Raw genomic sequence first — 57671 nt, 5'->3', positions numbered from 1 at the left:
CGCCGGTGGCCGCAGTTCGGGCTGGCCGGTGATGACGCCGCCGGACCTGCCGGCCAGGCCCGTGCCGAGGGCGCCGCTCACCGACGTGGTGCCGCGACGGACGCTGATCATCATCGCGGTGGTCGCGGCGCTCGCCGTGCTCGGCGTCGTGCTGGCCCTCACGCTCGGCGGCGACGAGGGCGACAAGGGAGCCGGGGGCAGCGGCGGCGGGACCGTCGCCAGCGGGACCCCGAGCGCCGACACCAAGGACGACGAGAGCGGCGGCACCCACACCGACGGCAGGGCGACCGGGTCGGCGGACACGGAGACGGGAGCCGGCCCGTCGACCGCCACCGCGGGCGCCGGCGCCGGCGGATCGGCCGAGGACGACGCCGAGGCCGAGGGGGAAGAGGACGGCGGCGGCACGTCGGCGGTGGAGACCTACAAGGGGAACCAGGGGTACTCGATCGGACTGCCCGAGGGATGGACGTTCCGGTCGACGGGGGCCGCCGGGGACCGGTTCACCGGACCGGACGGGCAGAAGCTGCTCATCGGCTGGACGACCACCCCGAAGGACGACCCGGTCGCGGACTGGAAGAACCAGGAGCGCGCCATGGTGCGTTCCCAGTACCAGCGGATCAGCATCAAGCCGGTGGACTACCGCGGCTGGAACACGGCCGACTGGGAGTTCACCTATGTGGAGAGCGGGACCACGTACCGGTCCATCGACCGGGGGACCGTCGTCGGTGAACGGCTCGGGTACGGGCTGATGTACACGGCCAAGGCCGCCGAGTGGGACAGCGATCGGCGCAAGGACACCTGGCGGACGCTGACCAAGACCTTCCGGCCGAAGTCCTGAGCATGACGGCCCGCGGAATGGGGAGCCAGATGTGGCATCCCCTCTCTGCGGGTTGCCTCCGGCACGTATCGTGAGTGCTTGCGGACCGCATGCAGCCGGAACGGCCCGCCGGGCGAACGGAACCGACCGACCGTAGTGCCGGGGGAGGCAACGTGGACGACTACGCGGGACGGGTTCTCGCCGACCGCTACCGCCTGCCGCTGCCGCCCTCCGACGAGTACGAACTGACCGAGACCCGCGCCTTCGACACCTACAGCGGGCAGGAAGTCCTGGTCAGACAGGTCCCGTTGCCGGAGGTCGTCGAGGCCGAGGTGCTGGACGCGGAGGGACTGCCCGACGGTTTCACCGCCCGTGACGGAGGCACCCGGCGGAGCGGCTACGGGCCGTCCCGTGCGGGCACGCGGAGGTCCGCCGACCCGGTCGTGCGGCGTGCCGTGGAGGCCGCGCAGGCAGCGGCCGCCCTCCCCGACCACCCACGCCTGGACCAGGTCTTCGACGTGTTCGCGGAGGGCGGTTCGCTGTGGATCGTCAGCGAACTCGTGTCCGCGCGTCCGCTCGCCGCCCTGCTCGCCGAGGAGCCGCTGTCCCCGTACCGGGCGGCGGAGGTCGCCTCCGACGTCCTGGCCGCACTGCGGGTGCTGCACTCCCACGGCTGGGTGCACCGCAACATCACCGCGCGCACGGTGCTCGTCTGTGACGACGGCCGGGTGATGCTCACCGGACTCGCGGTCGGCGCGGCGGAGGAGGCACTGTGCGGGTACGACCCGGTGCCCCCTCCGGACGACGAGGAGCCGGGGCCCGCGACGGGGACGCTCCAGGCCCTGGGACCGGCGGAACCCGGGGGAACGCCGGAGGGGAGCGGCCCCTCCTGGCCGCCCGGGTTCGCCCGTGACCCCGATCCCGATCCCGATGCCGCGCGCCGGGCCGCCATCGAGGCGCGGGCCGGCCGGATGGCCGGCGGCGGGCCCGACACGGCAGGCGGTCTCTCCCCCGCGGCGGCCCCCAAGGCCCTCGACAGCGCGGGCGACGTGCGGGCGGCCCGCGCGGGGGCGATCGCCGCGTACCGGGCGGGCGCCCGTGCCGCCGCCCGGGTGCAGGAGGCCCGGCAGGGCGATCGTGCCGCCCTGCCCGCCCCCGAGGACGGCGGCCCCGCCTCCACGCGGCCGCCGTACGTCACCCGGTCCGGCGACGAGGGCGCGGGCACGACACCTCCCGCGGTTCCGCCGGGACGGATAGCCGACCCCTACGGGGTGGGCGCCGCCGGCCGGCACGGGGCCGCCGACGGACGTACCGCCCCTGAAGCCCCCGCGGCCCTCGAACCGGCGGCCGCCCCGCCCGCACGCTGGGACGACCTGGCGGCGCGGACCCCCGCGCACCGCGGTCCGGCCACCGCGCTGGCCGCCGAGCGGGCACGGCAGGCGCGGATGGCCGTCGTCGGACCCGTGACCGAGCGGTGGGCGCCGGAACAGGCCGGGCCGGTGCACGAGAACTGGCAGCTGGCCGCCCCGATCGGCCCGGCCACCGACCTCTGGGCGCTGGGCTCCCTGTTGTTCCGGGCCGTACAGGGACACGCGCCCTACCCGGAGGAGTCGACGGCCGAGCTGGTGCAGATGGTGTGCGCCGAGCCGCCCGCGTTCGCCGAGGAGTGCGGGCCGCTGAGGCCGGTCGTGGAGTCGCTGCTGCGCCAGGACCCCACCGAGCGCCTCGACTTCGAGGAGCTGAGCGGCTGGCTGCGTTCGCTGGTGCGCTCGGCGCCCGAGCCCGAGGCGGGGATGCACGTCATAGCGGCACCGCCGGCGGACGCCCGCCGGCTGCCCGTCGTACGGCGCCGGGGCGAGCTGGTGCGCAGGCGCCGCGCCGGGCTCCCCGTGCACCACGGACGGCACAAGCGGGCCCGACGGGACGCCGGTTCCCCGCGCAGGCTCGGCCGCACCCTGCTCCTGCTGGTGCTGTTCGCCATGGCGGCGGCGATCGCGTACGCCGTGCTGTTCCTGCCGAAGTCCGGTGAGGGGGCGGCGGAGCCGGCCGGCCGTACCGGAGCCGCCGACGGGGCGAGTTCCGCACCGGGCGCGCCGGAGGCCGGCGGCGATCCGGAGGACGGGAAGAACTCGCCGGAGACCGACGACGGCCCCCGGGACGGCCCCGAGGAGTCGGCCGCCTCCACCGAGACGCAGACCACCGGACCCGAGGTCGCCGACGGCTTCACCCTGGCCAAGGACCCGGAGGGCTTCCGGATCGCCGTCGCCGAGGGCTGGCGGCGCACCGCGAAGAACGGCAGCGGCCAGGTCGTGTACGCCAAGGGGGACTTCGAGCTCATCGTCGTGCCGGGCCGGGACAGCGCGGAGCGGTACGGCGGCGATCCCATGGCCTACCAGCGGGACGACGAGCGCGAGTTGCAGCCCTACCGCGACTCCAGCTGGGCCACCTCCACCGGGCTGAGGACCATCGAGGTGGGCGGACGCACCATGGCCGAGGGCCAGTTCACCTGGACCGGCGACGGCGGTGACCTGTACGTCCGCAACCTCGCGGCCCTGATCGACGGCCGCTACCACGTGGTGCAGGTGCGCGGGCCGGACGCCGAGCGGGACGAGGTGACACGGCTGTACGAGCAGGCCGCGGCGACCTACCGGTTCACCGGCTGAGTCACCGACTCCACGCGGTCGCAGGGGGTTTGGTTGCCTCCCGCCCCGTACAGCGACAACCATCACAGTGCGGTCTCCAAGGGGCCCCCTCGGTTCCCGGAAGGGGCCCGGGTACTTACGCTGGCCCTGTCAAGACCATTGCGGGGCAACGTGAATCAGATGCAGGGCTCGCTCGTCGCGGGCCGCTACCGGCTCGGTGAATCCATCGGGAGCGGAGGCATGGGCCGGGTGTGGCGCGCCCACGACGAGGTGCTGCACCGGACCGTCGCCGTCAAGGAACTGACCGCGGCGCTCTACGTCTCCGACAGCGAGCAGGCCATGCTGCTGGCCCGCACCCGCGGGGAGGCGCGGGCGGCCGCGCGGATCAACCACTCCGCCGTCGTCACGGTGCACGACGTGCTGGAGTACGACGGCCGCCCGTGGATCGTGATGGAGCTGGTCGAGGGCGACTCGCTGGCCGACGCGGTGAAGGAACGGGAACGCGTCGATCCCCGTGAGGCCGCGCGCATCGGCCTGTGGGTCCTGCGCGCACTGCGCGCCGCGCACGCCGCGGGCGTACTGCACCGTGACGTCAAACCCGGCAACGTCCTCCTCGGCCGGGACGGCCGGGTGCTGCTCACCGACTTCGGCATCGCGCAGATCGACGGCGACGCGACGATCACCCGCACCGGCGAGGTCGTCGGCTCGGTCGACTACCTCGCGCCCGAACGGGTCCGCGGCCACGACCCCGGCCCCTCCTCCGACCTGTGGGCGCTCGGCGCGACGCTGTACACGGCGGTGGAGGGCAGATCACCGTTCCGCCGCACCTCACCGCTGACCACGATGCAGGCGGTCGTCGAGGAGGAGGCCGAGGAACCACGGCACGCCGGTCCCCTCGGACCCGTCATCAGCGCACTCCTGCGCAAGGATCCGGCCACCCGCCCCGACGCGGCCCGGGCCGAGCAGATGCTCGCCGAGGCCGCCGAGGGACGCCGGCCCCGGGCGGCGCAGGAGTACGTGCCGACCCGGGCCGTCGACGCCCACGTGCCACTGCCGCACGAGACCGGGCCGGAGGCGGTCCCGCAGGCCCCGCAGGTCCCCCAGGGCGTCGGCCCCACGGCCGTCCAGCAGCCGTACGCGTCCGCCGCCGCGCCCCGTCGGCGGGTGCGCGGGCGAGTGATCGCCCTGGTCGTCGTCCTGGCGGCGATCGTCGGCGGGGGAACCGCGGCGATGCTCCAGCAGGAGGACCGGGGCGGCACCACGGCCGGCCCCTCCCCGACCCCGACGCCCAGCCCCACGGGGACGGAGAGGACCGGGTCGCCGGGAAACCTCCCGGAGGGCTGGGTGCGCCGCAGCGACCCCTGGGGCTTCAGCATCGTCCTGCCCGGCGAGGACTGGGAGCGCGAGGTCTTCGACGAGGAGACCCGGCAGGTCGACTACACGCCCGACGGCGGCAAGCACTTCATCCGCATCGCCATCGACGACTCGTCCGACTTCGACGACCCGTACGAGCACCTGAGGGATCTGGACCGGCAGGTGGGGGAGCGCCTGGTCGGCTACCAGCGGATCGGCCTGGACCGCCGTGTCTACCGGGACCGCGAGAGCGCCCGGCTGGAGTACACCTGGACCGCGCTGGCCAAGGACCCCGGCTTCCCGGGGCCGCGCCGGGCGGTCGACCAGATGTACATCTCACGGGACGGGGTCGAGTACGCCTTCTACATGTCCGGACCGGCCGAGGACTGGGACACGACCAGCGGGCAGTTCGAGACGGTGCTGAAGGGGTGGCGCGAACCCTGACGCCCGCGACGGGCGCGGACGCGCACCGCTTGGCCGAATCGCCGTACCGGAAGGGGCACATCCGGTGGGGCATGATGGGCCCATGGGGACCGACGGGGAGGCCGAGAACGCGACCGCGAGGACCAACGGCCGTGTCATCGCGGGCCGTTACCGTCTTGAGGCGAGGATCGGACGCGGCGGCATGGGCGTGGTCTGGCGGGCCACCGACCAACTGCTCGGACGGGGCGTCGCCGTCAAGGAACTCCCCCTCGACGAGACGCTCTCCGCGGCGGACGCCCGGCGGCAGCGGGACCGCACCCTGCGCGAAGCGCGTGCCCTGGCCCAGTTGAGCCATCCGCACATCATCGTCGTGCACGACGTCGTCGAGGACGACGAACGCCCGTACCTCGTGCTCGAGCTGATCGACGGGCCGTCCCTCGCCGACCGGGTCGCCGAGCGGGGCCCGGTCGACGCGGCGGAGGCGGCACGGATCGGCGTCGACCTGCTCGGCGCGCTGCGCGCCGCCCACCGGGCCGGTGTGCTGCACCGCGACCTCAAGCCCGCCAACGTCCTGCTGGAGAACGGCACCGACCGGGTCGTCCTCACCGACTTCGGCATCGCCCGGGTGTCGGGCTCCACCACGCTCACCGAGACCGGCTCCTTCGTCGGCTCGCCCGAGTACACCGCCCCCGAGCGGATGTCCGGCGCCAGGACGGGGCCGGAGTCCGACCTGTGGTCGCTGGGCGCGCTGCTGTGCGCGGCGCTCAGCGGCGAGTCGCCGTTCCGGCGGGACTCCCTCGGTGGGGTCCTGCACGCGGTCGTGGTCGACGAGATCCGGCCGCCCGTCGAAGCAGAACCGATTCTCCCCGTGGTGCGGGGCCTGCTGGAGCGCGATCCCGACCGCCGGCTGGACGCGGACCGGGCCGAGCGGATGCTGCGGGCGTTCCGCGAGACGGGCCGCACGCCAAAGTCGCCGCCGCCCGGCCTGCTGCCCCCGGACCGGACCGCGTCCCGGCGGCGGTCCCCGGTGCGGCGGGAGGAGGCGGGGGAGGGGACCGCGGCGCGTTCCGTCCGGCGGCAGCCCAGGAGGGGCGCGCTGGTCGCGGCGATGGCGGTCGCCGCGATGGCGGGAGCGGGGGTGTCCGCGGCGGCGCTGCTCCTGCAGGACCGGGACGGCGGCGGGGGAGGCGTGCCGGCGAGCACGGCGCCGGAGACCCCGGTGAGCGAGTCGCCCTCCGGATCCCCGAGCCCCCCGGCCGGCCCCGCGTCCACCGGCCTCTCCACCGGGCGCATAACCCCATGAAGGGGAGATAAGTCCCCGGGGGAGTCACGGGTCTGTGACCGGTCGGCCCCCGAAGTGGATACGGGAGGGCTCGGCGCGATAGGGATGGACCATGCGCAATGACGGGGGAGCCCAGCACGGAGCCGACGAGCCCACCAGTTTCGGTCTGCAACCGCCGAACCCCGGCGCGGCCGCGGCCGTGCCGCACCCCGGCAACCCGTACGCGACGCCGACCCGGGTGGTCCCGCCGCAGCCGCACGGACAGTCGCCGGACCGGACGCCGCACCAGCCGCCGGCCCCGGGTCCGGCCTCCGACCCCGACACCGCCTCCGATCCCGACACGGCCTCCGACGCCGGCGCCGGCCGGCTGATCGCCGGCCGCTACCGGCTGCTCGCCAAGCTCGGGCACGGCGGCATGGGCACGGTGTGGCGGGCCAGGGACGAGACCGTGGACCGCGAGGTCGCCGTCAAGGAACCCCGCGTGCCGGACCACCTTCCCGAACGCGAACGCTCCAACGCCTTCGAGCGGATGCGACGCGAGGCCCGCGCGGCCGCCCGGCTCGACCACCCCGCGGTGGTCGGCGTCCACGACGTCGCGGTGGTCGACGGCCGTCCGTGGATCGTGATGGAGCTGGTCCGGGGCCGTTCGCTGGGCGCCGTGCTGCAGGAGGAGGGCACCCTGTCCGCGCGCGAGGCGGCCAGGGTGGGCCTGGAGGTGCTCGGCGCCCTGGAGGCCGCGCACGCGGCGGGCGTCCTGCACCGGGACGTCAAACCGGACAACGTGCTGCTCGGCCGGCACGACCGGGTCGTCCTCACCGACTTCGGCATCGCCCGGATCGAGGGCGACACCAACCTGACCGACGCCGGCGGCTTCGTCGGTTCGCCCGAGTACATCGCCCCGGAACGGGTGCTGGGCCGGCGCCCCGGCCCCGCCTCCGACCTGTGGTCGCTCGGTGTGGTGCTGTACGCGGCGACGGAGGGCGTCTCGCCGTTCCGCCGCAGCAACACCCCCGCCACCCTGCAGTCCGTCCTCAACGCCACCCCCGCGCCGCCCGCCTCCGCGCGGGGACCGCTGGCCGACGTCATCACCGCCCTGCTGCAGAAGGACCCGGCGCGCCGCCCGAACGCCGCCCAGGTCCGCGCCGCGCTGGAGACGGTCGCGAACCCGCCCGCCCCGCAGGCCACGCGGATCGGCCCGCTCCCCGTGCCGGACCACGGCGGCAAGGGCGTCCGGATCGGCCGCAGGACGCTGATCGGGCTGGGCGCGGCGCTGGTCGCCGGGGCGGTGGCGGCGTTCCTGGTGGTCGCGGACCCCTTCGCGGGCCCCCTCCCGGACGGCTGGAAGAAGCACGACCTCGGGGACCGGCCGGGTGTGTCCCTCGCGGTGCCGGAGGGGTTCGTGAAGGACGAGCCCGCCGACGACTCGGACGGGACCGTCGTCTCCTTCACCGACCCCAGCGGAATGGTGCGGATCGAGAGCGACCGCGACCTCAAGTCCGAGGACGAGAACGGCGAGCTCGAGGCCTCGGCGTCGGAGGAGGCGTTCTCGCACTGGAACGAGCTCAAGGACGGCGAGTACGGCTGGGGCATCGCCTCCGAGCCGGCGCCCGAGGGGCGGCCGCGCGAGACCACGTACGAGGACCGCGCGGCGGCCACCAACACCATCGTCTACACGACGACCACCACGCCGCCCCTGGTGCACGAGGCGCAGGTCACGTACTACCGGAACGAGGACGGCGACATGTACCGGCTCTGGATCGTCTACCCGGGCAGGGGTCACTTCGTCGAGGACGGACGGGAGATCGCCCGTACGGTCCTCGAGTCCTGGGACGTCCACACGCTCTGAACCGGCCGCACCGGGGAGGGGCGGTGTTCTCAGGGGGCCCGGGGCCGGAACATGACCGACCTGAGGCCCCCTCAGCGACAACGCCCTGATCAGGGGCTTTGTTGCCAGCGTTCACTGGCGTCGTACGGGCTGTGCGGGAATCTGTTACCGACGGGTACACAAAGTGTTCTCCCCGGCATACCCTGCGGCTCATGACGGACGCGCAGACCCGGGAAACGACCGGCACCAACCCCCTCGCCCCCGCGCCTGCGGGTGCCCGAACCGCCGCCGACGTGGTCACGCCGGAGCTGGTCGCCCAGCTCACCAAGGGCGTGGCCGGCTCCGGCCGGACCGCCAACCACACGCCGTTCACCGGTGAGAAGCTGGCCGACCTGCCCGAGTCGACGCCCGAGGAGGTGGCGAAGGCCTTCGAGGCGGCCCGCGCCGCCCAGGCCGTCTGGGCGCGGGTCCCGGTGCGGGAGCGCGCCGCCGTCCTGCTGCGCTTCCACGACCTGGTGCTGAGCCGCCAGGCCGAGGTGCTCGACCTGATCCAGCTGGAGACCGGCAAGGCCCGGCTGCACGCCCACGAGGAGGTGCAGGCCGTCGCCGTCGCCGCCCGCCACTACGGCCGCCGGGCCGCCGCCTACCTGCGGCCCAAGCGGCACGCGGGCGCCGTGCCGACCCTCACGAAGGTCACCGAACTGCGCCACCCGCGCGGTGTCGTCGGCCAGATCGCCCCCTGGAACTACCCCCTCGAACTCTCCGTCGGGGACGCGCTCCCGGCGTTCGTCGCGGGCAACGCGGTCGTGATGAAGCCCGACACGGAGACCTGCCTCACCGCGCTGTGGGCCCGTGACCTGCTGATCGAGGCCGGACTGCCCGCCGACGTCTTCCAGGTCGTCCTGGGCGAGGGCCCGGTCGTCGGCCCCGAGGTCGTCCGGCACGCCGACTACGTCTCCTTCACCGGCTCCACCCGCACCGGCCGCGAGGTCGCCCGGGGCGCCGCCGCCCGGCTGGTCGGCGTCTCCCTCGAACTCGGCGGCAAGAACGCCATGCTGGTCCTGGAGGACGCCGACCTCGACAAGGCCGCCGCGGGCGCCGTCCGCGCCTGCTTCTCCTCCGCCGGCCAGCTGTGCATCTCCATCGAGCGGCTGTACGTCCACGAGTCGGTCGCGGACGCCTTCCTGGAGCGCTTCACCGCCCGCACCCGGGCGATCCGCCTCGGTGCCTCCCTCGCCTACGGCGCCGACATGGGATCGCTGGTCGGGCAGCGCCAACTGGACGCCGTCACCCGGCACGTCGAGGACGCCGTCGCCAAGGGCGCCAAGGTGCTCGCGGGCGGCACGGCCCGCCCGGACATCGGCCCCTACTTCTACGAACCGACCGTCCTCGACGGCGTCGAGGCCCCGATGAGCGTCTGCTCCGAGGAGACCTTCGGCCCGGTCGTCTCCGTCTACCGCTTCTCCTCCGACGACGAGGCGGTCGAGCGCGCCAACTCCACCCCGTACGGCCTGAACTCCTCGGTCTGGACCAGGGACGCCCGGCGCGGCCGCGGGATCGCCGCGCGTCTGCGCACCGGCACGGTCAACATCAACGAGGGCTACGCCTCCGCGTACGGCAGCGTCCAGTCGCCGATGGGCGGCATGAAGGACTCCGGACTCGGCCGCCGGCACGGCTCCGAGGGCATCCTCAAGTACACCGAGGCCCAGACCGTCGCCCACCAGCGCCTGCTCCCGATGGCCCCCTCGCTGGGCATGGACGACGAGAAGTACGCCCGCTTCATGAGCGGCAGCCTGCGCCTGATGAAGGCACTCCGGTTCAGGTGACCGGCCTCCGGAGCGCGGGGAACCGCGCGAGGAACCCCGTACGACCCGCACGCGAACCCGACGAGGAGCCCCCCGTGCCCAAAGACGCTTACGACTACGACGTCATCGTCGTCGGCTCCGGCTTCGGCGGCTCCGTGACCGCCCTGCGCCTGACGGAGAAGGGATACACCGTCGGCGTCCTCGAAGCCGGCCGCCGCTTCACCCGCGAGACCCTGCCGAAGAACTCCTGGGACCTGAAGAACTACCTCTGGGCGCCGAGACTCGGCATGTACGGCATCCAGCGCATCCACCTGCTCGGCAACGTCATGGTGCTGGCCGGCGCGGGTGTCGGCGGCGGCTCCCTCAACTACGCCAACACCCTCTACGTGCCGCCGAAGCCCTTCTTCGAGGACCCGCAGTGGGGGCACATCACCGACTGGCAGGAGGAGCTGGGCCCGTACTACGACCAGGCCAAGCGCATGCTCGGGGTACGGCTCAACCCGACGACGACCCCGTCGGACGTGCACCTGAGGGCGGCTGCCGAGCGGATGGGCGTGGGCGACACCTTCCACATGGCCCCGGTCGGCGTCTTCTTCGGCGACGGCGGGGACGCCGACGGCGAGGCGAGGGCGAAGCCGGGACAGGAGGTGCCCGACCCGTACTTCGGCGGGGCGGGACCGTCGCGCCGGGCCTGCACCGAGTGCGGCGAGTGCATGACCGGCTGCCGGCACGGCGCCAAGAACACCCTCAACGAGAACTACCTCCACCTCGCCGAGAAGGCGGGCGCGGTCGTGCACCCCATGACGACGGTCGTGTCGGTCACGGAGGACTCGCGGGGCGGATTCGCCGTCGGCACGCTCCCGACCGACAACCGGCGCAGGGGCGAGGGCCGTACCTTCCGGGCCCGCCGGGTCGTCCTGGCCGCCGGCACCTACGGCACCCAGACGCTGCTGCACCGCATGAAGGCGGGCGGCCAGCTGCCGCACCTCTCGGAGAAGCTGGGCGAGCTGACCCGCACCAACTCCGAGGCCCTCGTCGGCGCGCAGACCGACGACCGCCGCTACCGCAGGGCCACCGGCGCGCCGAGGGCCGACTTCACCCGCGGTGTGGCCATCACGTCGTCGATCCACCCCGACGGGAACACCCACATCGAGCCGGTCCGCTACGGCCGCGGCTCCAACGCGATGGGCGCACTGTCCATCCTCCAGGTCCCGTACGCGGGACGCGGTTCGGGTGCGGCCAGGGTGCTCGGCTGGCTGGGCAACGCGGCACGGCACCCCTGGCTGCTGCTGCGTTCCCTGTCCAACCGGCGCTGGTCGGAACGGACCATCATCGGCCTGGTGATGCAGTCGCTGGACAACTCCCTGACCACGTACCTCAAGCCGTCCGGGGCCGGCCGCGGCCTGCTCACGGCCCGGCAGGGGCACGGCGCCCCCAACCCCAAGCAGATCAAGGCGGCCACGGACGGCGCCTCGGCGCTGGCGGCCGAGATCAACGGCTTCGCCGGCTCCAACGTCGGCGAGCTGACGGGGATGCCGCTGACCGCCCACTTCCTGGGCGGCTGCCCGATCGGCGGCTCCCGCGAGACCGGTGTGATCGACCCGTACCACCGTCTCTACGGCCACCCCGGCATCTCGGTCGTGGACGGGGCGGCGGTCTCGGCGAACCTCGGGGTCAACCCCTCCCTGACCATCACGGCACAGGCCGAGCGGGCGATGTCGTACTGGCCCAACAAGGGCGAGGCCGACCCGCGCCCCGGGCAGGGGGAGGCCTACCGGCGCCTGGAGGCGGTCGAGCCGAAGGCCCCGGCGGTCCCGGCGGAGGCGTTCGGCGCGCTGCGGCTGCCGTTCCTGGGCATGCCCGCGGTGCCGCCGAAGAAGGGCTGACACGGACAAGGGAAGAGGACCTGTGCCCCCCTCCGAGCTCAGGTCCTCTTCCCTTGTCACGGGTGATGCGACGCGCGGTGCGCGGAAGACGCATTCGGTGAGTTCGATCAATGACGCCCGCGGATGGTTGTCCCGGAACACGCGGAATTCTTGTGTGACGTGGATCACTCGAAATGGATGATCATCACCGACGCACGCTCGGCCGTCCACGCACCGCCCCCGAGGGGAGGCCCGCGATCCCGTGGCCGGGCAGCCGTCCGAAGAGCACGGACCGGAGTCCTCGTCCCTCCCCGGCGACGTCCGGGAGAAGTTCGTCCAGGACGGTGAGCGCGGCATCCGCGCCTCCGCCCCCGAGGAGCCGTCGGCGCGGGCGCGCATGGTGACCGGGCGACTGCGGGCGGTGGACGGGGCGCGGGCCGGGGCGGCCGGGGCGGAAAGCGCCGTCGGGGCGGTCTTCGCCGACCGGTCCCGAGCGGATCTTCGCCGGCCGGCCCCGGGCGCCCCCGGGACCGGCCGTTCTCTGGGTGACCGGGCCGCTGTCCCCTGCCGTCCGGTCACGTGCCCGGAGCGAGGTCCCACGGCGTACGACGGATCCGTACGCCTCATCGCTCCGGCGAGCCACACGTGGTGCTGCTCGGGCCCGCCCCTGGCCGGCGCGGACACCGGTACCAACGAAGCCGTCCCCCTCCCGGTCACGCGCCGTACGGGTGAGGGGCGGCACGCGCGTCCGCACCGCGGACGCGGATTCAGATCCTGCCGCGGCACAGCTCCAGCAGGGTCATCGCGAGCGCGGTGCCCGGCTTGCCCAGGGCGTCCCGGTAGACGGAGAGGATCTCCATCTCGCGGGAGAGGTTCACCCGCCGGCCGCCGGAGGCGATCCGCTCCTTCTGGATGACGGCCGACACGGCCATCCGCTCCTGCACCAGACCGATGATCCGGTCGTCGAGCGCGTCGATCCGCTCGCGGGCGCCGGTGATCAGCTCGGCGGCCTCGGTGGTGCGGGCGCCGGTCCTCTCGGTGGTCTCCGTCGTGGTGGTGGTCATGCGGGGCTCCTCGGATGGGTGGGTGCGGTGCCCCGGGGCGACAGGGTCCGGAGGAGAACGCCAGGCGCCCCGGACCTTGTCGGCCCGGGGCGCCTGGGAAGTCGCTTGTCAGTTGCTCAAGCAGCACGACCATGGCAGCCGGCGGGCCGGTCGCCATAGGTAAAGAGGAAGGTCGGGTGCGTGAGCATGGGAGCAAGTATGCCCGGCCGGACGCGGCCGTCCAACACGGGCCGCATGGTGAGACGGGGCCCGCTCCCGGCGGCTGGACCGGGTTCGCCGCCGTCTCGGTAGAATTGGGAGGCACAAGACCCCCGCCCCACCGCCGGAAGGCACCTCGTGTCATCAGCGTCTCCCGCTGCCAACGCGCCCGACACCGTTCTGGTCGTCGACTTCGGCGCGCAGTACGCCCAGCTCATCGCCCGTCGCGTCCGCGAGGCGCGGGTCTACAGCGAGATCGTGCCGAGCACCATGCCGGTCCAGGAGATCCTCGCCAAGAACCCCGCGGCGATCATCCTGTCCGGCGGCCCCTCGTCCGTGTACGAGGAGGGCGCCCCCCGCCTCGACCGCGAGATCTTCGAGGCCGGCGTCCCCGTCTTCGGCATGTGCTACGGCTTCCAGCTCATGGCCCAGAGCCTGGGCGGCCAGGTGGACAACACCGGCGCCCGCGAGTACGGCCGCACCGACCTGCACGTCTCGAAGAACTCCTCCACCCTCTTCGAGGGCACCCCGGAGGAGCAGGCCGTCTGGATGTCGCACGGCGACGCCTGTTCCGCCGCCCCCGAGGGCTTCTCCGTCACGGCCTCCACGGACGTCGTCCCGGTCGCCGCGTTCGAGAACGACGAGAAGAAGCTCTACGGCGTGCAGTACCACCCCGAGGTGATGCACTCCACGCACGGACAGCAGGTGCTGGAGCACTTCCTGTACCGGGGCGCGGGCCTGACCCCGGACTGGACCACCGGCAACGTGATCGACGAGCAGGTCGCCGCGATCCGCGAGCTGGTCGGCGACAAGCGCGCCATCTGCGGCCTGTCCGGCGGCGTGGACTCCGCCGTCGCCGCCGCCCTCGTCCAGAAGGCCATCGGCTCCCAGCTGACCTGCGTCTACGTCGACCACGGCCTGATGCGCAAGGGGGAGACCGAGCAGGTCGAGAAGGACTTCGTCGCCGCGACCGGCGTGCAGCTCAAGGTCGTGGACGCCCAGGAGCGGTTCCTCACGGCCCTGAAGGGCGTCTCCGACCCCGAGGAGAAGCGGAAGATCATCGGCCGCGAGTTCATCCGGGTCTTCGAGCAGGCCGAGGCCGAGATCATCGCGGATGAGGGCCCGGCGGTGGAGTTCCTGGTCCAGGGGACCCTGTACCCCGACGTGGTCGAGTCCGGCGGCGGCACCGGCACCGCCAACATCAAGTCCCACCACAACGTGGGCGGCCTGCCCGAGGACCTCGAGTTCAAGCTGATCGAGCCGCTGCGCAAGCTGTTCAAGGACGAGGTCCGGATGGTCGGCCAGGAACTCGGCCTGCCCGAGGAGATCGTCCAGCGCCAGCCGTTCCCCGGACCCGGCCTCGGCATCCGGATCGTCGGCGAGGTCACCAAGGAGCGGCTCGACCTGCTCCGCGAGGCCGACGCCATCGCCCGCGAGGAGCTGTCCGCGGCCGGTCTCGACCGGGACATCTGGCAGTGCCCGGTGGTCCTGCTCGCGGACGTGCGGTCCGTCGGCGTCCAGGGCGACGGCCGTACCTACGGTCACCCGATCGTGCTGCGCCCGGTCTCCAGCGAGGACGCCATGACCGCCGACTGGTCGCGGCTGCCGTACGACGTCCTCGCCAAGATCTCGACCCGCATCACCAACGAGGTGCGGGACGTCAACCGCGTGGTCCTCGACGTGACCTCCAAGCCGCCGGGCACCATCGAGTGGGAGTGATCCTTCGGATCAGGTCCGTCTGAGGGTGCGCACCGGCTCCCCGGGCCTCCAGACCTGGAGGACGAGGTACTTCTCGTCCTCCACACAGGTCCGGACGACCTCCGTCAGCTCGGTGCGGAAGAGGTGGAACGGCTCCGGCGGTTCCACCTCTTCGGCGTACGCGGCGCGGGTCTTCGTGTCGTCGTCGGCGACCTCGACCGCCCGGCCGCAGATCCGGACGTCGCCGCCGCCCATGCCCGTACCCCCGCCCGGGTTCGCCTGGAGCGCGAAGCGCGGGTCGCGGCGCAGGTCGAGCGCCTTGAGCGAGTCCGGCATCATGCCGAGCCAGAGCTCCCCGTTCAGGAAGCGGACCTCCAGGCCGGTGGTGCGCGGCGAGCCGTCCTTGCGGAGGGTCGCGAGGACGTGGTGGGTGTACGCGGCGAAGCGCTCCTCCACGGTCCTCGCGAGATCCGGCTCGGCGACGGCGAAAGCCTCCCAGTTCGTGTGCATGAGCCGAGTGTGGCGGGGATACCGGACATCTTGTGTCGGGTATCGGCGACGTCCTCCGGACGGAGCAACGAGCCCCGTGCCGCATCTTTACGGAAGAGAGCTGTCGTACGGGGCGCCCCGCCGGTAACTTCCGCCCCGTACACACACCCCGCGGGAGGACTCATGCACGGGCCCACGCCGCCCCTGCCGCTGCCCACCGACAAGCTGCGCTTCGCCATGCCGCCCAGGCACGAGTCGGTCGAGGACGAGCGCCGGCACCGAAAGGAACGGCTCGCGGGCGCGCTGCGGCTCTTCGGGCGGCTCGGCTACGAGGACGGGGTCTCGGGGCACATCACCGCACGGGACCCGGAGTTCAGCGACTGCTTCTGGGTCAACCCGTTCGGGATGCCCTTCCGGCAGGTCACCGTGAGCGACCTGGTGCTCGCCAACCGGGACGGCCAGGTCGTCGAGGGCGGCCACCACGTCAACCAGGCCGCGTTCACCGTGCACGCCCAGGTGCACGCGGCCCGGCCCGACGTCGTCGCCGTCGCCCACTGCCACTCGGTGCACGGTCGCGCCCTCGCCGCCCTCGGCGACCTGCTCGACCCGATCACCCAGGAGAGCTGCGCCTTCTACGAGGACCACACCCTCTACGACGCCTACAGCGGCGTCACCGTCGACGCCGAGGAGGGGAGACGGATCGCGGGTGTGCTCGGCTCCCACAAGGCGCTGGTGCTGCGCAACCACGGGCTGCTCACCGTGGGCGACTCGGTGGACGCGGCGGCCTGGTGGTTCATGACCATGGAACGGTCCTGCCAGGTGCAGCTCGCCGCGAAGGCGGCGGGCCGGCCCGTCCTCATCGACCACCGGCAGGCGGTGGCGACGCGGGAACAACTGGGCGGGGACCTGGTGGCGTGGATCAACTACCAGCCGATGTGGCAGGACATCAGCCGGAGCGAGCCGGATCTGCTGAACTAGGCCCCGCTCGTCAACCGGGCGTTTTGAAGTTCGCCCGTACCGGCCGGGCCTGCCGGACGGGGAGGCCGTGCGGTAGGGCACAATTCGCTTTCGTCGCGGGGTACTTGTGTCGTTTTTTTGATGGCGGGGAAGGCGGGCTCGGGGCGTGGCGGTGCAGGAGGCGAGGCAGGGCGGCCCCGGCGTGGGATCCCACGAGGGCGGCTGCACCTGTGGGGACTGTCCGCACGGGGTGCGGGAGGGACATCGGCGCGCGGTCGCCGCGTTCCTGCTGAAGCGGGACGAGCTCGCGGCCGGGCAGGGGGTGCCGGCCGCGGTGGCCCACTCCGCCTCCGCCTCCCGGCAGTGGGTGTCGGAGCAGCTGACGCAGGCCGCGGAGGCCGTCGCCGAACGGGGACGGGCCGAGGGCGCGGCATGGCTGGTGCGGCTGTGGCGGCGGACCGCGGGTGCGGCGGGGGCGGGGGTCGTGCTGCTGCTCCTGGGACAGGCGCTCACGGCGATCGGCGCGGGGTGGACCGCCGCGCGCACCGCGGGGTTGCTGGCCGCGCTGGTGGTGGCCGGGGCGCTGGCCGCCGCGTCGTGGTTCCACCGCGCGCGGGGGGGTGCGCTGGCACCGGTGATCGGGGAGGACAACCGGCTCTCCACGTCCCGTGCGGTGGCCGCGTGCTGGGTGCTCTTCCTGGCGTTCGCGGTGCTCGTGCTGGTGGGGCAGCTGGCGGCCGCCTCCGGGACGCGTGAGCGGGACGCCCTGATCGACGGGCTCGAACTCGCCCGGGGCGCGGGCGTGGTGACCGTGCTGGCCGTGGTGTGCGGCATCGCCGTGCTGGTGCGGCGGGTGGTCGGACTGCGGGTGCTGGGGCAGCGGCTGCAGAAGGTGCGCGCCCACCGGCCCAGGGCCGCGGACCTGCTGACCGACGACTCGGGGCGGGGGGGCTTCGCCGACATCCAGTACGTCGTGATCAGTGGTGTCGCCCTGGTGTTCGCGGCGGTGCGGCTGGCCCGGCGGCCGGACCAGCTGCCGGATCTGCCGTGGGGGCTCGCGGTGGTGGTGCTGGTGTCGGCGGCGACGTACCTCGCCGGGAAGTACGCGGAGGGCGGACGTCCGGTCATTCTGTCGGTGGTGCGGGCGCGGGAGGCCGGTGACCTGGACGCGCCGATCCGGACCGGGGACGACATCGAGATCCGTGGGGCCGGGTTCGTGCCGGCGGGAGCGCAGGGGGCGGACCGGCTGTCGCGGATGGTGGTGCGGGTGGGGGCGGTGAACGTGCACGTGCCGCTGGTCCCGGTGACGGGCGGCTTCGACAACCCGACGGACTCGCTGCTGACCGTGCCGGTTCCGGCGGAGGTGGAGCCGGGGCGGGTGGAGGTACAGGTCATCACGGCGGCGGGCGTGGAGACGAACCGCTACGCGATCGACGTGACGGACTAGCGGGGGCACGTGTGCCCGTGCCTGCGGCACGGGTGGGCGGTGTGTGCAGGAGGGAGGGGGAGAGGCGCCCCGCGAGCGCCGCGCCGCGCGAACACCCCCGGCCCGCACCGACGCAGGGCGCCCGCGGGCACCGGTTTGCAAAGCCGCCGGCCCGCACGGACCCGTACCGTTTCCCGGGAAGAACCCCGCGCCCGGGGGGCGAGGTGGGGACGATTGCCTTACGTACGGACTGACGCGGAGGACAGCGATGACTCACGGTACGCACACGGAGACGCACTCCCCACGCCTCGGCGGCGACAGGGACTGGCGGGACACCGCCGCCCGTTACGCCCTCGTCCCCCTGAGGATCTTCCTCGGAGTCACCTTCGTCTACGCCGGCCTGGACAAACTCACGGACAGCGCGTTCATGAAGAACTCCGGCGCCGGTTCGATCGGCGACATGATGCGTGGCGTCCGGGACTCCTCCGCCGTCCCCGCCCTGGTCGACATGGCGCTGGAGGGTCCGGTCGCGTTCGGCTACGTCATCGCCTTCGGGGAACTGGCCGTCGGCATCGGTGCGTTGCTCGGACTGCTCACCCGCCTGGCCGCCCTGGGCGGGGCGCTGATCTCCCTCAGCCTGTGGCTGACCGTGAGCTGGGCCGCCGATCCGTACTACTACGGCAACGACCTCCCGTATCTGATGGCCTGGACCCCGCTGGTGCTGGCGGGTGCTCCGCTGCTGTCCGTGGACGCCGCTCTTCGGGCGCGGCGGCGGCAGCGGACGGGGGAGGACCGGTGACGCCCCTCAGAGAGGCGTCTCCGTGTCGGTCCTCCGGCGAGTCGGCCCGTTTCGGCGGCGGCGCGCCAGACCGGTCAGGGAACCCACCGCGCCGGCCAGACAGAGCCCGCCGGTGACCACGGGGATCATCACGAACCAGGGGGTCTCCCAAAGGCCGCCCGCGTCACCGGCGTAGATCACCGCGGCGAGGGTGAGGAAGGCGCCGGCCACCAGCCGGCCCGGCTGGAACTCATGACGCAGCACGGCTCACCTCCGCCTGCCCCGCGCCGACCTGGAGGTCGAGGTCGAGCGTGCCCGCCTCCTCGACGCCGGCCGGCGGCTCCAGGGTCACCTCCTCGTGCTTGCCCGGTGCCACGTCCACGTCCTTCTGCTTGTCGCCCGGCAGCTGGATGTCGCCCACCCCCACGTCGATGCTCAGCCTCACGGTCACGTCCCTGGGCACGATCACGTGGACCCGGCCCAGACCGACATCGGCCCGCGTCGATACGGTCCCGTCCGCGGGGACGCGTATCGCGGACAGGTCCAGGACGCCCTCGCCGGCGCCCAGGTCGTAGACCGGGCGTATCCGTGCGACCGAGGCGGGTTCCCAGGTCGTGCGTGTCCAGTCGGTGCCGATGTCCTTGGGCAGGGCGGCGGAACCGGCGAGCAGGCCCGCCGTGACGACCGCCATGATGATCGATCCCGCCCCGGTGCGGCCGAGGAACGCGCTGACGGCCACACCGATGCCGAAGACGGCGAGCGCGCAGGCGAGACCGGTCTGCAGGCTGGTCCCCAGGGGGTGTTGCTCCCAGGTCAGCCCGGTACCGAGGCCGCCCGCGAGCAGGGCGAGCAGGAAGATCCAGCCGCCGGTCCCGCGGGGGCCGCGCGGCCGGGGCGGCGGTGCGTACGCCGTGCCGCGGGGGCCGGTGCGGGCGTCGAGGCCGATGCCGACGGCGGCGGCGATGTCGGCATCACGGGTGTCCCGGGGGCCCCACAGATAGCCCGTGCCGCCGACGTGCGTGCCGTCCTTGACGATGGGGTCGCGCCACCACGAGGGGAAGGCGGCGGGGGCCGGCGGGGCCTGGGGCTCCGGCGGGGCGTCGGCCACCGCCTGGGCGGCGAGGTGGTCGGGGCTGGGGGCACCGCGCCGCCGCGACCAGTACCCGGCGCCGGCGAGCAGCAGGGACAGTATGACGGCGAAGCTCAGCACCCCGTCGTTGTTCAGCAGGGTGAGGAAGACGCCGCAGCCGACCAGCGCGAACAGCACGGCCGTCAGGGTGTGGCCGTTGACCCGGCCGGTCAGCAGCCGGCGGATCTCGTTCTCCTCCTCGTCCTCGTACGGGACGAGGAGCCAGGCGAAGCCGTAGAAGATGAGGCCGATGCCGCCGGTGGCGGACAGGACCGCGAGCGTGATCCGGAAGATCACCGGGTCCATGTCGCACTGCCGGCCGAGCCCCGCGCACACCCCGCCGAGCATCTGGTGCCGGCGGTCGCGACGGAAGCGTCCGCTCCCGTCGGCCGGCTCCGGTGGCGGGGCGGTCGCCCCCGCCGGGGCGGAGGCGGGTCCCGGACCCGCCGCGGCGTGCTGGTGATCGGTCATGGGTCCATGGTGGCGGGCGATCCGCCGCGACGGCAGTCGGTACGACCCTGGCCGGACCCTGATATCGGTCCCCGAGGAGGGCCGGGGGAGCGTTCGACGGGCCCGGACCGCGGAGATCAGGGGAGTCTCCGGGACCGACCCTGATGCTCCGGCACTTCGGGCGTGTGACCATCATTGGCATGTCGGAAGCCGCAGCAGCGCCCGTAGCCGAGCCGCGGCCGCCGCGCAAGCTCTACCGCAGCAGTGACGGACGCTGGCTCGGTGGTGTGGCGCGGGGGCTCGCCGGACACCTCGGGCTGCCCGTGATCTGGGTACGTCTCGTCTTCGTCGGCCTGTTCATGGCCGACGGTCTCGGCGCGCTGCTGTACGCCGCGTTCTGGTTCTTCGTACCGCTGGGCGTCGGCGGTGTGGACGCGCAGAGGCCGCCCTCGCTGGTGACGACGGAGACCTCGCCGGACGGCCGGCGCAGACTCGTCACCCGGAAACCGGACAAGGGGCAGATCGTCGCCCTGCTCCTCATGGTCGTCGTGGCCATGATCTTCGTGGGCAACGTGAACCTGAGCAACGGCACCAGGGCCTACCTCTGGCCGACCGTGCTGGTCGGGGCGGGCGTCGCCCTGGTCTGGCGGCAGGCGGACAACGCCCGCCGGGCCCGCTGGGTGGAGGTCGGGCGCCGCCGGCGCACGGTCACCCTGCTGCGGGCCGGGGCCGGTGTGCTGCTGGTGACGGCGGGCGCCTCGGGCATCTTCGTCCTGCGGGGCTCCGGCAGCCACCTCGGCTCGGTGCTCCAGGCGGCCCTCGCGGTCCTCGTCGGCATCACGCTCCTCGCCGGCCCCTATCTCGTGCGCATGACACAGGACCTCTCGGAGGAGCGCCTGATGCGCATCCGCGCCCAGGAGCGCGCGGAGGTCGCCGCCCACGTCCACGACTCGGTGCTGCACACCCTCACCCTGATCCAGCGCAACGCGGACAACGCGGGCGAGGTGCGCCGCCTGGCCCGGGCCCAGGAGCGCGACCTGCGTGCCTGGCTCTACAAGCCGGAGGGCAACGGCAAGGACGAGGACGACGAGCCCGCCACCCTCGCCGAGGCCGTGAAGCGCAACGCCGCCGAGGTGGAGGACAAGCACGGCGTCCCCCTCGAGGTCGTGGTCGTCGGCGACTGCCCGCTCGACGAGAGGATCGGCGCGCAGATGCAGGCCGCGCGCGAAGCGATGGTCAATGCCGCCAAGTACGGTGGCGAGGGAGGCGCGGTGCAGGTCTACGCCGAAGTCGAGGGAAGGACGGTCTTCGTGTCCGTCCGGGACCGCGGCCCCGGCTTCGACCTGGACTCGATACCCGCCGACCGGATGGGCGTCAGAGAATCGATCATCGGCCGCATGGAGCGCAACGGCGGCACGGCGCGGCTGCGCGCGGTGCCGGACGGCGGCACGGAGGTCGAGCTGGAGATGGAGAGGGCGGAGAAGACGTCATGAGCGAGCCGACCGAGGCGAACGGAACGGCGGGAGCGGGACGGGGGGCCGGGGCCGCGGAGCCGGCCGCCGGTACCGCCGGGCGCCATGTGCGGGTCGTCCTCGTCGACGACCACCGCATGTTCCGCACGGGGGTCCAGGCCGAGATAGGGCAGACCGGGCAGACGGGGGTCGAGGTGGTCGGCGAGGCCGCCGACGTCGACCAGGCGGTCACGGTCATCACCGCGACCCGGCCCGAGGTGGTCCTGCTCGACGTGCACCTGCCCGGTGGCGGCGGCGTCGAAGTGCTGCGCCGTTGCGCCCCGTTGATGGGCGACGCCGAGCAGCCGGTCCGTTTCCTCGCCCTGTCCGTGTCGGACGCGGCGGAGGACGTGATCGGGGTGATCCGGGGCGGCGCGCGCGGATACGTGACCAAGACGATCACCGGTGCCGACCTGATCGACTCGATCTTCCGGGTCCAGGAGGGGGACGCGGTCTTCTCGCCGCGTCTGGCCGGCTTCGTCCTGGACGCCTTCGCCTCGACCGAGGCCCCGCCGGTCGACGAGGACCTCGACCGCCTCACCCAGCGCGAGCGGGAGGTCCTGCGCCTGATCGCCCGCGGCTACGCCTACAAGGAGATCGCCAAGCAGCTGTTCATCTCGGTGAAGACGGTCGAGTCCCACGTCTCGGCGGTCCTGCGCAAGCTCCAGTTGTCCAACCGCCATGAACTGACCCGCTGGGCGACGGCGCGACGACTGGTCTGAGCGGTCCTCACACCACCCGCGTCGCGCCCGCGAACGGCATCTCGTCGAGGGGGGCCACGCGGACCGGGGCCGAGGGGTTGGGGGCGTGGATCATGAGGCCGTCGCCGACGTAGATGCCGACGTGACTGATGCCGGAGTAGAAGAAGACCAGGTCGCCGGGGAGGAGTTCGGAGCGGGGGACGCGGCGGCCGGCGCCGATCTGGGCGTAGGTGGTGCGGGGCAGGGAGACGCCGGCGGAGCGGTACGCGGCCTGGACGAGGCCCGAGCAGTCGAAGGCGTCCGGGCCGGTCGCGCCCCAGACGTAGGGGCTGCCGAGCTTGGCGTAGGCGTAGGAGACGGCCTCGGCCGCGCGGGGGCCGGGAGCGGTGAGGGCGGCGTCCCGGGCGTCCGCCGAGGAGTGCGGGGCGCGGCCGGTGCCGTCGACGGGCGCCGCGCGTTGTCCGGGGGGCAGCCGGGCCAGCAGCCGGCGGGCGGCGGTCAGCTTGCCGTCGATCGTCTCCTTGTGCCGCCTCAGCTCGGCCCGGCGGGAGACCAGCGAGGCCACCTCGACGCGCGCGGCGCCGCGCAGCCGCTCGAGCTCCCGGAGCTGTGCGCGTACGCTCCCCACCGCCGCCTGCCGGCGGCTGCCCACCCGTTCGGCGAGCGCGGCCCCGTCCAGGTAGCCGTCCGGGTCCTCGGAGAGGAAGAGCTGCAGGGCGGGGTCGAGGCCGCCGCCGCGGTACTGCGCCGCCGCGACCGTGCCCAGGGCCTCCTGCGCGGAGTTGAGCCGGTCCTTCCCGCGGGCCGCCTCGTCCTGCAGGTCGCGCAGCCGCCGCCGGGCCGACTCGGCCTTCTCCTTCGCGCCGTTGTACTTCTCGGTCGCGACCTCCGCCTCCCGGTACAGCTTGTGCACGTCGGCCCTGACGCGGTCCGGTGCCGGCGGGGGATCGGCGTGTCCCGTCCCGCCGAGGCCGGTCGCGGTGGCCGCTCCGGCGAGGGCGATGGCGACGGCCGCGCGGGCCGTGGCGCCGCCCGCGACGCGCTGCCGGGTCCTGCGGTGCGCTGCCACCTGGACTCCCGTTCCTTTCCCATGTCCCGCCCGGAGCGGACCGCGGTCCGGCGGCGGGGGTGCACAGGGGGAGCCGTCCGCCGCCGGACCTTCTCGGCGGTGGTGTCCGGCCGCCGCCCCTGGGCGGGCGGCGGTGGAGAACCGGTCACCTGGACGAGGACGCTAGGCCCGGCCGCGCGGCCCCGGTGACGGGTTGTGCGGAAGTGACGCGAGCGGATCGCCGGGTGACCGTAAGTGACAAGCACCCTGCTCGGCCTTGGCTTGCTTCACTCAGGGTGATGACCGATAGGACGGAGGAGGGACGGACGAGGGTGCCGGAATGGTACGGGGCGGCTGTGGCTAGGCTCCGGCCTCATGGACGTACTCATCCACTTCTTCGTCGGTCTGCACATCATCGGCATCGCGTCGCTCCTCGGCGGTTTCCTCACCCAGATGAAGGCGATGGGCCGGGGTGCCGCCCGGTTCGTCCCCGCGATGCTGCACGGTGCGCTGACGATGCTGGTCACCGGTGTGGCCCTGGTCGGCCTCCACCAGGCCCAGGGCCACTCCGTCGACAACGTCAAGATCGGCGTGAAGCTGGCCCTGCTGATCGTGATCCTCGGCCTGGTCTACGTGAAGCGGGACGAGGAGAAGGTGGACAAGGGCCTGTTCGGTCTGGTCGGCCTGCTGACCGTGACGAACGTCTTCATCGCGGTGCTGTGGACCTGATCCCCCGCTTCCACGGGCTCGGACGGGACCGCGGTCCGCGCGGAGCCGACCGCCCCGGCGGCGACCGCCGGCCGGGCCGCGGCCGCCACCCACGGCGGGGCCGGGCTCCGCGCCGCCGCGCGGGTCAGGCGGGGCGCACCACGCTGTGGATCGAGGACTCGCCGTCGTAGTAGACGGACTCCTCGCGGACGTACGTGCCGGGCTTCGGCGCGTGGATCATCATTCCGTTGCCGATGTAGAGGCCCACATGGGTGACGTCGTCGTAGAAGAAGACGAGGTCACCGGGGCGGGCCTGGGAGACGGGGACCGTGGTGCCGGCGTTCACCTGGTCGTAGGTGGTGCGCGGGAGGGTGACGCCGGCGGCCTTCCAGGCGGCCTGGGTGAGGCCGGAGCAGTCGTAGGAGCCGGGGCCGGTGGCGCCCCAGACGTACGGCTTGCCGATCTGCGCGCGGACGAAGGCGAGGGCCTTCTCGGCCTCGGTGCCGTACGAGGAGCCGGCGGACGACGCGGTGGCCGTGCCGGAGGACTCCGCGGTGCCGCCCGACGTGCCGCCGTCCTGCCGGGCGGCGGCCTCCTCCCGGTCCTTCTGCCGCTCGGCGAGTTCGGCGGCCTTGCGGGCGGCCTCCCCCCGCTTCCTCCTCTCGATCGCCGCGAGCCGCGCCTTCTCCTCGGCGGTCAGCTCGGCCATCAGCTCGCGCGCGTCGGCGAGCTTCTTCTGGACGGTGGCCTTGGCCGTCTTCAGATCGCCCTGGGTCTCGGTGAGCGTCCGGAGGCTCTCGGTGGCCTCCCGGCGCTTCTTCATCGTCTCGGACTGCTGCGTGACGTAGTCGTCGACCGCTTCCTTCTGCCGGCCGGTCATCCGGTCCATCACCTGGCGCTGGTCGAAGACGTCCTGCGGGGTGTCCGCGAGCAGGAAGGTCGCGGTGTCGGGCAGGCCGGCGCCGGTCCGGTACTGGGCGGCGGCGAAGGAGCCCAGCTCCTCCCGCGCGTCGTTCAGCCTTTGGGTGCGCTCGGCCACGTCGTCGAGGAGGGTGTCGGCCCGCTTGCGCTGCTTCGCGGTCCTCTCCTTGGCCGCGTTGTACCTCTCGGTCGCCGACTCCGCCTGGCGGTAGAGGTCGTCGACCTTCTTCTCGACCTCCTCCAGGCTCGGCCTGCCGTCGTCCGAGGGAGCGGCGCCCGCGGTCTGGGACAGCAGGGCCACGGAGGTCAGGGCGGCCGTGGCGAGGGCCGGGGTCCGTATGCCTGCCACGCGGGTGCCGGGGATGCGCGACTTGCGGTGCGACGCCAAGGGAGGCGACTCCTTCCAAAGCTCCGCCCACCGGGTGAGCGGTAGGGGTCCCCCCGGGCCGTTCAGGCACTGGGGGAGGGTTCGGGCGGGTGGTTCGGAAGGGTTGCCCTACGGCCTCCCCGTGAGGGAGTGGGCCGATTCACCCCATGGTCCCGGTGGGCCCCCGGCTCCGGCTGCCGCGCGGGCGGTGACGGACTCGGCGGAGGCCGCGCGGCCCGGCGGGGTTCGCCGGTGGGGGTCGTACGGCCCGCCCGCACCGTAGCCAACCGGTGCGGCCCCTGTGAAGGTTGACGGGTGATATGCCCGATACGTTTTCGTGACCTTGCGGGTGGTGTCACCCAGGGTGAGGAGGTGGTTCTGGAGGGTGCGCGTCCCGCCCCGGCCGCCGGATTCCGGGGATGTTCCCGGGGCGGCCCCGGGTTGTCGGTGGAGCGCCCTAGACTCGGAGAGCGATGAGCAGCCTCTTTGACGACAGCTTCCTGGCGGACCTCCAGGCCCAGCGGGGCCCCGAGGACGAACCCCCGCCGCCGCCCGAGGACGAGCACGTACCGGAGCAGGTCCCGGACGACCTGTTCGGCGGGAAGTTCGACGTGCCGCCGGACAGGGACGCCTACTACCGTGACGGCGCCCCGCGCCCGGTGATCGACACCGCCGCGTTGCTGGAGGGGCTGAACGACAACCAGCGCGCCGCCGTCGTGCACTCCGGCTCCCCGCTGCTCATCGTGGCCGGCGCCGGTTCCGGCAAGACCCGCGTGCTCACCCACCGCATCGCCCACCTGCTGGCCGAGCGGCACGTCCATCCGGGCCAGATCCTCGCGATCACCTTCACCAACAAGGCCGCGGGCGAGATGAAGGAGCGCGTCGAGCAGCTCGTCGGCCCGCGCGCGGGCGCCATGTGGGTCATGACGTTCCACAGCGCGTGCGTGCGCATCCTGCGCCGCGAGAGCAAGAGGCTCGGCTTCACGTCGTCGTTCTCGATCTACGACGCCGCCGACTCCAAGCGGCTGATGGCCCTGGTCTGCCGCGACCTGGACCTCGACCCCAAGCGCTTCCCGCCGAAGTCCTTCAGCGCCAGGATCAGCAACCTGAAGAACGAGCTGATCGACGAGGAGGACTTCGCCGCCCGGGCGGCCGACGGCTTCGAGAAGACCCTGGCCCAGGCCTACGCGCTCTACCAGTCCCGGCTGCGTGAGGCGAACGCGCTGGACTTCGACGACCTGATCATGACGACGGTCAACCTGCTGCGCGCCTTCCCGGACGTCGCCGAGCACTACCGCCGCCGCTTCCGGCACGTCATGGTCGACGAGTACCAGGACACCAACCACGCCCAGTACGCCCTGGTCCGTGAGCTCGTCGGCAGCTCCGAGCACCCCGCCGGCGCACCCTCCGAGGCCGAGGTCCCGCCCGCCGAGCTGTGCGTGGTGGGCGACGCCGACCAGTCGATCTACGCCTTCCGCGGCGCGACGATCCGCAACATCCTCCAGTTCGAGGAGGACTACCCGGACGCGACCACCATCCTGCTGGAGCAGAACTACCGCTCCACGCAGACCATCCTGAGCGCGGCCAACGCCGTCATCGAGCGCAACGAGTCGCGCCGCCCCAAGAACCTGTGGACCAACGCCGGCGCCGGCGCGCGGATCACCGGGTACGTCGCGGACACCGAGCACGACGAGGCCCAGTTCGTCGCCGACGAGATAGACCGCCTCACCGACGCGGGCGAGGCCAAGGCGGGCGACGTCGCCGTCTTCTACCGCACCAACGCCCAGTCCCGTGTCTTCGAGGAGATCTTCATCCGCGTCGGCCTGCCCTACAAGGTCGTCGGCGGCGTCCGCTTCTACGAGCGCAAGGAGGTCCGGGACGTCCTGGCCTACCTGCGGGTGCTCGCCAACCCCGAGGACTCGGTGCCGCTGCGCCGCATCCTCAACGTCCCCAAGCGGGGCATCGGCGAGCGCGCGGAGGCGATGATCGACGCCCTCGCCCAGCGCGAGCGGATCAGCTTCCCGCAGGCGCTGCGGCGCGTCGACGAGGCGTACGGCATGGCCGCGCGCTCGACGAACGCCGTGAAGCGGTTCAACACGCTGATGGAGGACCTCCGTACGGTCGTCGAGTCCGGGGCGGGCCCGGCGACGGTCCTGGAGGCGATCCTCGAACGCACCGGTTACCTCGCCGAGCTGCAGGCCTCCACCGATCCGCAGGACGAGACCCGGATCGAGAACCTCCAGGAGCTCGCCGCCGTGGCCCTGGAGTTCGAGCAGGAGCGCGGCGAGGGCGAGTCGGTCGCGCTGTCCGACTTCCTGGAGCAGGTCGCCCTGGTCGCCGACTCCGACCAGATCCCCGACGAGGACGAGGACGGCTCCGGCGTCATCACTCTGATGACCCTGCACACCGCCAAGGGCCTGGAGTTCCCGGTCGTCTTCCTCACCGGCATGGAGGACGGCGTCTTCCCGCACATGCGCGCCCTCGGCCAGACCAAGGAGCTGGAGGAGGAGCGGCGCCTGGCGTACGTCGGCATCACGCGCGCGCGCGAGCGGCTGTACCTGACCCGGTCGACGCTGCGCAGCGCCTGGGGCCAGCCCTCCTACAACCCGCCCTCGCGTTTCCTGGAGGAGATCCCGGCCGCCCACCTGGAGTGGAAGCGGACCGGGGCGAGCGCGCCGGTGCCCTCCGGGCCGGTGTCGGGAGTGGCGGCCTCGCTGTCGTCGTCCCGCTCGCGCTCGTCGGCGTCGGGCGCCTCCGGCTTCGCCACCCGGCGGTCCGCGGAGAAGCCCGTGGTGTCGCTGGCGGCCGGGGACCGGGTCACGCACGACCAGTTCGGCCTCGGGACGGTGGTCGCGGTCAAGGGCGCGGGGGCGAACGCGGAGGCGACGATCGACTTCGGGGACACCAAGCCCAAGCGTCTGCTGCTGCGGTACGCGCCGGTGGAGAAGTTGTAGCCGCGGGCCGGGACCCGTCGTGGGGAGGCCCCTACGACGGGTCGAGGCCGTGGCTGCGGAACCAGGCGAGCGGGTCGGTCGCCGCGCCGCCGGCCGGGCGGACCTCGAAGTGCAGGTGCGGGCCGGTCGAGTTGCCGGAGTTCCCGGAGAAGGCGATCGGGTCGCCGGCCTTCACGGCCGTACCGGAGGGGACCCGGTAGCTGGAGAGGTGGCAGTACCACGTCTCCGTGCCGTCCTTCGCCGTCACGATCATCATGTTGCCGTAGGCGGAGTTGTACTGCGTGCGCACCGTGCCGTCGGTCGCGGCCATCACCGTCGCGCCGTACGAGACGGGGAAGTCGATGCCGGTGTGGACGGACATCCAGTTGATGCCGGACTGGCCGTAGTAGGCGCTGAGCCCGTGCTGGACGACCGGGAGCGCGAACTTCGGCCGCAGCCGCTCCTTGCGGGCCGCCTCCTGCGCCGCCCGCTTGCGCTCGGCCTCCTGCTGCGCCTTGAGGTCGATGCGCTCCTGGGTGCGGCTGGCCCGGTCGGCGAAGTCGTCGGCGCCGGCGGCGAGGCTCTCCAGCTGGGTGTCCAGCTTGATGTTGGCGGCGGACGGTTTCACCGGCTGGGCGTCGGCCGCGCTCGTCGCCGTGTCCTGGCCGCCGTCGTCGGTCAGGCTGCCGACCGAGGCCGCGGCGATGCCGGCGACGCCCATCACGCACGCCGAGGGGACGGCCACCGTCAGCAGCGCGGAGCGCCTGGCGGGCGTACGGCGGCGGGAACGGGACCCGGCGCGCGAGGCCGCGCGCGGCGCCGGGGCGGGAACGGTCTCCTCCTGCCCGTCGAGCAGGTGCACCGCGGGCAGCTCACCGGTGTCGGCGGGCTCGTCGGCGGCGGGGGCCTCGTGGGGCTCCTGGCCGAAGGGCTCGGCCTGCGGCTCGTAGGCGTCGGACGCGGGCGCCGGGGCGGCGGTCCCGCCGCCGTCGGAGTTCCACTGCGTGGCGTCGTAGACGCCGCTGTCGAAGGTCTGTGTGCCCCAGTCCCACTGCTGGGTCCGGTCGGCGGGGTCCCCGGCCCCGTCGGACCGGAGCCATTCACCGGTGTCCCACTGGCCGCTGTTCTCCGGCGAGGTGGCCTGCGACGGGATCACCGTCATCGGGTGGTGGCCGGTGGTCCAGGCGGTCGCGTCGTGACCGCCGGTGTCGTACGCGGACGGGTACGGGGCCGCGTACCCGTCGTACTGTCCGGTGTCGTGACCGCCCGAGGGCCAGTGCCCGGTCTCGTAAGCGCCCGTGTCGTGGGCGTTGCCCGGCAGGTCGCCGAAGAGGGGATCGGGGACGAAGGCCCCGGCGGTGTGGTCGCCGGTCCCGTAGTGGGTGGCGGCGAAACCGGTGGCGCCGTACTCGCCGTACGTGGTGAGGTCGCCGTACGGGGCTTCCTGGGTGCCGTACGACGCGTGGGGCGCCGAGGCGGCATCGGAAGCCGGGGCCGGGGCCATGGTCCCCGACGGGTGACGGTCGTTCACCAACTTCTCTTTCGCCTCGACAACAGGGGCTGCCAGAGCAGTGCGGCGACTGTACCCGGCGGTATGCGGGCACGACAATCTTCCCCAGGTTTCGCGCGCGCAGGAAACGGGCATTCGGTTGTCTTTTGGCGGACGACGGGCGCTGTCTTGGCTTTTTGTTCGAGATGTGTTCGAGAGCGTGAGCGGTTCGGCGGCGGTAAAGGGGCCGTCCCGGACCGTTGCTGTTCGGATTTCCGCCGAGGGGGCGAACGGTCCCGGTCGTCCCGCGGTGCCCGTGCCGGGCGTGTCGCGTCCCCTCCGCGCGGCGGGCCGGCGCCGGGAGCGGGTCCGTCGGGTCGCCGTCAGGCCACCGTGAGGCCTTCCGGGCGGCCGGTGGAGGGTTCTCCCGGACGGGCCGTGTCCAGGGCCTGCCGTATGCGGGTCGCCACGGCCGGGTGCACGGGCAGGGCGAGGTGCCCGACGCCGCTCACCCGGACGTTCACCGCCGTCAGGTCGGGGTGCTCGACACACGCCGACTCCAACGGGTCCATGATGTGGTCGAGGTCGCTCCAGAACGCGACGAAGTGCGTCCGGCAGCCCGGTGCGGGCCGGGCGAGCTCCTCGAGCACCGGCGAACCGGGGCGCATCTGGCGCACGATGGGGTGCGCGTTGGCCAGCGGTGCGACGCGGGTGCCGGCGTGCGGGGTGCCGAGCGTGACGAGCGTCCGCACGCGGGTGTCACCGCTGAGCCGCTGCACGTAGTACCGCGCGATGAGCCCGCCGAGGCTGTGCCCGACCACGTCGACCCGGTCGCTGCCCGTGCGCTCGCACACCTGCTCGATGTGTCGGCCGAGCAGTTCGGCCGCGATGCGGATGTCGCAGGTCAGCGGCGAGTAGTTGAGCGACTCGATCTGCTGCCTGCCGTGCTGGGCGAGGCTGCGGCGCAGCAGGACGAAGACCGACCGGTTGTCGATGAAGCCGTGCAGCAGCACGACCGGGGGCTTGGCCCTGGCCGGCAGCTCCGCGGTGCCGTCCGGGACGGGCGGCGCGGGGCTCGCGCCCCTGCGTTCCTGGACGATGCCGACGGGATAGAGCAGGAGGTGGCCCGCCAGGATCGCCAGCTCCAGCGCGGTCGCCTTCAGCAGGGTCAGGGGGAGATCCGTCAGCCGGGCCGGCAGAAGGCGCCGGCAGAGCGGCAGGAAGGGAAGAGCTGCCTGGGTGACCTTCATGGCCGACCTCCTGTCGGCACGCGGGAGGACGGCCCTGTCCCCCATGTGCCCTCGTGGGGCATCGCTACGAGAGCGGTCGACGGCGCGCGCGTGTGAGGTGCGGAGGGGGCGCGCTGGTGCGGCGACCTCGGTGCGAATCCCTTGTACGCATGTTCCCACCGTTGCCCGAGTGGTGCACGGGCGCGCGGTGTGCGGGCCGCGGGGGCCGGGAACGCTGCGCGGTGAACGTGTCCCTGCGTGTGATTTGCCCCTCCCCGCGCACCGTGAAACTGCCGGTTGCGGGATGCTGGGGATAACGTTCGTTCACTTCCCCGGCCGGTTCGGACCGGGGGATCCGGGCGATGTGTGCGGTACTTGTCGGTACGGATGGATGTAGTCGCTTCATGGAGGCAGTGATGGGTGTGGCAGCCGGTCCGATCCGCGTGGTGGTGGCCAAGCCGGGGCTCGACGGCCACGATCGCGGGGCCAAGGTGATCGCGCGGGCGCTGCGCGACGCCGGTATGGAGGTGATCTACACCGGACTCCACCAGACCCCCGAGCAGATCGTCGACACCGCGATCCAGGAGGACGCCGACGCGATCGGCCTGTCCATCCTCTCCGGGGCGCACAACACGCTCTTCGCGGCGGTGATCGAGCTGCTCGAGCAGCGGGACGCGGCGGACATCCTGGTCTTCGGCGGCGGGATCATCCCCGAGGCGGACATCGCTCCGCTGAAGGAGAAGGGCGTCGCGGAGATCTTCACCCCGGGGGCGACCACGGCGTCCATCGTGGACTGGGTGCGGGCGAACGTGCGGCAGCCGGCGGAGGCGTAGACCGCCTCCGGGGCGTCCCGCGCGCGGCGGCCGGGCCCCGGCAGGTCGCCGGACCGGACCGGACGCCCCGGCGCGTTCGCCCCGGGGCCGGCACGGGACGGGGCGCGCTGCCCGGCGTTCGCGGAGCGCCTCCCCGGCGTCGGGGACACCGGAGGAGGGCCGACCGTCCGCGGTGGACGCGGGGCGGTCGCCCGCGCGGACGCGGCCGGAGGAGGACGTCCCGCCCCGGGCGGTCAGGGGGCGGCCAAAGTCAGCTCCGCCTGTATGGCCGCGCGCAGGCGCAGCGTGGCGACCAGGCGTTGGAAGGCCTCCGACCAGTAGCCGCCGGATCCGGGCGACGCGTTCTCCGGCTCGTCCGGCGTCGCCAGGAGTGCGTCGAGGCGGTCGGCCTCCGACGGGTCGAGGCAGCGTTCGGCCAGGCCCATGACTCCGCTGAAACTCCATGGATAACTCCCTGCGTCACGCGCGATGTCGAGCGCGTCGACCACCGCCCGTCCGACCGGCGCCGCCCAGGGCACGGCACACACCCCGAGCAGCTGGAACGCCTCGGACAGACCGTGCGTCTCGATGAACCCGGCCACCCACTCCGCCCGTTCGGCGGCGTCCAGCGTGCCGAGCAGCTCGGCCCGTTCGGCCAGCGACACCGCTCCCGGACCGCCCGCCTCCGGCGCGGAGGGCTTCCCGAGCAGCGCCCGGGACCACGCCGCGTCACGCTGCCGTACCGCGGCCCGGCACCAGGCCGCGTGCAGCTCGTCCCGCCAGCCGTCCGCCACCGGCAGCGCCACGATCTCCTCGGGCGTGCGCCCGCCGAGCCGCCGCGACCAGCCGCCCAGGGGCGCCGACTCCACCAACTGGCCGAGCCACCAGGACCGTTCGCCCCGGCCCGCCGGGGCCCTGGCCACCACCCCGTCGCGTTCCATGTCCGCGTCGCACTCGTGCGGCGCCTCGACGGCGATCGTGGGTGTGTCCCGCGTGTGGTCGACGGCCACGCACGCCCCGGCCCGCACCGCCATGCGCCCGGCCAGCGCGGAGCCGGGCAGGGCCGACAGCAGCTCCGCCGCCGTCGCCCGCACATTGCGGCTGCGGTCGGCCAGGGCCTGCTCCAGGAAGGGCTCGTCGTCCGGGCCGAGTCCGGTGCGCAGCGAGTCCAGGAACATCAGCCGGTCCTCCGCCCGCTCCGTCGCCCACGTCGTCGCGAGGAGTGCGCGCGCGGCGGCCGGCTCGCGGGAGCGCAGGACGGCGAGCAGGGCGACCCGTTCGGCGAAGAGGCCCTCCTCCCAGAGCCGCCGGACGGCCTCCGCGTCGTGATGACGGGGCGCGGTGACGCCCCCGCCCGGTGCGGAGCGCAGGGCGAACCGCCAGTCGGGGTTGAACCGGGCCAGCCACAGGGCGCGCGGCCCCGCGAACCGCAGCGCCGCGGGGCGCAGGTCGCTGCGTGCCCGCGCGGCGTCGAGCAGGGCGGGCAGCGCGGCCGGGGGTGCCGCGAAACCGCGGGCGTTCGCCGTCGCCAGCCACTGGGGCAGCAGCTCCATGAGGTCCGGAGCCGTGCCCCGTCGGCCGCCGCCGGAGGCGCCGGGGCGGTCGGCGAGCAGCGTCGTGAGCCGGCGCGCGGCGGCGGGCGGCAACGGAGGACGCGGATCCTCGGGAGCCGGCCGCGGACGCTCCGCGGCCCGCGCCGGCCGCAGCCCGGCGCGCCGTCGTACGGTCGCCGCGGCCGCCGCGTCCAGCAGGGCCGACGGGGCGTCCGGCCCGGGCACGGCGCCCGCCGGTGTCCGCCGGTCCGTGCCCAGCAGGGCCGTGGTCACCAGCTCCTCCCAGGGATCCGGGAGGGACGCGTCCACGGCGGTGGTCGTCCTGCTCATGAGCTTCCTCTCCGACGGGCGCCCCGGTGCGGTCGAGGACCCGTGCGCACCGGGTGTCCCGTGATGTCCGAAAGATTCCCGGGGCGGGCGGGGCCACGGGTGACGGTGCCGCTCAGCACAGCGGCACCGCCTCACCGGGCCCCTCCGGCCATGCCGCCAACGGAGTGAACCCCTGGTGGCCGCACTCGCCGAAGACCCTGACCGGGGCACCGCCCGACAGGGCGACCAGGCGCCACAGGCCGGGGCGGGACCGCGCGGCCGGGGTCAGCGGCAGGGCGGCGTCCTCGTCGGCGTCGGCCAGCTGCCAGCCGTCACCGTCCGGAGCCGGTACCACCCGGTCCAGCGTGACCGGGACCGACTCCAGCCAGGGGTCGTCGCGCAACGCCTCGCCGTAGCGGGCGGCCGCCCGGGACGTCGTCGTCCCCGGCGGCCGTACGTCCGTCGGCGCGGCCGGCGCGAACCGCTCGCCCAGGGCCGCCCGCGGCCGGCCCGCGCCCGGGTACGCGGTCAGCTCCGCGTCGAGGGCCAGCCCGACCGGCAGCGTGAGCTCGGGGGCGCGGCCCGCCGCACCGTAGGACAGGAGCAGCGCGGTGCGGCCCGAGCCCGTGCCGTACAGCCAGGCGCGGCGGGTCGTCAGCCGGCTGTCCGCCGTGTCGTACTGGGCGAGGACCAGCCAGTGGTCGCGTATCGCCGGACCGTCCGGCGACGCGGTCAGACCGACGCGGGAACGGACCGTCGCGGCCAGGCCCTCCGGCAGCCGCTCCCGGCGCAGCCAGCCCCGGCAGAGCAGGTGGAGCAGCGCGCACTCCTCCAGCAGCCGCACCGGCCCGCCCGGGCCGGTGCCCGCGAACGCCCCCAGCTCCCGCACCCGGGCGGCCAGCCCCGGCGCCTGGGCGTCGACCATGCGGGCCGCGGTCTCCTCCCACCGTCCGTGCCCCGACTGCTCGGCCGCCGCCAGGCCGCCGCGGAGCAGATCGGCCAGGCGCCGCTCCAGCTCCACCGCGCCCGCCGTCACCCGCTCGGCCCGGCGCTCCGCCCTGCGCCGGGCCGCCTGCGGACCGCCGGGGCCCGGGGCGTCCGCGGCCGGCGTCCGCCCCGTACGCGCGCGCCGGCCCGCGATCCACCGCCCGGCCCACTCCGGCGCCTCCCCCCGCGGCACCGCCCCGTCCCCGCCCGACCAGAGCAGCAGCAGGCCGAGCGCGTGCTCGCACGGGGACTCACGGCCCGGGCAACTGCAGTGGTACGCGGGCCCGGAGGCGTCCGCGACGTCGACGACCGTCCGGTACGGAGTGCTCCCACCGCCCTCGCACAGGCCCCACACCGTCCCCTCGTCCGAGCGGCCGGCCCCGGACCACCGGCCGGCCGTGCCGAGTTCGCTTCCCGCCGTGCGCGACGCGGAGTCGGGCGCCAGCGCCAGCACCTGGTCCGCGGTCCAGCGCACCTCCTGCTGAGTCATGCCGTCGAACCTAGATCCCGGCACTGACAATCGCCCCGACGGCTGTGTCCGTGCAGGTCAGAGCGATTGTCAGTGGCGTGGTGCACGGTTGGTGCCAGATCCGGACCGGCCGAGCTGGAGGGGGACTCAACCATGCCCGTCCCTGTTGAACCGACGTCCGTCGACCCGAGCCGGGACGACTCCGCGCCCGCGGACGCGCCGCCCGCGCAGACCCTGCGACCGCATGCCGAGGACGCCTTCGCCGCCGAACTCGCCGCGCTGGCGGCGCAGGACGACCGCCCCCGCCCCGCCCGCTGGCGGCTGTCGCCGTGGGCCGTCGCCACCTACCTGCTCGGCGGCACGCTGCCGGACGGCACGGTGATCACACCGAAGTACATCGGTCCGCGCCGCATCGTCGAGGTCGCGGTGACCACCCTGGCCACCGACCGCGCCCTGCTCCTGCTCGGAGTGCCCGGCACCGCGAAGACCTGGGTCTCCGAGCACCTGGCCGCCGCGGTCAGCGGCGACTCGACCCTGCTGGTGCAGGGCACGGCCGGCACCCCGGAGGAAGCCATCCGCTACGGGTGGAACTACGCCCGGCTGCTCGCCCACGGCCCCAGCCGGGACGCCCTGGTGCCCGGTCCGGTGATGCGGGCCATGGCGGAGGGCATGACGGCCCGCGTCGAGGAGCTGACCCGCATCCCGGCCGACGTCCAGGACACGCTGATCACCATCCTGTCGGAGAAGACGCTGCCGATACCGGAGCTGGGCCAGGAGGTGCAGGCGGTCCGCGGCTTCAACCTGATCGCCACGGCCAACGACCGCGACCGCGGGATCAACGACCTGTCCAGCGCCCTGCGCCGCCGCTTCAACACGGTGGTGCTGCCGCTGCCGGAGACCCCGGAGGCGGAGGTCGACATCGTCTCGCGCCGGGTCGGCCAGATCGGCCGCTCCCTCGACCTGCCGGCCGTGCCCGACGGCATCGACGAGATCCGCCGGGTCGTCACCGTCTTCCGCGAGCTGCGCGCCGGGGTCACCACCGACGGCCGCACCAAGCTCAAGTCGCCCAGCGGCACGCTGTCGACCGCCGAGGCGATCTCCGTCGTCACGGGCGGGCTGGCGCTCGCCGCCCACTTCGGCGACGGCGTGCTGCGGGCCGGGGACGTCGCCGCGGGCGTCCTCGGCGCGGTCGTCCGCGACCCGGCGGCGGACCGCGTCGTCTGGCGGGAGTACCTGGAGACCGTGGTCCGCGAGCGGGACGGCTGGAAGGACTTCTACCGGGCCTGCCGGGAGGCCGGTGGATGAACGGCGGGAGGGGCGGGAAGGCGGGCGCCGCGGGGCCGCTGCTGCTCGGGGTGCGGCACCACGGGCCGGGGTCCGCGCGGGCCGTGCGGGCGGTGCTGGAGGAGGTCCGGCCGGGCGCCGTGCTGATCGAGGGGCCGCCGGAGGCGGACGCGCTGATCCCGCTCGCCGCCGACGCGGACATGCGGCCGCCGGTCGCGCTGCTCGCCCACGCGGTGGACGAGCCCGGCCGCTCGGCCTTCTGGCCGCTGGCCGCGTTCTCCCCGGAGTGGACCGCGATCCGCTGGGCGCTGGAGCACGGGGTCCCGGCCCGCTTCATCGACCTGCCGGCCGCGCACGCCCTGGCCTGGGAGGAGGACGAGGGTCCCGGGTCCGGCGCGGAGGGGGCCGTGCGGGTCGATCCGCTGGGGGTGCTCGCGCAGACCGCCGGGTACGACGACGCCGAGCGGTGGTGGGAGGACGTCGTCGAGCACCGGGGGGCCGGCGGCGGGGACGCGGTCGCGCCGTTCACCGCGCTCGAGGAGGCCATGGCCGCACTGCGGGAGGAGTACGGGGGCGGGGGACACCGGCGGGACCCGGTGCGCGAGGCGTACATGCGGCTGCAGGTGCGGGCGGCGCGGCGGGAGTTCGGGGACGGGGTGGCCGTGGTCTGCGGTGCCTGGCACGTGCCGGCGCTGCGGCGGAGGACCACCGTCGCCGCCGACCGCGCCCTGCTGAAGGGGCTGCCCAGGGTGAGGACGGACATGACCTGGGTGCCCTGGACCCACCGCAGGCTCTCCCGGGCGAGCGGCTACGGCGCGGGCATCGACTCCCCCGGCTGGTACGGGCACCTGTTCGACGCCCCGGACCGGCCGGTGGAGCGGTGGCTGACCAGGGTGGCCGGGCTGCTGCGGGCCGAGGACCGGACGGTCTCCTCCGCGCACGTCATCGAGGCCGTACGGCTGGCGGAGACCCTCGCGGCGCTGCGCGGACGCCCGCTGCCCGGCCTGACCGAGACGATCGACGCCGCACGGGCGGTGATGTGCGAGGGCTCCGACGTGCCGCTGGCGCTGGTGCGCGAGCGGCTGGTCGTCGGCGACGTGCTCGGGCAGGTGCCGGCGGCGGCGCCCGCCGTGCCGTTGCAGCGGGACCTCGCGCGGATCCAGCGCCGGCTGCGGCTGCGACCGGAGGCGGCGGAGCGGGAGCTGGAGCTCGACCTGCGCAAGGAGACCGACGCGGAGCGCGGCAGACTGCTGCACCGGCTGCGGCTGCTCGGCATCGGCTGGGGGGAGCCGGCCGCCGCACGCGGCGGCACGGGAACCTTCCGGGAGACCTGGCGGCTGCGCTGGGAGCCCGAGCTGTCCGTGCGGGTCGCCGAGGCCGGGGTGTGGGGGACGACCGTGCTCGCCGCCGCGACCGCCAAGGCGGAGGCGGACGCCGTCGGCGCGCGGGGACTCGCCGAGGTCACCGGGCTCGCCGAGCGCTGCCTGCTGGCCGCCCTGCCCGAAGCGCTGCCCACGGTGATGCGGGTCCTCGCCGACCGCGCGGCCCTCGACACGGACGTCGGCCACCTCGCCCAGGCGCTGCCCGCCCTGGTCCGTTCGCTGCGCTACGGCGACGTGCGCGGCACCGGCACCGCGGCGCTGGCCGAGGTCGCCGCCGGTCTCGCCGAGCGGGTCTTCGTCGGGCTGCCCCCGGCCTGCGCCGCACTGGACGCGGACGCCGCCGACGAGATGCGGGGCCACGTCGACGCGGTGCACGGCGCGGTGGGCCTCCTCGGCGACGCGCCCGCACCGGGCCACGAGAGGCTGCGCGCCCGCTGGCGGTCGGTGCTGCGGACCCTGTCCGCACGGGACACCGTGCCCGGCGTCCTGCGCGGGCGGTCCGTACGGCTCCTGCTGGACGAGGGGGAGCTGGCGCAGGACGAGGCGGCGCGGCTGATGGGGCTCGTGCTGTCGCCGGGCACACCCCCGGCCGACGCGGCCGCCTGGATCGAGGGCTTCGTCGGCGGCCCCGGCGGCGGACTGCTCCTGGTCCACGACGAGCGGCTGCTCGGGCTGGTCGACACATGGCTCACGGGCGTGCCGGCGGAGGCGTTCACGGACGTGCTGCCGCTGCTGCGGCGGACGTTCTCGACGTACGAGCCGGGGGTGCGGCGCACCGTCGGCGAGCTGGTGCGGCGCGGACCGGGCGCACGGGCGGACGTGGTGGCCGCGCTGTCCGGCGCCCCCGGCTTCGCCCCCGCTCCCGACACCGCCCGCGCGGACGCCGTGCTGCCGGTCGTGCGGCTGCTGCTCGGGCCGGACGAGGGGGACGGGGGAGCGCGCGACGGACGCGCGGGGGTGACGGGATGACGGACGCACAGGGGGAGGCGGACATGCCGGACACGACCACGGATCCGGCGCGGGAGCGGCTGCGGCGCTGGCGGCTCGTGCTCGGCGGGGACACGGCCGACGGGACCGGATGCGCGCTGTCCGGGCGGGACGCCGCGATGGACGGGGCGCTCGCCGCGCTCTACGGCAGGGGGGACGAACCGCGGGCGGGCCGGGACCGTCCGGCGGGGCTCGGCGCGTCGGCGCCGTCGGTGGCGCGCTGGCTCGGGGACATACGGACCTACTTCCCCTCCTCCGTCGTCCGGGTCATGCAGCGCGACGCCATCGACCGGCTCGGCCTCGCCGCGCTGCTGCTGGAACCGGAGACGCTGGAGGCCGTCGAGGCCGACGTCCACCTCGTCGGAACGCTGCTGTCGCTCGACAAGGCGATGCCGGAGACGACGAGGGAGACGGCGCGGGCGGTCGTGCGCAAGGTCGTCGAGGACCTGGAGGAGCGGCTCGCCGCCCGCACCCGGGCCGCCCTCACCGGCGCCCTCGACCGCAGCGCCCGCGTCAGCCGGCCACGCCACCACGACATCGACTGGAACCGCACCGTCGCGGCCAACCTCAAGCACTACCTCCCGGAGCACCGGACGGTCGTGCCCGAGCGGCTCATCGGCTACGGGCGCGCCTCGAGGTCGGTGCGCAAGGAGGTCGTCCTCTGCGTCGACCAGTCCGGGTCGATGGCGGCGTCCGTGGTGTACGCGGCGGTGTTCGGGGCGGTGCTCGCCTCCCTGCGGTCGGTCGACACCCGGCTCGTCGTCTTCGACACGGCGGTCGTCGACCTCACCGACCGGCTCGACGACCCCGTCGACGTGCTCTTCGCCACCCGGCTCGGCGGCGGCACGGACATCAACCGGGCGCTGGCGTACTGCCGGGCGCGGATCACCCGGCCGGCGGAGACGGTGGTCGTGCTGATCAGCGACCTCTACGAAGGGGGGATACGCGACGGGATGCTCAAGCGGGTGGCGGAGATGAAGGCGTCGGGCGTGCAGTTCGTGGCGCTTCTCGCGCTGTCCGACGAGGGGGCGCCCGCCTACGACAGGGAGCACGCGGCGGCGCTCGCCGCGCTGGGCGCGCCGGCGTTCGCCTGCACACCCGATCTGTTCCCGGAGGTGATGGCGGCGGCGATCGAGAAGCGGCCGTTGCCGGTACCGGACGCGGGGTGAGGCGGCACGGGACGGCTCCCCGTGCCGCGCCCGCCCCGCCCACGTCGCCCGCCCCCGCGTGTCACCCGTATCTGACTCATAGGTAAGAAGGACTCCGCGGGGTGTCGGAACCCGGACAGCCGAAAGCCGTCGGCCTGTTCGCTCGCAGCCCCGCGCAGGGACGGCCGGCCCCATTGGGGTGGGGGCGCGCCGCCCCGCATCCCGGGCAGCGGGGCGTTCGCCGCCCCTCCGGGCTGTTCGACAGGGCCTCACCGGGCCGGCCCCAGTCCGGTGAGGCCCCTCACCCCGGCACGCCGTGCCAGAGAGGGCGGCATCATGTGACAGGTATCACCGCTCACGTGTGACCCGCGATTTAGAGAGGCCCCCCCGGCGGCGATAACCTGCGAGACGGACATGCCGCGCGCTCGGACACCGTGTGCGCCTCCCTTGTGACACAGCGGACGTCACGTTGCCCTTCGCGGCACGCCCACGCATCCAACGAACCGCGAGATCACTGATAGGGACGGAAGCGCGTGGACCTGTTCGAGTACCAGGCGAGGGACCTCTTCGCCAAGCACGATGTACCGGTGCTGGCCGGTGAAGTCATCGACACGCCTGAGGCGGCCCGCGCAGCCACTGAGCGTCTCGGTGGCAAGTCCGTCGTCAAGGCCCAGGTGAAGGTCGGCGGCCGAGGCAAGGCCGGCGGCGTCAAGCTCGCCGCCACCCCCGACGAGGCGGTCGAGCACGCGACCAACATCCTCGGCATGGACATCAAGGGCCACACGGTCCACAAGGTGATGATCGCCGAGACCGCTCCGGAGATCGTCGAGGAGTACTACGTCTCCTTCCTCCTCGACCGTGCCAACCGCACCTTCCTCTCCATCGCCTCCGTCGAGGGCGGCATGGAGATCGAGGAGGTGGCGGCCACCCGCCCCGAGGCGGTCGCCAAGACCCCGATCGACGCCAACGAGGGCGTGACCCCCGCCAAGGCCCGTGAGATCGTCGAGGCGGCGAACTTCCCGGCCGAGGTCGCCGACAAGGTCGCCGACGTCCTGGTCACCCTGTGGAAGACCTTCGTCGCCGAGGACGCGCTCCTCGTCGAGGTCAACCCGCTGGCCAAGGTCGCCTCCGGCGACGTCATCGCCCTGGACGGCAAGGTCTCCCTGGACGAGAACGCCGAGTTCCGCCAGCCGGAGCACGAGGCCCTGCAGGACAAGGCCTCCGCCAACCCGCTCGAGGCCGCGGCCAAGGAGAAGAACCTCAACTACGTCAAGCTCGACGGTGAGGTCGGCATCATCGGCAACGGCGCGGGTCTCGTCATGAGCACCCTGGACGTCGTCGCCTACGCCGGTGAGGCGCACGGCGGCGTCAAGCCCGCCAACTTCCTCGACATCGGCGGCGGCGCCTCCGCCGCCGTCATGGCGAACGGCCTGGAGATCATCCTCGGCGACCCGGACGTCAAGTCCGTCTTCGTCAACGTCTTCGGCGGCATCACCGCCTGCGACGAGGTCGCCAACGGCATCGTGCAGGCGCTGCAGCTGCTGAAGGACAGGGGCGAGGAAGTCACCAAGCCCCTCGTCGTCCGCCTCGACGGCAACAACGCCGAGCTGGGTCGCAAGATCCTCTCCGACGCCAACCACCCGCTGGTGCAGCGCGTGGACACCATGGACGGCGCGGCCGACAAGGCCGCCGAGCTCGCGGCTGCGAAGTAAGGAAGAGGGACTCAGACAGCCATGGCTATCTTCCTCAACAAGGACTCCAAGGTCATCGTCCAGGGCATGACCGGTGCCACGGGCATGAAGCACACCAAGCTCATGCTGGCCGACGGCACGAACATCGTCGGTGGCGTGAACCCCCGCAAGGCCGGCACGTCGGTCGACATCGACGGCAACGAGATCCCGGTCTTCGGCACGGTCGCCGAGGCGATGGAGAAGACGGGCGCCGACGTGTCCGTCCTCTTCGTGCCGCCGGCCTTCGCCAAGGCCGCCGTCGTCGAGGCCATCGACGCCGAGATCCCGCTCGCGGTCGTCATCACCGAGGGCATCGCGGTGCACGACTCCGCCGCCTTCTACGCGTACGCCGTGGAGAAGGGCAACAAGACCCGGATCATCGGCCCGAACTGCCCGGGTCTGATCACCCCCGGCCAGTCGAACGCCGGCATCATCCCGGGCGACATCACCAAGCCGGGCCGCATCGGCCTGGTCTCGAAGTCCGGCACGCTGACGTACCAGATGATGTACGAGCTGCGTGACATCGGCTTCTCCTCGGCCGTGGGCATCGGCGGCGACCCGGTCATCGGCACCACGCACATCGACGCGCTCGCCGCGTTCGAGGCCGACCCCGACACCGACCTGATCGTGATGATCGGTGAGATCGGCGGCGACGCCGAGGAGCGGGCCGCGGCCTACATCAAGGAGAACGTGAAGAAGCCGGTCGTCGGCTACGTCGCGGGCTTCACCGCGCCCGAGGGCAAGACCATGGGCCACGCCGGCGCCATCGTCTCCGGCTCCTCCGGCACGGCCGCCGCGAAGAAGGAGGCCCTCGAGGCCGCCGGCGTCAAGGTCGGCAAGACGCCGACCGAGACGGCGAAGCTGGCGCGCGCCATCCTCGCCGGCTGAGCGGGCGGCGCAGAGCGACACGTACGGGTGGGCCCGTTCCCCGGGTGGGGGCGGGCCCGCCGTCGTCTCCGCCCGCCGCCGTCCCCGTCCACGACTGTCGCGCCACGGCTGTCGCGTCCACGGCAGGGGCGCCCGCGGTCACCGGGCCTGCGGCGCCAGCCGTTCCGGCCCCCGCGGCAGCTCCTCCCGCAGCCGGGCGCGCAGCTCCCGCTCGTCCTCCGAGAGGGGTCCGGGCGCCACCCGCGGCGGAACGCCCCGCACCGTCTCGCCCGGCGGCACCGGCGGTTCGTAGCGGGCCGGGGCCGTGCGCAGGGCGAGCGCCGTGGTGCCGATCAGCGCGACCGTGAACGCGACGGCGGCCCGGGTCCAGAACCGGGCCCGGCGCTCGCTGCCGCCGCGCACCACCGGTGGTTCGGCCGCCCCCGGCCGCCCGGTGGGGGCCGCACCGGCGAGCCGCCGGCGCAGCTCCCGCGGATCCGACAGCTCCGGGAGCCGTGCGGCGACGGTCGTGCGCGCGTACGTCAGCCGGCCGGCCGCCGCCCGGGTGCTGGCCTCCGTCTCCGCCGCCGTCTCGGGCAGCCCGAGGCCGACACCGTCGTGCAGCAGGAGTGTGCGGCGGTACGGCGGCGGCAGGTGCAGCAGGGCCTCCAGGAGCGCGCGGTCGTCCGCGTCGGGGGGCGGCGGTCCGGACCGCCGGTGGCGGCGGCGGAACCGGTGCCAGGGGGAGAGCGCCCACTCGTGCGCCGCCGCGCGCACCCAGCCGGCCGGGTCAGGGTCGCGGGCCACCTCGGGCCAGCGGTCCCAGGCCAGCTGGAAGGCCCGCTCCACGGACTCGCGGGCGAGGTCGCGGCGGCCGGTGAGCAGATAGGCCTGCCGGACGAGGGCGGGGGCGCAGAAGGAGTACAGGGTGTCGAAGGCCCGGGCCGGCGTCGGGCACGCCGCGCGGGAGGCGGCCGCCGGCGGGGGCGCCTGCGTGAACGCGGAGGAATCCGGCACGGCCGTTCCCGGCCGGCCGTCGCCGCCCGGCGTGTCCAGGCGTACCGTCACCACCGCCGGGGTCTCCCCCTGACGGCCGGACACGGACCCGCACGCCCCCGCACCGGCGGCTTCCTCCGCCAGGCCGGCCAGCAGCCTCGCGTACGCCTCCCGGCGCCGGCCGCGCGGCGCGCCGCGGCCGGACTCCCACGCGTGCACCGTGCCGGGCCGCACACCCACACGCTCCGCGAGCTGAGCCCGGGTCAGCGAACCCGCCTCACGCAGGCGTCGGCGTTCACCGGGCGGGGGGAGCGGGGTGGCGGGGCTCCGCGTCACGGGGCGCCCCTCCGTCCAGAAAAGTACATAAACGTATATTGGGCGACACAGCCGGGCTTCGCCCGTTACGGCGGGAAAGCGCGTGTCGTTGGGAGCATGGCGGGCGTGATCCAGATGACCGCTCGCCGTACCACGCCGGCCGCCCTGCTCACCCGGCTGCGCGACCGCTCGCCCGGGCTCGCCCCCGGCCTCCTCGGCGGCGCCCTCGCGGCCGGACTGGGGCTCGCGGCGTTCACCGTGCTCGTGATCCTGCTGTGGATCAGCTCGCCCTACCCCGACAGCGGGCCCGGCGGCGCCCTGCACATCGCGGCGGCGCTGTGGCTGCTGGCGCACGGCGCCGAACTGGTCCGCACCGACACGCTCTCCGGCGTCCCCGCGCCCGTGGGCGTCCCGCCGCTGCTGCTGCTCGCGCTGCCGGTGTGGCTGCTGCACCGGGCGGCCCGCGACGCGGCGGAGGGCGGTACGGACGGCGCCGGCGGCGAGGCCCCGCTCGTCCCCGGCCGCACCGCATGGGCGGGTGTCCTCCTCGGCTACCTCGCCGTCGGCGCGCCCGCCGCCCTCTACTGCGCGGGCGGCGTGCTGCGTCCGGCGTGGCAGTGGACCGTGCTGTGCGTGCCGCTGGTCGCCGGACTGGCCGCGGGAGCGGGGGTGTGGACGGCGTACGGCCGGCCGAGCGGACCGCTGGAGCGGGTGCTGGGCGCGGCGCTGCCGAGGGGCGTCCGCCACCTGGTCCTCGGGCCGTACGGCCGCCCCGGGGTCGTGGTACGGGCGGCGGTGGCGGGGACGACGGTCCTGGTCGGCGGCGGGGCGCTGCTCCTCGTGGGGTCGCTGGGCCGGCACGGCGGGGAGGCCCGGCGGGCGTTCCTGCGGCTGACGGAGGGCTGGTCGGGCTGGCTGGCGGTGCTGCTGCTCTGCGTCGCGCTGGTGCCGAACGCCGCGGTGTGGGCGGCGGCGTACGCCCTCGGCCCCGGTTTCCTCCTCGGGACCGGCACCCTGGTGACCCCGTCGTCCTCCCCGCCCGTCCCGCCGCTGCCCCCGTTCCCGCTGCTCGCGGCGGTACCGGACGCGGGAGCGGGGGCCACGTCGAACTGGGCGGTGGGGGCGCTGCCGGTGACGGCGGGGCTGGTGGTGGGGTGGTTCGCGGGACGGGGCGCCGCGAGCAGCGGACCCGCGCCCGCCCCGGCCCGGCCCGGGGCCCGCACCGCCGGTGCGGCGGGGCTGGCGGCCGTGCTGTGCGCGGCCCTGCTGTCCGTGCTCGCCGCGTTCGCCGGCGGACCGCTGGGGGTGGCGACGCTGGCCCGGTTCGGCCCGGTGTGGTGGCAGGTGGGAGCCGCGGCACTGGTGTGGCTCGTGCTGGTGGCGGTCCCCACGTCCCTGGCGGTACGCGCCTGGCGCCGCCGCCCGCCCGGGGACGGGGCGGGGGACCGGCGCCCGGGGGGAGGGGGAGCGATGACGCCGCTCCCGGGTGACGGCCGCGACGGGCCGCACCCGCCCCGCCGCCCCCGGGGACCCGCGTCCGGCCGGTGGAGCGGGGGCACGCCCTTCGGTGAGCGGGACGCGGACACCGCGCCCGGCGAGGGGGACCCCGCGTCCGGCGCCCGGGGGTGAGGCTCCGCCTCCGGGCGCCGGCGCGCTCAGTCGCCCATGCCCAGCAGGCCGCGCAGCTGCTCCGGGAGGAGGTCGTCGCAGGACTGGCGGGCGTCCTGGGTGAGGGCGTCCTGCGTGCAGGTGTAGTAGTCGCTGTAGACCAGCTGCGCCGTGAAGGACGCGGCGACCAGGGCGAGCGCCAGCGACCCCGTGACCAGTCCGCTCACCGCGGCCGTGGTCTGCGGGCGGCCCTTCGGCTCGGGCGCCGGGGCGTCCGGGTCCTGCGCACGGGGCTTGCCGCGCAGGGCGCTGATGCCCCAGTACAGGGCGAGCGCGCCCAGCAGCAGCGCGACGTACGGCCAGCTGAAGAGGCCGAAGAAGAAGGCCCACATGCCGGACAGCAGGGCGTACCGCGCACGGCGCTGGGCCGGGTCCGCGGGGTCCCAGCGCATGCCGGGCCCCTGGGGGCCGCCGCCCTGGCCCTCGGGGCCGCGCGGACGCTCGCCGAAACCGCCGGGCGAGCGGCCGGGCTGCCGGTCGCTCCAGTTCCGGCCCCAGGGGGAGCGGCCGCCCTCCCCGCCGGACGGATGCCTCGGCTGCCAGGGCCGGTCGGGAGCCCCTTCCGGCGGCGGAGCGAACGGATTGTCGTCCTGGGAGCCCTGGGAGCCCTGGGAATCCCGGGGACCACCCGTCCCCGCGGAGCCCTGCGCCCCACGGAGCCCGTCGTCACCCTCTCCCCGGGGTGCGTCGGGGGGCGAGGCGGGGCGCTCCCGCAGCAGCACGGTGCTCCTCTCCCCTCCCTGGGCGGACTGCTGGGGGAACGTGAGAAGTCGCAGGCTGCGGTCCGGCATCAAGTGAGCGTCTTCCCCTTAATGAAGCACGACGTGGTCCGGCGAGGCCGCCTCGCACGACGTATCGACTACGACTGGGCTGGTGAACCGGTGCGTTCCCGTCGGCTCTCCGCGGCCCGGGTCCGTCATCCTGTGAACGCCCGGTGCGCGGTTCGCGTTCCCACGCGCCCCGGGCGTTCCGGGACCGGTTCCTCCCAGACGCTACCTTCCGGCCACGCCCCCGTCCCGCGGGGGCCGCCCGGTGTGCCGGTATCGTTGCTGACGGTCGGCCGCTTCGTAGGCTTCCCCGTATCCGGGGACGCGAAGCATTCGTAGGAATGTACAAAGCGCTGTGCCGCCGGCCGTACAGACGCTCCCCGAGAAAGGGCCCCACCGTGGCCGCCAAGCCCGTGGCCGAGCGCGCCAGGCGTCTCGTCGTGCTGGTCTCCGGATCCGGCACCAACCTCCAGGCGCTCCTCGACGAGATCGCCGCCACCGGCGCCGAGGCGTACGGGGCCGAGGTCGTGGCCGTCGGCGCCGACCGCGAGGGCGTCGAGGGGCTGGCCCGCGCCGAGCGCGCCGGACTGCCGACCTTCGTGTGCCGGGTCAGGGACCACGCGTCCCGCGAGGAGTGGGACGCCGCGCTCGCCGAGGCCGTCGCCGCCCACGAGCCCGACCTCGTGGTGTCCGCCGGGTTCATGAAGATCGTGGGGAAGGAGTTCCTCGCGCGCTTCGGCGGGCGGTTCGTCAACACCCACCCCGCCCTGCTGCCCAGTTTCCCCGGGGCCCACGGCGTACGGGACGCGCTCGCGTACGGCGCCAGGGTCACCGGCTGCACCGTCCACTTCGTCGACGACGGCGTCGACACCGGGCCGATCATCGCGCAGGGCGTGGTGGAGATCCGGGACGAGGACGACGAGAGCGCTCTGCACGAGCGCATCAAGGAAGTCGAGCGAAGGCTGCTCGTCGAGGTCGTGGGGCGCCTCGCCCGCAACGGCTATCGCATTGAGGGACGAAAGGTAGTTATCCAGTGACCGCCGAGAGCAACAAGCGGGCCATCCGACGGGCGCTCGTCTCCGTCTACGACAAGACCGGCCTCGAGGACCTCGCGCGCGGCCTGCACGAGGCCGGCGTGGAGCTCGTCTCCACCGGGTCCACCGCCGCGAGGATCGCCGCCGCGGGCGTCCCCGTCACCAAGGTCGAGGAGCTCACCGGCTTCCCGGAGTGCCTGGACGGCCGCGTCAAGACCCTGCACCCCAAGGTCCACGCCGGCATCCTCGCCGACCTGCGCCTGGAGGACCACCGGCGGCAGCTCGCCGAGCTGGGCGTGGAGCCGTTCGACCTCGTCGTGGTCAACCTCTACCCGTTCCGCGAGACCGTCGCCTCCGGCGCGACGCCCGACGAGTGCGTGGAGCAGATCGACATCGGCGGCCCGTCCATGGTGCGCGCCGCCGCCAAGAACCACCCGTCGGTGGCCGTCGTCACCAGCCCGGCGCGGTACGCGGACGTCCTCGCCGCGGTGGGGGACGGCGGCTTCGACCTCGCCGCCCGCAAGCGGCTGGCCGCGGAGGCCTTCCGGCACACGGCCGAGTACGACATCGCCGTCTCCGCCTGGTTCGCCTCCGCCTACGCGCCCGCCGACGACTCGCCGTTCCCCGAGTTCCTCGCCACCAGCCTGGAGCGCTCCCGCACCCTGCGCTACGGCGAGAACCCGCACCAGCCCGCCGCCCTCTACACCTCGGGCACGGGCGGCCTCGCCGAGGCCGAGCAGCTGCACGGCAAGGAGATGTCGTACAACAACTACACGGACACGGACGCCGCGCGCCGTGCCGCGTACGACCACGACGAGCCGTGCGTGGCGATCATCAAGCACGCCAACCCCTGCGGCATCGCGGTCGGCGCGGACGTCGCCGAGGCGCACCGCAAGGCGCACGCCTGCGACCCGCTCTCGGCGTTCGGCGGCGTGATCGCCGTCAACCGGCCGGTCAGCAAGGAGATGGCCGAGCAGGTCGCGGAGATCTTCACCGAGGTCATCGTCGCGCCGGACTACGAGGAGGGCGCCCTCGAAGCCCTCACCAAGAAGAAGAACATCCGCGTGCTGCGCGCCCCGGGCCGCCCCGACCACCCGATCGACGTCAAGCCGATCGACGGCGGCGCGCTCCTCCAGGTCACCGACCGCCTCCAGGCCGAGGGCGACGACCCGGCCACCTGGACGCTGGCCACCGGCGAGGCCCTGACCGAGGCGGAGCTGGCCGACCTCGCCTTCGCCTGGAAGGCCTGCCGCGCGGTGAAGTCCAACGCGATCCTGCTCGCCAAGGACGGCGCCTCCGTCGGCGTCGGCATGGGCCAGGTCAACCGCGTCGACTCCGCGAAGCTGGCGGTGGAGCGGGCGGGCGCCGAGCGCGCGGCCGGTTCCTACGCCGCCTCGGACGCGTTCTTCCCGTTCCCCGACGGCCTGGAGATCCTCACCGGGGCCGGGGTGAAGGCCGTGGTCCAGCCCGGCGGTTCGGTCCGCGACGAGCTGGTCGTCGAGGCCGCGAAGAAGGCGGGCGTGACGATGTACTTCACGGGCACGCGCCACTTCTTCCACTGACGGCTCCGTCCGCCCGGCCCGCTCACCTGAGCGGGCCGGGCGGACGGGTGTCCTACTGGTCCACCTCGTACTGGCCGGTCTCCAGGAAGTACCGCAGCTCCTCGGGCGTACCGTCGATGACCTCTTCCGCGGCCGCGCGGAGGGCGTCGCTGATGTCCGGATCGGCCAGCATCCGCGCGACGGCGACGCGGTCGTCCTCGGCCTGCGCGAGGCGGTAGCCGGTCTCCAGCCAGGTGCGGAGCTTTTCCGGGGTGGGTGCGTCGAGGAGGTCGTTGATCTCCTGCTTGACGCGCTTTCCGGCGTAGGGCTTGCCGAGGATGGTGAAGACGGCGACGCGGTCGTCCTCGTACTGGGCGAGGCGGTAGCCGGTCTCCAGGAACGTCCGCATGTCCTCCACGGTGCCGTCCAGGGCCGTGTTGGCCTCCCGGGTGACGCGCTTCCCGGCGTAGGGCCTGCCGAGGATCGTCAGGATGGCGACGCGCAGCTCCTCCTCCGACATCTCGTCCACCGGCGTGCCGGGGTCGTCCGTACCGGCCGCCGCCGTGACGGCGACGGGAGCCGGCGCCGGGTCCGCGGCGAAGGCCGGGCCGGTGAGCAGGAGGGCCGGCGTCAGCGCAGTGGCGGCGACCGCCAGAACACCGCGTGTCGGTCTCATACGTGAACCTGCCTTGTGGGTAGGGGTTTTCACGGAGGGCGGCGGCTGCCGCCCCGAACACCCTGCCACCGTCGCCACGCGTGGATCACTGCGGGAAGCCGGAAGTCATGACGCCGGATCGTTGCCGGTGACGCCACAGGGCCGTGTCCCGTGCGGGTGGGACACGGCCCTGTGGCGCTGCGGAGACGGGACCGGCTCAGTACTGCGGGCGGTTGAACCAGTGGCCGCCGTTCCTGTTGGCGCAGAACACGATGATCAGGATGCCGAGCACCAGGCTGACCAGCGCGAAGACGTTGGCGCCGAGCAGGCTGATGACGCTGAACAGCGTGACCAGCGAGGCGTAGATGATGGCGGAGACGCGCACTCCGCCGCGGCCCTTGGAGAACTTGGCGGCCGTGAAGATCGCCCAGAACGCGAACGCCAGCACGATGACGCCGAGCGCGATCATGACGCCGGCGCCGATGCTGGCGACGGTGTCCGCGTCCTCGGCGGATATGTTCGGCTCGGAGGAGACGGCGTCCTCGAAGTAGTCCGCGAACCAGGCGCTGGCGGCCATCATCAGCACGCCGCCGAGCACCTGGAAGCCGCCGAGGACGTACAGCATCACGCGCGCGGCCTTGACGCCGCCGGGCATGACCGCCGGCGCGGGCTGGCCGTAGTGCTGCACCGGCGGGGCCGAGGGGTAGCCGTAGGAGGGCTGGCCGGGCTGCTGCGGGTGGCCGTAGCCGGGCGGCTGACCCTGCGGGGCACCATAGGGGTTGTTCGGGTCGCCGAAACTCATGGCGGTTCTTCCTCCGTTGCGCTTCAGGTGCGGGGACGCGCGAGGCTCGGCGCGGAGGAAGTCCTACAGATGCGGTCCGTCCCCCCGGTTCTGCCCGCGGCACTGTGTGCTCATCGTTCTTGACCGTTCCTTTCCCTGTCCAGGCGTAGGCCGTATGTGTTGTGCAAGTGCAACATCACGATCTTGACCGGAAACAGGCGATACGCGATCGGGCGGGGTCCGGCCGCCCGGAATGCGAGCGGATTGGAACCAGGGGCCGGTCATCCGCGAGGATGGGGCCATGACCGCCCAGATTCTCGATGGCAAGGCCACCGCAGCCGAGATCAAGTCCGATCTGACCGCCCGTGTGGCGGCGCTGAAGGAGAAGGGCGTCACGCCCGGCCTCGGCACGATCCTCGTCGGGGAGGACCCCGGCAGCCAGAAGTACGTCGCCGGGAAGCACCGCGACTGCGCCCAGGTGGGCATCGCCTCCATCCAGCGCGAACTGCCGGGCACGGCCACCCAGGAGGAGATCGAGGCGGTCGTCCGCGAGCTGAACGAGGACCCCGCCTGCACCGGTTACATCGTCCAGCTGCCGCTGCCCAAGGGCATCGACGAGAACCGCATCCTCGAGCTGATGGACCCGGGCAAGGACGCCGACGGCCTCCACCCGATGAACCTCGGCCGTCTCGTCCTCAACGAGCCGGCCCCCTTGCCCTGCACCCCCAACGGCATCATCACCCTGCTGCGCCGCCACGGCGTGGAGATCAAGGGCGCCGAGGTGGTGGTCGTCGGCCGCGGTGTCACCATCGGCCGTCCGATGCCCCTGCTGCTGACCCGGCGCAGCGAGAACGCCACGGTGACCCAGTGCCACACCGGCACCCGCGATCTGTCGGCCCACCTCCGCCGCGCGGACATCATCGTGGCCGCCGCCGGCAGCGCCCACCTGATCCGTCCCGAGGACGTCAAGCCGGGCGCGGCCGTCCTCGACGTCGGCGTCTCCCGCAACGCCGAGGGCAAGATCATGGGCGACGTCCACCCGGGCGTGGCCGAGGTGGCCGGCTGGGTCGCCCCGAACCCCGGTGGCGTCGGTCCGATGACCCGGGCCCAGCTGCTGGTCAACGTGGTCGAGGCGGCGGAGCGCAGTGTCGGCTGAGCACGGCGCCCCGGACGCCCCGGACGTCTCCGGCGAGCGGGAGCGGCCCGAGGACATCATGGTCCGCGACCCCGTCAGCGCGCCCGACGCCGAGGGCCGGCCGCGCCGTGCCACCCGGCGGTTCCCGCTGTTCACCAGGGACACCGCACGCCCCGAGGGCGGGGGCAGAGCGGCCCCCGGCGACGCCCCGGCGCCGGCCCGTCAGTGGCCGATCCTCTGCGTGCTGCTCGCGGTCGGACTGGGACTGCTGCTGACCTCGCTGGACCAGTTCCGGCTCGGCACCCTGCTGGTCGGCGTGGCCCTGCTGACCGGATCCCTGCTGCGCTGGCTGGTGCCGGACGTCGGCATGCTCGCGGTGCGCTCCCGCTTCACGGACATCGTCACGTACGGCGGTCTGGGGGCGGTGATCGTGCTGCTGGCGCTGATGGTGCAGCCGAATCCGCTGCTGGAGATCCCGTTCCTGAAGGACACGCTGCACTTCACGGTCGACGGCTAGGGCCTGTCCGGCACGATCCGCCGGACAGGCCCCACTCCGGGCCCGGACGCCGTGGACGGCGGCCCGTCCGCACCCCCGTGAGAGGACGGGCCGCCCGTCGGCGACCACCTTCCTGCACGGTGAAGGTCCTGTTCAACGCCTGCCCGGGCGCTGTGGCACGGAAGTGACCGTTCCGCTACGTCTCCCGGAATCCCCGTACGGTCCCGCGACGCGGCGGAGCGGGGACGGCGCGACCGCGCGGGGCGGGCCGGACGCCCCGGCCGGCTCGTACCGGGTCCCCTCCGGGCGGGGGGACGGCCGATGGGACACTGGACCGCGCGCGGGCGCGCGACGGTGTCCGCCCTCGGCCCCGACGCTCCCGTGCGCCCCCGCCCCGGGAACTGGGATCCTGCCCGACGGCATCCTCGTGGGTAGCCACGGCGGGGACTCGGCGAGGGGCGCCACGCGCGAGGGAACAACCAGCACCAACCGGGGGGAAGAGGGGAAGCAATGCCTCGTTGGAAGGCCTTGCCGGATGAACTCGATCCACAGATCAGAGAGTTCACGAGCCAGCTCAGGCGGGTCGTGGACCGCAGCGGCCTGAGCGTCGCGTCGGTCTCCGACCGCACGGGCTACAGCAAGACGTCCTGGGAGCGTTACCTGAACGGCCGGCTGCTCGCGCCGAAGGGCGCGATCGTGGCCCTGGCCGAGGTCACCGGGACCAACCCGGTGCACCTCACCACCATGTGGGAGCTGGCCGAGCGCGCCTGGAGCCGCTCGGAGATGCGGCACGACATGACGATGGAGGCCATCCGGATCTCACAGGCGCGTGCCGCGCTCGGCGAGCTCGCCGGCCCGCCCCCGGGGCCGGGCGGCGGGTCCGCCCGCAAGGGCGCGGCCGCGGTCCGCCCGGGCGTCGCGGGACCGGCCGGGGTCGCACCGGGCGTGCCGCCGCAGCCGACCGCCTCGGACGCGCGCGACGCCACCGGCGGCGTACCCGAGGACGGCGCGCCCGGGACGAACTCCTGGGGGGTCGCCGCACCGCGGGCGGGCCACGGCGGATCCGGGACCTCGGCGGACGGGTGGGTGCCCGGGGCCTCCGGAGCGTACGGCGCACCGCCCCCCGGGGCCTCCGGAGCGTACGGCGCACCGCCCCCCGGTGCCTCCGGCCGCGGCCGCCCGGACGGTCCGGGCCGGGCCGGCGGCAGGCGGCGCACGTCGAGGCTGGTCGTCGGAGCGGCGGGAGCGCTGGTGGTGATCGCCGCCGCGTTCTACGTCACCGGCACCGAGAGCGGGCAGAGCAAGGACGACGCCCGGCGGTCCCCCTCGCCCACCGCCACCGCCGGAGCCGACCTGCCTCCCGGCGTGAAGTGCGGCGGCGACGACTGCTCGGGGAAGGACGCCGAGGCCATGGGGTGCAGCGGCGACCTGGTGACCACCACGCGGACCGCGACCGTCGGCGCCACCACGGTGGAGGTCCGCTACAGCGAGACCTGCGCCGCGGCCTGGGGGCGCATCACGCAGGGCACGCAGGGGGACAGGGTCGAGATCAGCGCGGGCACGTCGAAGCAGAGCGACAGCATCACCGCCGCCGGTGACACGGTCGCGTACACCCCGATGGTGCCGGTGGAGGACGCGACGGACGCGAAGGCCTGCGCGGTGCTGGCCGCCGGCGGCGAGAGGGGCTGCACCGAGTAGCGCCCCGCACGCGGCCCGGCCCCCGCGCACACGGGTCCGTACGGATCCATGTATGTGGGGAAATCGTGGGGACGCGCATAGGACGGCGAAAGACGGGGAGGCGAGAAGTACCCCCACGGGAGTCCGGCACGGTCGGTCCCCGACGGCGGCCGCCCCGACCCCACCTCTCCCGGACGGAGCGGCCGCCCCTCACGTCCCCCTTCGGCTACCCGGGTACCCGGACCGTCACTCTGTGGGACGGGCCACAGGGAGCCCGGCCGTCCGCGTCCGTGGATGCGCGATAGCCTGACCGCTGGATCTCTCTTGACGCCAAGAGATCGATCATTCGAACCGATGATCGATCATCGTGGTGGACGCCGGCCGCGAGCCGGAGCGGGATCCCGCACCCCGGGGCAGGGACCGCCCCACCGCCAGCTGTCATACGGAGAACGCCATGACCCGCACTCCCGTGAACGTCACCGTCACCGGCGCGGCCGGCCAGATCGGTTACGCCCTGCTCTTCCGCATCGCCTCCGGCCAGCTGCTCGGCGCGGACGTGCCGGTCAAGCTGCGCCTGCTGGAGATCACCCCGGCGCTCAAGGCCGCCGAGGGCACCGCGATGGAGCTGGACGACTGCGCGTTCCCGCTCCTGCAGGGCATCGACATCACGGACGACCCGAACGTGGCCTTCGACGGCGCCAACGTCGCCCTCCTCGTGGGCGCCCGCCCGCGCACCAAGGGCATGGAGCGCGGTGACCTCCTCGAGGCCAACGGCGGCATCTTCAAGCCGCAGGGCCAGGCCATCAACGCCCACGCCGCGGACGACATCAAGGTCCTGGTCGTCGGCAACCCGGCCAACACCAACGCCCTGATCGCCCAGGCCGCCGCCCCGGACGTGCCCGCCGAGCGGTTCACCGCCATGACCCGCCTGGACCACAACCGCGCCCTGACCCAGCTGTCGAAGAAGACCGGCGTCCCGGTCTCCGAGATCAAGAAGCTGACGATCTGGGGCAACCACTCCGCCACCCAGTACCCCGACATCTTCCACGCCACGGTCGCCGGCAAGAACGCCGCCGAGGTCGTGAACGACGAGAAGTGGCTGGCCGAGGACTTCATCCCGACCGTCGCCAAGCGCGGCGCCGCGATCATCGAGGCCCGGGGCGCCTCGTCCGCCGCCTCCGCCGCCAACGCCGCCATCGACCACGTGTACACCTGGGTCAACGGCACCGCCGAGGGCGACTGGGTCTCCATGGGCATCCCGTCGGACGGCTCCTACGGCGTCCCCGAGGGCCTCATCTCCTCCTTCCCGGTCACCGTGAAGGACGGGAAGTACGAGATCGTCCAGGGCCTGGAGATCAACGAGTTCTCCCGCACCCGCATCGACGCCTCCGTCCAGGAGCTCGCGGAGGAGCGCGAGGCGGTCCGCGGCCTCGGCCTCATCTGAGCCCCTCAGGCCTCCGCGGGGCCCCGCGCCGGTTCGTCCGGCGCGGGGCCCCGCGCGTGTCCGGGCCCCGTACGCGGCCCCACCCGGCAATCCGGTTCGCCGGGACGCACGCTTCCCCTATGCTGATCCCCCGTCACTTCGAGTGTCAGCCGCGCATCGGGGGATCCGCGTGAGCACTGCCCACGTGCCGCACCAGTCACAGCACGGCGGCGCGGCGCCGCCGCCGTCCGACCCGCCGCCCACACCACCGCACGCCAGCGAGGCGTCCCGCCTGCTGTGCGCGGGCGTCTACCTGGACTCCGGCTACCGCGACCGGGTCATCGAGCAGCTCTACCTCCACGAGCAGCGCGTCGTCGCGCCCTCGCTCGGCTTCGACGCCGCCCGCGTCCTCGCGCACGCGCTGCGCGCCCGGCGCCAGGAGCTGCTGTGGGCGGCGGCCGTCCTCGGGCTGTGGGTGGTGGGCGGGCCGCTCAGCGGCGGCCTGCTCGCCTTCCTCCTGTGGCCCAGCCTGCTGCTCGCCGTCGCGCCCCTGCTCCGCGGGCGGGCCGCGCAGCCGCCCTGGTACCGCCGGCTCGCCGCGTCCCTGGCGCGCTGGACCGGCCGGGTGCTCACCGGGCTCGCCCTGCTGACGCTGGGCACGGTCGCCTTCGGCGGTGGCGCGGACGACGGCTCCGGGTACGGCTCCTCGTACGACTCCGGCGGGGACGACCTGCTGGAGGCGCTCACCGACTCCTTCGCGACCCTGGCCGAGCCGTGGCAGGCCTGGCTCGGGATCGGCGTGCTCGTCTGCATCGGCCTGTGCGCGGCGGCCCAGCGCAACCAGTTCGCCCGCGCCCTCGCCGCCGAACTGTCCCCGCGGCGTTTCCCGGACGCCGCCGGCGACCCCGCCGAGCAGGCCGAGGGGCAGCGGTTTCGGCGGCTGGCGCACCGCATCCGGCTGGAACAGCACACCCCGCTGGTCATGTACCACGAGGCGCGCCCGTTCTGCGGGGCGGGCGAGGCGTACGACACCTGGGTGCTCGCCGTGGAACTGCGGCCGGACGGGGAGAAGGAGCAGCAGCCGCTCGGCAACCGCGCGATCCTCGACCGGATCCGGCCGCTGCTGGAGCAGCTGCGCGTGCCCGCCGAGTACGCGGGCCCCGGCGTACGGGACCGGCTGCGCCGCCTGGAGATCGACGAGTGCGTGTTCCTGCCCGTCGAGGGGCTCCTCACCCGCGATCAGGCGCCCTACGGTCCGGCGGAGTTCGAGCAGCACCGGGGGCGGGCCGTCGAGGAGGGCGGCGAGAAGCGCCGGCACTTCCTGCGCATCCGCGTCGGCGGCTGGGAGGAGGAACTGGTCGTCACGGTCTTCGTGCGCGTCCACACACAGGGCCGGATGCTCATGCTGGAGATCGCCCCGCACGTGCTGACGCCGGTCCGCGCGGACTTCAAGGAGGCCGACCGCACCTCGCACCGGTTCCGCAACGACAACCCGTTCGGCCGGATCGCCGGCGCGGCCGTCCTGGTGCCCGGCTCCGCGGGCCGCTCGCTGGTGACGCTCGGCCGGGGCGCGGTGTACGTGTGGCAGCTGCTGACCGGCGGCCACGCGCACGCGCTGCCCGACGGGCCGGCCCTCTCGGTGCGGGAGCTGGCCTCGGCGCCCACCGGGTCCACCTTCCAGGAGATGGACGTCGCCCGGTACCTCAGGAGCGTCCAGGACCGCATCGGGCGCGGGGTGCGGCTGGCCCTGGCCGAGGCCGGCTACGAGACCGGCGAGTTCGTACAGAAGATCGTCAACATCAGCAACGGCGCGGTGCACATCGGCCGTGCCGACAACTCCTCGTTCGCCTTCGGCGACCACGCGCGCGCCGAGACCACGACCGGCGGCTCCCCGCCGCAGAAGGGATCCGACTAGCGATGGCGCCCGACCATCCGAACGTCAGCATCGGCCGTGCCGACAACTCCTCCTTCGCCTTCGGCGACCACGCCCGGGCCGAGACCCGCAACACCGCCCCCGCGGTGCGCGACGAGTCCGCCGAGCAACTGCTGGCGGCCGTGCGGGAACTCCGCGGCGACCTGGCCCGGCTGCGGGAGAACGAGCAGGCCGCCCGGCTGGACGAGACCCTCGCCGAGACCGAGGAGGAGATCACCCGGACCGGAACGGCCGGCGAGGGCCGCCTCCGGCGGCTGCGGGAGGTGCTCACGGACGCCCAGAACATCCTGACGCTGTTCGCGTCGGCGGGGGCCGTCGCCGGACTGCTGGGAATGTGAGGGGGACGGGATGAGCGGGGGACAGCGGTACTGGAACGAGGACGCCCAGCGCTGGGAGGACGGCGGCGACGGCGTCGCACCGGCCACCCCGCCGCCCCCGCCGCGCCCGGAGTTCCTGCCGTCCGCCCCGGACGTGCCGACGGGCGCGGCGCCCCCGCCGGACGACGTGCCGACGGGCCGCGTGCCGGCTCCCGCCGCGGGTCACGGAGCCCGGTCCGGCCCCGAGCCGCCGCACGGTGCCGCGTGGCCGCCCGCCGAGCCGGCGCCGTCCGCCGG

Annotated in this window: 44 protein-coding genes and 1 pseudogene (1 of these 45 running past the window's edge); 31 read left to right on the top strand and 14 right to left on the bottom strand. The window is 74.0% G+C overall.

Going from position 1 to position 57671, the window contains the following annotated elements; all coding sequences use genetic code 11:
* From ABTY20_RS15465 to ABTY20_RS15435, 7 genes are all read left to right on the top strand, one after another.
* A protein-coding gene (locus ABTY20_RS15465) for a serine/threonine-protein kinase (protein WP_351997522.1) crosses the window boundary here: on the top strand, positions 1-838 show its 3' portion. It extends 1151 nt beyond the left edge of the window; 838 of the gene's 1989 nt are visible here — the last part of the coding sequence; the start codon falls outside the window, past its left edge; its stop codon occupies positions 836-838.
* Between the two features lie 152 nt (positions 839-990).
* Positions 991-3480, top strand: coding sequence for a serine/threonine kinase C-terminal domain-containing protein (locus ABTY20_RS15460; protein WP_351997513.1), 2490 nt, complete (start codon positions 991-993; stop codon positions 3478-3480).
* 159 nt (positions 3481-3639) lie between these two features.
* Positions 3640-5256, top strand: a complete 1617-nt coding sequence (locus ABTY20_RS15455; protein WP_351997512.1) for a serine/threonine-protein kinase — start codon at positions 3640-3642, stop codon at positions 5254-5256.
* Between the two features lie 82 nt (positions 5257-5338).
* Positions 5339-6538 carry a serine/threonine-protein kinase gene (locus ABTY20_RS15450; RefSeq protein WP_351997511.1) on the top strand — a complete coding sequence of 400 codons (1200 nt, stop codon included), beginning with the start codon at positions 5339-5341 and terminating at the stop codon, positions 6536-6538.
* A gap of 91 nt (positions 6539-6629) precedes the next feature.
* On the top strand, positions 6630-8363 hold the full coding sequence (locus ABTY20_RS15445) for a serine/threonine-protein kinase (protein ID WP_351997510.1): 1734 nt from the start codon (positions 6630-6632) through the stop codon (positions 8361-8363).
* Positions 8364-8554: 191 nt separating this feature from the next.
* On the top strand, positions 8555-10168 hold the full coding sequence (locus tag ABTY20_RS15440) for a succinic semialdehyde dehydrogenase (protein WP_351997509.1): 1614 nt from the start codon (positions 8555-8557) through the stop codon (positions 10166-10168).
* A 74-nt stretch (positions 10169-10242) separates the two neighbouring features.
* A complete protein-coding gene (locus tag ABTY20_RS15435; protein ID WP_351997508.1) occupies positions 10243-12033 on the top strand; it encodes a GMC family oxidoreductase N-terminal domain-containing protein in 1791 nt (596 codons plus the stop codon).
* 746 nt (positions 12034-12779) lie between these two features.
* Here the strand turns inward: ABTY20_RS15435 and ABTY20_RS15430 are convergent.
* Positions 12780-13076 (bottom strand): chorismate mutase, encoded by a 297-nt coding sequence (locus tag ABTY20_RS15430; RefSeq protein WP_351997507.1) that lies wholly within the window; start codon positions 13074-13076, stop codon positions 12780-12782.
* A gap of 336 nt (positions 13077-13412) precedes the next feature.
* Between ABTY20_RS15430 and guaA the strand changes: the two genes are divergently transcribed.
* The gene (gene guaA / locus ABTY20_RS15425) at positions 13413-14993 is read left to right on the top strand and encodes a glutamine-hydrolyzing GMP synthase (protein WP_351997506.1); all 1581 of its coding nucleotides are present in this window, start codon (positions 13413-13415) and stop codon (positions 14991-14993) included.
* Between the two features lie 9 nt (positions 14994-15002).
* On the opposite strand, the gene ABTY20_RS15420 is transcribed toward guaA, so the two are convergent.
* The gene (locus tag ABTY20_RS15420; RefSeq protein ID WP_351997505.1) at positions 15003-15482 is read right to left on the bottom strand and encodes a pyridoxamine 5'-phosphate oxidase family protein; all 480 of its coding nucleotides are present in this window, start codon (positions 15480-15482) and stop codon (positions 15003-15005) included.
* A gap of 162 nt (positions 15483-15644) precedes the next feature.
* Here ABTY20_RS15420 and ABTY20_RS15415 point away from each other — a divergent pair, with 162 nt between their 5' ends.
* The 3 genes from ABTY20_RS15415 to ABTY20_RS15405 all read left to right on the top strand — a co-directional run bounded on the left by ABTY20_RS15415 (position 15645) and on the right by ABTY20_RS15405 (position 18643).
* The gene (locus ABTY20_RS15415) at positions 15645-16439 is read left to right on the top strand and encodes a class II aldolase/adducin family protein (RefSeq protein WP_351997504.1); all 795 of its coding nucleotides are present in this window, start codon (positions 15645-15647) and stop codon (positions 16437-16439) included.
* Between the two features lie 145 nt (positions 16440-16584).
* Positions 16585-17865 (top strand): hypothetical protein, encoded by a 1281-nt coding sequence (locus ABTY20_RS15410; protein WP_351997503.1) that lies wholly within the window; start codon positions 16585-16587, stop codon positions 17863-17865.
* 247 nt (positions 17866-18112) lie between these two features.
* Positions 18113-18643 carry a DoxX family protein gene (locus tag ABTY20_RS15405; RefSeq protein WP_351997502.1) on the top strand — a complete coding sequence of 177 codons (531 nt, stop codon included), beginning with the start codon at positions 18113-18115 and terminating at the stop codon, positions 18641-18643.
* Positions 18644-18649: 6 nt separating this feature from the next.
* Here the strand turns inward: ABTY20_RS15405 and ABTY20_RS15400 are convergent, their stop codons facing one another.
* Complete coding sequence (locus ABTY20_RS15400) at positions 18650-18886, bottom strand: hypothetical protein (RefSeq protein ID WP_351997501.1); 237 nt, start codon at positions 18884-18886, stop codon at positions 18650-18652.
* Positions 18873-20222: a PspC domain-containing protein gene (locus tag ABTY20_RS15395; protein ID WP_351997500.1), complete on the bottom strand. Its 1350-nt coding sequence runs from the start codon at positions 20220-20222 to the stop codon at positions 18873-18875. The genes ABTY20_RS15400 and ABTY20_RS15395 overlap by 14 nt, the downstream gene beginning before the upstream one ends.
* A gap of 179 nt (positions 20223-20401) precedes the next feature.
* Between ABTY20_RS15395 and ABTY20_RS15390 the strand changes: the two genes are divergently transcribed.
* Together ABTY20_RS15390 and ABTY20_RS15385 are read left to right on the top strand one after the other, a co-directional pair.
* The gene (locus ABTY20_RS15390; RefSeq protein WP_351997499.1) at positions 20402-21694 is read left to right on the top strand and encodes an ATP-binding protein; all 1293 of its coding nucleotides are present in this window, start codon (positions 20402-20404) and stop codon (positions 21692-21694) included.
* Complete coding sequence (locus ABTY20_RS15385; RefSeq protein WP_351997498.1) at positions 21691-22434, top strand: LuxR C-terminal-related transcriptional regulator; 744 nt, start codon at positions 21691-21693, stop codon at positions 22432-22434. Before ABTY20_RS15390 ends, ABTY20_RS15385 begins: the two co-directional genes overlap by 4 nt.
* 7 nt (positions 22435-22441) lie before the next feature.
* On the opposite strand, the gene ABTY20_RS15380 is transcribed toward ABTY20_RS15385, so the two are convergent.
* Positions 22442-23482: a C40 family peptidase gene (locus ABTY20_RS15380; RefSeq protein ID WP_351997497.1), complete on the bottom strand. Its 1041-nt coding sequence runs from the start codon at positions 23480-23482 to the stop codon at positions 22442-22444.
* A gap of 354 nt (positions 23483-23836) precedes the next feature.
* Between ABTY20_RS15380 and ABTY20_RS15375 the strand changes: the two genes are divergently transcribed.
* Positions 23837-24190, top strand: a complete 354-nt coding sequence (locus tag ABTY20_RS15375; RefSeq protein WP_351997496.1) for a hypothetical protein — start codon at positions 23837-23839, stop codon at positions 24188-24190.
* Between the two features lie 124 nt (positions 24191-24314).
* Here ABTY20_RS15375 and ABTY20_RS15370 read toward each other — a convergent pair whose 3' ends face one another.
* Positions 24315-25478 (bottom strand): C40 family peptidase, encoded by a 1164-nt coding sequence (locus ABTY20_RS15370; protein WP_351997495.1) that lies wholly within the window; start codon positions 25476-25478, stop codon positions 24315-24317.
* A gap of 452 nt (positions 25479-25930) precedes the next feature.
* Here ABTY20_RS15370 and pcrA point away from each other — a divergent pair, with 452 nt between their 5' ends.
* Positions 25931-28411 carry a DNA helicase PcrA gene (gene pcrA / locus ABTY20_RS15365; RefSeq protein ID WP_351997494.1) on the top strand — a complete coding sequence of 827 codons (2481 nt, stop codon included), beginning with the start codon at positions 25931-25933 and terminating at the stop codon, positions 28409-28411.
* Positions 28412-28442: 31 nt separating this feature from the next.
* Here pcrA and ABTY20_RS15360 read toward each other — a convergent pair whose 3' ends face one another.
* Positions 28443-30035 (bottom strand): M23 family metallopeptidase, encoded by a 1593-nt coding sequence (locus ABTY20_RS15360; protein ID WP_351997493.1) that lies wholly within the window; start codon positions 30033-30035, stop codon positions 28443-28445.
* 227 nt (positions 30036-30262) lie between these two features.
* A complete protein-coding gene (locus tag ABTY20_RS15355; protein WP_351997492.1) occupies positions 30263-31129 on the bottom strand; it encodes an esterase/lipase family protein in 867 nt (288 codons plus the stop codon).
* A 395-nt stretch (positions 31130-31524) separates the two neighbouring features.
* Here ABTY20_RS15355 and icmB point away from each other — a divergent pair, with 395 nt between their 5' ends.
* Positions 31525-31941 (top strand): coenzyme B12-dependent isobutyryl CoA mutase small subunit, encoded by a 417-nt coding sequence (gene icmB / locus ABTY20_RS15350; RefSeq protein ID WP_351997491.1) that lies wholly within the window; start codon positions 31525-31527, stop codon positions 31939-31941.
* Between the two features lie 233 nt (positions 31942-32174).
* Here icmB and ABTY20_RS15345 read toward each other — a convergent pair whose 3' ends face one another.
* A complete protein-coding gene (locus ABTY20_RS15345) occupies positions 32175-33803 on the bottom strand; it encodes a DUF5691 domain-containing protein (RefSeq protein ID WP_351997490.1) in 1629 nt (542 codons plus the stop codon).
* Positions 33804-33915: 112 nt separating this feature from the next.
* Positions 33916-35259 (bottom strand): SWIM zinc finger family protein, encoded by a 1344-nt coding sequence (locus ABTY20_RS15340; protein ID WP_351997489.1) that lies wholly within the window; start codon positions 35257-35259, stop codon positions 33916-33918.
* A gap of 132 nt (positions 35260-35391) precedes the next feature.
* Here ABTY20_RS15340 and ABTY20_RS15335 point away from each other — a divergent pair, with 132 nt between their 5' ends.
* The 5 genes from ABTY20_RS15335 (at position 35392) to sucD (ending at position 42657) form a co-directional block, all read left to right on the top strand.
* Positions 35392-36543: an ATP-binding protein gene (locus tag ABTY20_RS15335; RefSeq protein WP_351997488.1), complete on the top strand. Its 1152-nt coding sequence runs from the start codon at positions 35392-35394 to the stop codon at positions 36541-36543.
* Entirely contained in the window at positions 36540-38873 is a 2334-nt protein-coding gene (locus ABTY20_RS15330; RefSeq protein ID WP_351997487.1) for a DUF5682 family protein, read from the top strand. Before ABTY20_RS15335 ends, ABTY20_RS15330 begins: the two co-directional genes overlap by 4 nt.
* Entirely contained in the window at positions 38870-40060 is a 1191-nt protein-coding gene (locus ABTY20_RS15325; protein WP_502991814.1) for a VWA domain-containing protein, read from the top strand. Before ABTY20_RS15330 ends, ABTY20_RS15325 begins: the two co-directional genes overlap by 4 nt.
* Positions 40061-40572: 512 nt before the next feature.
* Complete coding sequence (sucC, locus tag ABTY20_RS15320) at positions 40573-41751, top strand: ADP-forming succinate--CoA ligase subunit beta (protein ID WP_351997486.1); 1179 nt, start codon at positions 40573-40575, stop codon at positions 41749-41751.
* Positions 41752-41772: 21 nt separating this feature from the next.
* Entirely contained in the window at positions 41773-42657 is an 885-nt protein-coding gene (gene sucD / locus ABTY20_RS15315) for a succinate--CoA ligase subunit alpha (protein WP_351997485.1), read from the top strand.
* 138 nt (positions 42658-42795) lie between these two features.
* Here the strand turns inward: sucD and ABTY20_RS15310 are convergent, their stop codons facing one another.
* The gene (locus ABTY20_RS15310; RefSeq protein ID WP_351997484.1) at positions 42796-43968 is read right to left on the bottom strand and encodes a helix-turn-helix domain-containing protein; all 1173 of its coding nucleotides are present in this window, start codon (positions 43966-43968) and stop codon (positions 42796-42798) included.
* 96 nt (positions 43969-44064) lie between these two features.
* On the opposite strand from ABTY20_RS15310, the gene ABTY20_RS15305 reads away from it, so the two are divergent.
* Positions 44065-45576 (top strand): cell division protein PerM, encoded by a 1512-nt coding sequence (locus tag ABTY20_RS15305; protein ID WP_351997483.1) that lies wholly within the window; start codon positions 44065-44067, stop codon positions 45574-45576.
* 26 nt (positions 45577-45602) lie between these two features.
* Here the strand turns inward: ABTY20_RS15305 and ABTY20_RS15300 are convergent, their stop codons facing one another.
* The gene (locus ABTY20_RS15300; protein WP_351997482.1) at positions 45603-46406 is read right to left on the bottom strand and encodes a single stranded DNA-binding domain-containing protein; all 804 of its coding nucleotides are present in this window, start codon (positions 46404-46406) and stop codon (positions 45603-45605) included.
* A 374-nt stretch (positions 46407-46780) separates the two neighbouring features.
* Here ABTY20_RS15300 and purN point away from each other — a divergent pair, with 374 nt between their 5' ends.
* Positions 46781-47419 carry a phosphoribosylglycinamide formyltransferase gene (gene purN, locus ABTY20_RS15295; RefSeq protein WP_351997481.1) on the top strand — a complete coding sequence of 213 codons (639 nt, stop codon included), beginning with the start codon at positions 46781-46783 and terminating at the stop codon, positions 47417-47419.
* Positions 47416-48978 carry a bifunctional phosphoribosylaminoimidazolecarboxamide formyltransferase/IMP cyclohydrolase gene (gene purH, locus ABTY20_RS15290; RefSeq protein ID WP_351997480.1) on the top strand — a complete coding sequence of 521 codons (1563 nt, stop codon included), beginning with the start codon at positions 47416-47418 and terminating at the stop codon, positions 48976-48978. Before purN ends, purH begins: the two co-directional genes overlap by 4 nt.
* A gap of 52 nt (positions 48979-49030) precedes the next feature.
* Here the strand turns inward: purH and ABTY20_RS15285 are convergent, their stop codons facing one another.
* Both ABTY20_RS15285 and ABTY20_RS15280 read right to left on the bottom strand, forming a co-directional pair.
* Positions 49031-49633: an ALF repeat-containing protein gene (locus tag ABTY20_RS15285; RefSeq protein WP_351997479.1), complete on the bottom strand. Its 603-nt coding sequence runs from the start codon at positions 49631-49633 to the stop codon at positions 49031-49033.
* A gap of 196 nt (positions 49634-49829) precedes the next feature.
* Positions 49830-50414, bottom strand: coding sequence for a hypothetical protein (locus ABTY20_RS15280; RefSeq protein WP_351997478.1), 585 nt, complete (start codon positions 50412-50414; stop codon positions 49830-49832).
* A 280-nt stretch (positions 50415-50694) separates the two neighbouring features.
* Here ABTY20_RS15280 and ABTY20_RS15275 point away from each other — a divergent pair, with 280 nt between their 5' ends.
* The 7 genes and pseudogenes from ABTY20_RS15275 to ABTY20_RS15245 form a co-directional block, all read left to right on the top strand.
* Positions 50695-51549 carry a bifunctional methylenetetrahydrofolate dehydrogenase/methenyltetrahydrofolate cyclohydrolase gene (locus tag ABTY20_RS15275; protein ID WP_217128069.1) on the top strand — a complete coding sequence of 285 codons (855 nt, stop codon included), beginning with the start codon at positions 50695-50697 and terminating at the stop codon, positions 51547-51549.
* Positions 51539-52045 carry a DUF3017 domain-containing protein gene (locus ABTY20_RS15270; RefSeq protein ID WP_502991813.1) on the top strand — a complete coding sequence of 169 codons (507 nt, stop codon included), beginning with the start codon at positions 51539-51541 and terminating at the stop codon, positions 52043-52045. Before ABTY20_RS15275 ends, ABTY20_RS15270 begins: the two co-directional genes overlap by 11 nt.
* A 507-nt stretch (positions 52046-52552) precedes the next feature.
* Complete coding sequence (locus ABTY20_RS15265; RefSeq protein ID WP_351997519.1) at positions 52553-53722, top strand: helix-turn-helix domain-containing protein; 1170 nt, start codon at positions 52553-52555, stop codon at positions 53720-53722.
* 433 nt (positions 53723-54155) lie between these two features.
* Positions 54156-55145, top strand: a complete 990-nt coding sequence (locus ABTY20_RS15260; RefSeq protein ID WP_351997477.1) for a malate dehydrogenase — start codon at positions 54156-54158, stop codon at positions 55143-55145.
* A 169-nt stretch (positions 55146-55314) separates the two neighbouring features.
* On the top strand, positions 55315-57039 hold the full coding sequence (locus ABTY20_RS15255; RefSeq protein WP_351997476.1) for an AbeC-like domain-containing protein: 1725 nt from the start codon (positions 55315-55317) through the stop codon (positions 57037-57039).
* A gap of 2 nt (positions 57040-57041) precedes the next feature.
* A complete protein-coding gene (locus tag ABTY20_RS15250) occupies positions 57042-57395 on the top strand; it encodes a hypothetical protein (RefSeq protein WP_351997475.1) in 354 nt (117 codons plus the stop codon).
* 10 nt (positions 57396-57405) lie between these two features.
* A pseudogene (locus tag ABTY20_RS15245) lies at positions 57406-57671 on the top strand (hypothetical protein); the annotation flags it as partial.

The organism is Streptomyces sp. NPDC126497 (genome assembly GCF_040302425.1).
GTDB lineage: Bacteria > Actinomycetota > Actinomycetes > Streptomycetales > Streptomycetaceae > Streptomyces.
Note: the sequence above shows the minus strand (reverse complement) of the source record. Positions and strands in the feature narration are given on the sequence as shown.

Coding starts and splice junctions, on each gene's coding strand:
- ABTY20_RS15455 (WP_351997512.1), top strand. CDS start 3,640: ATGCAGGGCTCGCTCGTCGCGGGCCGCTACCGGCTCGGTGAATCCATC.
- ABTY20_RS15450 (WP_351997511.1), top strand. CDS start 5,339: ATGGGGACCGACGGGGAGGCCGAGAACGCGACCGCGAGGACCAACGGC.
- ABTY20_RS15445 (WP_351997510.1), top strand. CDS start 6,630: ATGCGCAATGACGGGGGAGCCCAGCACGGAGCCGACGAGCCCACCAGT.
- ABTY20_RS15440 (WP_351997509.1), top strand. CDS start 8,555: ATGACGGACGCGCAGACCCGGGAAACGACCGGCACCAACCCCCTCGCC.
- ABTY20_RS15430 (WP_351997507.1), bottom strand. CDS start 13,076: ATGACCACCACCACGACGGAGACCACCGAGAGGACCGGCGCCCGCACC.
- ABTY20_RS15420 (WP_351997505.1), bottom strand. CDS start 15,482: ATGCACACGAACTGGGAGGCTTTCGCCGTCGCCGAGCCGGATCTCGCG.
- ABTY20_RS15415 (WP_351997504.1), top strand. CDS start 15,645: ATGCACGGGCCCACGCCGCCCCTGCCGCTGCCCACCGACAAGCTGCGC.
- ABTY20_RS15405 (WP_351997502.1), top strand. CDS start 18,113: ATGACTCACGGTACGCACACGGAGACGCACTCCCCACGCCTCGGCGGC.
- ABTY20_RS15395 (WP_351997500.1), bottom strand. CDS start 20,222: ATGACCGATCACCAGCACGCCGCGGCGGGTCCGGGACCCGCCTCCGCC.
- ABTY20_RS15390 (WP_351997499.1), top strand. CDS start 20,402: ATGTCGGAAGCCGCAGCAGCGCCCGTAGCCGAGCCGCGGCCGCCGCGC.
- ABTY20_RS15385 (WP_351997498.1), top strand. CDS start 21,691: ATGAGCGAGCCGACCGAGGCGAACGGAACGGCGGGAGCGGGACGGGGG.
- ABTY20_RS15375 (WP_351997496.1), top strand. CDS start 23,837: ATGGACGTACTCATCCACTTCTTCGTCGGTCTGCACATCATCGGCATC.
- pcrA (WP_351997494.1), top strand. CDS start 25,931: ATGAGCAGCCTCTTTGACGACAGCTTCCTGGCGGACCTCCAGGCCCAG.
- ABTY20_RS15360 (WP_351997493.1), bottom strand. CDS start 30,035: ATGCCCGTTTCCTGCGCGCGCGAAACCTGGGGAAGATTGTCGTGCCCG.
- ABTY20_RS15355 (WP_351997492.1), bottom strand. CDS start 31,129: ATGAAGGTCACCCAGGCAGCTCTTCCCTTCCTGCCGCTCTGCCGGCGC.
- icmB (WP_351997491.1), top strand. CDS start 31,525: ATGGGTGTGGCAGCCGGTCCGATCCGCGTGGTGGTGGCCAAGCCGGGG.
- ABTY20_RS15345 (WP_351997490.1), bottom strand. CDS start 33,803: ATGAGCAGGACGACCACCGCCGTGGACGCGTCCCTCCCGGATCCCTGG.
- ABTY20_RS15340 (WP_351997489.1), bottom strand. CDS start 35,259: ATGACTCAGCAGGAGGTGCGCTGGACCGCGGACCAGGTGCTGGCGCTG.
- ABTY20_RS15335 (WP_351997488.1), top strand. CDS start 35,392: ATGCCCGTCCCTGTTGAACCGACGTCCGTCGACCCGAGCCGGGACGAC.
- ABTY20_RS15330 (WP_351997487.1), top strand. CDS start 36,540: ATGAACGGCGGGAGGGGCGGGAAGGCGGGCGCCGCGGGGCCGCTGCTG.
- ABTY20_RS15325 (WP_502991814.1), top strand. CDS start 38,870: ATGACGGACGCACAGGGGGAGGCGGACATGCCGGACACGACCACGGAT.
- sucD (WP_351997485.1), top strand. CDS start 41,773: ATGGCTATCTTCCTCAACAAGGACTCCAAGGTCATCGTCCAGGGCATG.
- ABTY20_RS15305 (WP_351997483.1), top strand. CDS start 44,065: ATGGCGGGCGTGATCCAGATGACCGCTCGCCGTACCACGCCGGCCGCC.
- ABTY20_RS15300 (WP_351997482.1), bottom strand. CDS start 46,406: ATGCCGGACCGCAGCCTGCGACTTCTCACGTTCCCCCAGCAGTCCGCC.
- ABTY20_RS15285 (WP_351997479.1), bottom strand. CDS start 49,633: ATGAGACCGACACGCGGTGTTCTGGCGGTCGCCGCCACTGCGCTGACG.
- ABTY20_RS15280 (WP_351997478.1), bottom strand. CDS start 50,414: ATGAGTTTCGGCGACCCGAACAACCCCTATGGTGCCCCGCAGGGTCAG.
- ABTY20_RS15275 (WP_217128069.1), top strand. CDS start 50,695: ATGACCGCCCAGATTCTCGATGGCAAGGCCACCGCAGCCGAGATCAAG.
- ABTY20_RS15260 (WP_351997477.1), top strand. CDS start 54,156: ATGACCCGCACTCCCGTGAACGTCACCGTCACCGGCGCGGCCGGCCAG.
- ABTY20_RS15250 (WP_351997475.1), top strand. CDS start 57,042: ATGGCGCCCGACCATCCGAACGTCAGCATCGGCCGTGCCGACAACTCC.